The sequence below is a fragment of the Nitrosopumilus sp. Nsub genome (assembly GCF_001541925.1).
Classification (GTDB): Archaea; Thermoproteota; Nitrososphaeria; order Nitrososphaerales; family Nitrosopumilaceae; genus Nitrosopumilus.
In genome coordinates this window covers 1-57,671 of sequence record NZ_LQMW01000008.1, presented here as the reverse complement: position 1 = coordinate 57,671, position 57,671 = coordinate 1, and the positions used below count along the sequence as shown (strand labels likewise).

General features: G+C 33.2%; 48 protein-coding genes and 1 tRNA gene (1 of these 49 running past the window's edge). 25 read left to right on the top strand and 24 right to left on the bottom strand.

From position 1 onward, the window contains the following. On the top strand, nucleotides 1-1,450 hold the 3' portion of the coding sequence (locus tag AW732_RS01060) for a cation:proton antiporter (protein WP_067957241.1). 5 nt of this gene lie to the left of the window's left edge; the window shows 1,450 of its 1,455 coding nt (coding positions 6-1,455); its start codon lies beyond the left edge, outside the window; it ends in the stop codon at nucleotides 1,448-1,450. Here AW732_RS01060 and AW732_RS01055 read toward each other — a convergent pair. From AW732_RS01055 to crcB, 3 genes are all read right to left on the bottom strand, one after another. Continuing rightward, nucleotides 1,443-1,739: a hypothetical protein gene (locus AW732_RS01055; protein WP_067957239.1), complete on the bottom strand. Its 297-nt coding sequence runs from the start codon at nucleotides 1,737-1,739 to the stop codon at nucleotides 1,443-1,445. The genes AW732_RS01060 and AW732_RS01055 overlap by 8 nt on opposite strands. A gap of 63 nt (nucleotides 1,740-1,802) precedes the next feature. After that, nucleotides 1,803-2,033, bottom strand: a complete 231-nt coding sequence (locus AW732_RS01050) for a hypothetical protein (RefSeq protein ID WP_067957499.1) — start codon at nucleotides 2,031-2,033, stop codon at nucleotides 1,803-1,805. A 6-nt stretch (nucleotides 2,034-2,039) separates the two neighbouring features. Continuing rightward, the gene (gene crcB / locus AW732_RS01045; protein ID WP_067957236.1) at nucleotides 2,040-2,420 is read right to left on the bottom strand and encodes a fluoride efflux transporter CrcB; all 381 of its coding nucleotides are present in this window, start codon (nucleotides 2,418-2,420) and stop codon (nucleotides 2,040-2,042) included. 87 nt (nucleotides 2,421-2,507) lie between these two features. On the opposite strand from crcB, the gene AW732_RS01040 reads away from it, so the two are divergent. Then, nucleotides 2,508-2,699: a DUF1059 domain-containing protein gene (locus tag AW732_RS01040; protein ID WP_067957233.1), complete on the top strand. Its 192-nt coding sequence runs from the start codon at nucleotides 2,508-2,510 to the stop codon at nucleotides 2,697-2,699. 2 nt (nucleotides 2,700-2,701) lie between these two features. On the opposite strand, the gene AW732_RS01035 is transcribed toward AW732_RS01040, so the two are convergent. Genes AW732_RS01035 through hsp20 form a run of 3 tightly spaced genes read right to left on the bottom strand, consistent with a single transcriptional unit; the run spans nucleotide 2,702 to nucleotide 5,612 of the window. Further along, complete coding sequence (locus AW732_RS01035) at nucleotides 2,702-2,920, bottom strand: hypothetical protein (RefSeq protein ID WP_067957232.1); 219 nt, start codon at nucleotides 2,918-2,920, stop codon at nucleotides 2,702-2,704. 29 nt (nucleotides 2,921-2,949) lie between these two features. Further along, complete coding sequence (locus AW732_RS01030; RefSeq protein ID WP_067957229.1) at nucleotides 2,950-5,091, bottom strand: CDC48 family AAA ATPase; 2,142 nt, start codon at nucleotides 5,089-5,091, stop codon at nucleotides 2,950-2,952. Nucleotides 5,092-5,117: 26 nt separating this feature from the next. Next, nucleotides 5,118-5,612, bottom strand: coding sequence for an archaeal heat shock protein Hsp20 (hsp20, locus tag AW732_RS01025; RefSeq protein WP_067957227.1), 495 nt, complete (start codon nucleotides 5,610-5,612; stop codon nucleotides 5,118-5,120). A 116-nt stretch (nucleotides 5,613-5,728) separates the two neighbouring features. On the opposite strand from hsp20, the gene AW732_RS01020 reads away from it, so the two are divergent. Both AW732_RS01020 and AW732_RS01015 read left to right on the top strand, forming a co-directional pair. After that, nucleotides 5,729-6,379: an ACT domain-containing protein gene (locus AW732_RS01020; protein WP_253805520.1), complete on the top strand. Its 651-nt coding sequence runs from the start codon at nucleotides 5,729-5,731 to the stop codon at nucleotides 6,377-6,379. 67 nt (nucleotides 6,380-6,446) lie between these two features. Then, nucleotides 6,447-7,805 (top strand): NAD(P)/FAD-dependent oxidoreductase, encoded by a 1,359-nt coding sequence (locus AW732_RS01015; protein ID WP_067957221.1) that lies wholly within the window; start codon nucleotides 6,447-6,449, stop codon nucleotides 7,803-7,805. Between the two features lie 129 nt (nucleotides 7,806-7,934). Here AW732_RS01015 and AW732_RS01010 read toward each other — a convergent pair whose 3' ends face one another. Next, complete coding sequence (locus AW732_RS01010; RefSeq protein WP_082697387.1) at nucleotides 7,935-9,470, bottom strand: peptidylprolyl isomerase; 1,536 nt, start codon at nucleotides 9,468-9,470, stop codon at nucleotides 7,935-7,937. 72 nt (nucleotides 9,471-9,542) lie between these two features. Here AW732_RS01010 and AW732_RS01005 point away from each other — a divergent pair, with 72 nt between their 5' ends. Next, entirely contained in the window at nucleotides 9,543-10,022 is a 480-nt protein-coding gene (locus tag AW732_RS01005; protein WP_067957217.1) for a hypothetical protein, read from the top strand. A 14-nt stretch (nucleotides 10,023-10,036) separates the two neighbouring features. Next, a complete protein-coding gene (gene cbiE, locus AW732_RS01000) occupies nucleotides 10,037-10,753 on the top strand; it encodes a precorrin-6y C5,15-methyltransferase (decarboxylating) subunit CbiE (protein ID WP_067957215.1) in 717 nt (238 codons plus the stop codon). 7 nt (nucleotides 10,754-10,760) lie between these two features. Here the strand turns inward: cbiE and AW732_RS00995 are convergent, their stop codons facing one another. Beyond that, complete coding sequence (locus AW732_RS00995) at nucleotides 10,761-11,225, bottom strand: stage II sporulation protein M (RefSeq protein ID WP_253805526.1); 465 nt, start codon at nucleotides 11,223-11,225, stop codon at nucleotides 10,761-10,763. Between the two features lie 148 nt (nucleotides 11,226-11,373). Here AW732_RS00995 and AW732_RS00990 point away from each other — a divergent pair, with 148 nt between their 5' ends. Then, entirely contained in the window at nucleotides 11,374-12,822 is a 1,449-nt protein-coding gene (locus tag AW732_RS00990) for a DNA-directed DNA polymerase II small subunit (protein ID WP_067957209.1), read from the top strand. Here the strand turns inward: AW732_RS00990 and AW732_RS00985 are convergent. Beyond that, complete coding sequence (locus tag AW732_RS00985; RefSeq protein ID WP_067957207.1) at nucleotides 12,799-14,001, bottom strand: AAA family ATPase; 1,203 nt, start codon at nucleotides 13,999-14,001, stop codon at nucleotides 12,799-12,801. The genes AW732_RS00990 and AW732_RS00985 overlap by 24 nt on opposite strands. 488 nt (nucleotides 14,002-14,489) lie before the next feature. Between AW732_RS00985 and AW732_RS00975 the strand changes: the two genes are divergently transcribed. Beyond that, nucleotides 14,490-14,879, top strand: a complete 390-nt coding sequence (locus tag AW732_RS00975; protein WP_067957201.1) for a hypothetical protein — start codon at nucleotides 14,490-14,492, stop codon at nucleotides 14,877-14,879. Nucleotides 14,880-14,883: 4 nt separating this feature from the next. Here AW732_RS00975 and AW732_RS00970 read toward each other — a convergent pair whose 3' ends face one another. The 3 genes from AW732_RS00970 to AW732_RS00960 all read right to left on the bottom strand — a co-directional run bounded on the left by AW732_RS00970 (nucleotide 14,884) and on the right by AW732_RS00960 (nucleotide 16,295). Then, a complete protein-coding gene (locus AW732_RS00970) occupies nucleotides 14,884-15,045 on the bottom strand; it encodes an AbrB/MazE/SpoVT family DNA-binding domain-containing protein (protein WP_067957198.1) in 162 nt (53 codons plus the stop codon). 134 nt (nucleotides 15,046-15,179) lie between these two features. After that, nucleotides 15,180-15,785: a winged helix DNA-binding protein gene (locus AW732_RS00965; RefSeq protein WP_067957194.1), complete on the bottom strand. Its 606-nt coding sequence runs from the start codon at nucleotides 15,783-15,785 to the stop codon at nucleotides 15,180-15,182. A gap of 147 nt (nucleotides 15,786-15,932) precedes the next feature. Continuing rightward, nucleotides 15,933-16,295: a hypothetical protein gene (locus AW732_RS00960; protein ID WP_067957190.1), complete on the bottom strand. Its 363-nt coding sequence runs from the start codon at nucleotides 16,293-16,295 to the stop codon at nucleotides 15,933-15,935. A 65-nt stretch (nucleotides 16,296-16,360) separates the two neighbouring features. Between AW732_RS00960 and AW732_RS00955 the strand changes: the two genes are divergently transcribed. Beyond that, nucleotides 16,361-17,107, top strand: coding sequence for a geranylgeranylglyceryl/heptaprenylglyceryl phosphate synthase (locus AW732_RS00955; RefSeq protein WP_067957188.1), 747 nt, complete (start codon nucleotides 16,361-16,363; stop codon nucleotides 17,105-17,107). 15 nt (nucleotides 17,108-17,122) lie between these two features. Continuing rightward, nucleotides 17,123-20,500, top strand: a complete 3,378-nt coding sequence (locus AW732_RS00950; RefSeq protein ID WP_067957186.1) for a DNA polymerase II large subunit — start codon at nucleotides 17,123-17,125, stop codon at nucleotides 20,498-20,500. A gap of 2 nt (nucleotides 20,501-20,502) precedes the next feature. Here the strand turns inward: AW732_RS00950 and AW732_RS00945 are convergent, their stop codons facing one another. Then, a complete protein-coding gene (locus AW732_RS00945) occupies nucleotides 20,503-21,825 on the bottom strand; it encodes a serine hydroxymethyltransferase (protein ID WP_067957494.1) in 1,323 nt (440 codons plus the stop codon). 102 nt (nucleotides 21,826-21,927) lie between these two features. Between AW732_RS00945 and thsB the strand changes: the two genes are divergently transcribed. Both thsB and AW732_RS00935 read left to right on the top strand, forming a co-directional pair. Continuing rightward, nucleotides 21,928-23,640: a thermosome subunit beta gene (gene thsB, locus AW732_RS00940; RefSeq protein ID WP_067957493.1), complete on the top strand. Its 1,713-nt coding sequence runs from the start codon at nucleotides 21,928-21,930 to the stop codon at nucleotides 23,638-23,640. Nucleotides 23,641-23,700: 60 nt separating this feature from the next. Next, nucleotides 23,701-23,979 (top strand): hypothetical protein, encoded by a 279-nt coding sequence (locus AW732_RS00935; RefSeq protein WP_067957183.1) that lies wholly within the window; start codon nucleotides 23,701-23,703, stop codon nucleotides 23,977-23,979. Here AW732_RS00935 and glnA read toward each other — a convergent pair. Continuing rightward, entirely contained in the window at nucleotides 23,976-25,436 is a 1,461-nt protein-coding gene (gene glnA, locus AW732_RS00930; RefSeq protein WP_067957180.1) for a type I glutamate--ammonia ligase, read from the bottom strand. The two genes, AW732_RS00935 and glnA, sit on opposite strands and share 4 nt — an antisense overlap. A 53-nt stretch (nucleotides 25,437-25,489) precedes the next feature. Between glnA and AW732_RS00925 the strand changes: the two genes are divergently transcribed. Then, nucleotides 25,490-26,047, top strand: coding sequence for a hypothetical protein (locus tag AW732_RS00925; RefSeq protein WP_067957177.1), 558 nt, complete (start codon nucleotides 25,490-25,492; stop codon nucleotides 26,045-26,047). A 31-nt stretch (nucleotides 26,048-26,078) separates the two neighbouring features. Then, nucleotides 26,079-26,363 carry a hypothetical protein gene (locus AW732_RS00920; protein WP_067957174.1) on the top strand — a complete coding sequence of 95 codons (285 nt, stop codon included), beginning with the start codon at nucleotides 26,079-26,081 and terminating at the stop codon, nucleotides 26,361-26,363. A 5-nt stretch (nucleotides 26,364-26,368) separates the two neighbouring features. Here AW732_RS00920 and AW732_RS00915 read toward each other — a convergent pair whose 3' ends face one another. After that, nucleotides 26,369-26,587 carry an AN1-type zinc finger domain-containing protein gene (locus AW732_RS00915; protein ID WP_067957171.1) on the bottom strand — a complete coding sequence of 73 codons (219 nt, stop codon included), beginning with the start codon at nucleotides 26,585-26,587 and terminating at the stop codon, nucleotides 26,369-26,371. A gap of 124 nt (nucleotides 26,588-26,711) precedes the next feature. On the opposite strand from AW732_RS00915, the gene AW732_RS00910 reads away from it, so the two are divergent. Both AW732_RS00910 and AW732_RS00905 read left to right on the top strand, forming a co-directional pair. Continuing rightward, on the top strand, nucleotides 26,712-27,452 hold the full coding sequence (locus AW732_RS00910) for an SDR family oxidoreductase (protein ID WP_067957168.1): 741 nt from the start codon (nucleotides 26,712-26,714) through the stop codon (nucleotides 27,450-27,452). A 2-nt stretch (nucleotides 27,453-27,454) separates the two neighbouring features. Then, nucleotides 27,455-28,603, top strand: a complete 1,149-nt coding sequence (locus AW732_RS00905; RefSeq protein WP_067957165.1) for an FAD/NAD(P)-binding oxidoreductase — start codon at nucleotides 27,455-27,457, stop codon at nucleotides 28,601-28,603. On the opposite strand, the gene AW732_RS00900 is transcribed toward AW732_RS00905, so the two are convergent. Beyond that, on the bottom strand, nucleotides 28,598-28,813 hold the full coding sequence (locus AW732_RS00900; RefSeq protein WP_067957162.1) for a hypothetical protein: 216 nt from the start codon (nucleotides 28,811-28,813) through the stop codon (nucleotides 28,598-28,600). The two genes, AW732_RS00905 and AW732_RS00900, sit on opposite strands and share 6 nt — an antisense overlap. Nucleotides 28,814-28,869: 56 nt before the next feature. Here AW732_RS00900 and AW732_RS00895 point away from each other — a divergent pair. Next, nucleotides 28,870-28,943, top strand: a tRNA-Pro gene (locus tag AW732_RS00895). Here the strand turns inward: AW732_RS00895 and AW732_RS00890 are convergent. The 3 genes from AW732_RS00890 to thpR are packed head-to-tail and all read right to left on the bottom strand — an operon-like array spanning nucleotide 28,944 to nucleotide 31,548. Then, a complete protein-coding gene (locus tag AW732_RS00890; protein WP_067957159.1) occupies nucleotides 28,944-29,705 on the bottom strand; it encodes an RIO1 family regulatory kinase/ATPase in 762 nt (253 codons plus the stop codon). After that, nucleotides 29,680-31,011: a CCA tRNA nucleotidyltransferase gene (gene cca / locus AW732_RS00885; RefSeq protein WP_067957156.1), complete on the bottom strand. Its 1,332-nt coding sequence runs from the start codon at nucleotides 31,009-31,011 to the stop codon at nucleotides 29,680-29,682. The genes AW732_RS00890 and cca overlap by 26 nt, the downstream gene beginning before the upstream one ends. Nucleotides 31,012-31,014: 3 nt before the next feature. Beyond that, nucleotides 31,015-31,548 (bottom strand): RNA 2',3'-cyclic phosphodiesterase, encoded by a 534-nt coding sequence (thpR, locus tag AW732_RS00880; protein ID WP_067957153.1) that lies wholly within the window; start codon nucleotides 31,546-31,548, stop codon nucleotides 31,015-31,017. A gap of 72 nt (nucleotides 31,549-31,620) precedes the next feature. Here thpR and AW732_RS00875 point away from each other — a divergent pair, with 72 nt between their 5' ends. The 3 genes from AW732_RS00875 (at nucleotide 31,621) to AW732_RS00865 (ending at nucleotide 33,059) form a co-directional block, all read left to right on the top strand. Further along, a complete protein-coding gene (locus tag AW732_RS00875) occupies nucleotides 31,621-32,169 on the top strand; it encodes an AAA family ATPase (RefSeq protein WP_172790361.1) in 549 nt (182 codons plus the stop codon). Then, nucleotides 32,166-32,561, top strand: coding sequence for an RNA-binding domain-containing protein (locus AW732_RS00870; protein ID WP_067957147.1), 396 nt, complete (start codon nucleotides 32,166-32,168; stop codon nucleotides 32,559-32,561). The genes AW732_RS00875 and AW732_RS00870 overlap by 4 nt, the downstream gene beginning before the upstream one ends. A gap of 84 nt (nucleotides 32,562-32,645) precedes the next feature. Then, complete coding sequence (locus AW732_RS00865) at nucleotides 32,646-33,059, top strand: hypothetical protein (protein ID WP_067957144.1); 414 nt, start codon at nucleotides 32,646-32,648, stop codon at nucleotides 33,057-33,059. Here the strand turns inward: AW732_RS00865 and rnz are convergent. From rnz to AW732_RS00845, 4 genes are read right to left on the bottom strand one after another with little or no spacing between them, the layout of a single operon-like run. Then, nucleotides 33,052-33,951, bottom strand: a complete 900-nt coding sequence (rnz, locus tag AW732_RS00860) for a ribonuclease Z (RefSeq protein WP_067957141.1) — start codon at nucleotides 33,949-33,951, stop codon at nucleotides 33,052-33,054. The genes AW732_RS00865 and rnz overlap by 8 nt on opposite strands. After that, complete coding sequence (locus tag AW732_RS00855; RefSeq protein WP_067957139.1) at nucleotides 33,948-34,895, bottom strand: DNA methyltransferase; 948 nt, start codon at nucleotides 34,893-34,895, stop codon at nucleotides 33,948-33,950. The genes rnz and AW732_RS00855 overlap by 4 nt, the downstream gene beginning before the upstream one ends. Then, nucleotides 34,895-35,773: a ribose-phosphate pyrophosphokinase gene (locus tag AW732_RS00850; protein ID WP_067957135.1), complete on the bottom strand. Its 879-nt coding sequence runs from the start codon at nucleotides 35,771-35,773 to the stop codon at nucleotides 34,895-34,897. Before AW732_RS00850 ends, AW732_RS00855 begins: the two co-directional genes overlap by 1 nt. Before the next feature lie 47 nt (nucleotides 35,774-35,820). Continuing rightward, nucleotides 35,821-37,554 carry a mechanosensitive ion channel domain-containing protein gene (locus AW732_RS00845; RefSeq protein ID WP_067957132.1) on the bottom strand — a complete coding sequence of 578 codons (1,734 nt, stop codon included), beginning with the start codon at nucleotides 37,552-37,554 and terminating at the stop codon, nucleotides 35,821-35,823. A gap of 139 nt (nucleotides 37,555-37,693) precedes the next feature. Between AW732_RS00845 and AW732_RS00840 the strand changes: the two genes are divergently transcribed. The 4 genes from AW732_RS00840 (at nucleotide 37,694) to AW732_RS00820 (ending at nucleotide 50,329) form a co-directional block, all read left to right on the top strand. Beyond that, complete coding sequence (locus tag AW732_RS00840) at nucleotides 37,694-39,034, top strand: lysine 2,3-aminomutase (RefSeq protein ID WP_067957129.1); 1,341 nt, start codon at nucleotides 37,694-37,696, stop codon at nucleotides 39,032-39,034. Between the two features lie 96 nt (nucleotides 39,035-39,130). Next, nucleotides 39,131-40,066 carry a glutamine synthetase beta-grasp domain-containing protein gene (locus tag AW732_RS00835; protein ID WP_253805519.1) on the top strand — a complete coding sequence of 312 codons (936 nt, stop codon included), beginning with the start codon at nucleotides 39,131-39,133 and terminating at the stop codon, nucleotides 40,064-40,066. Between the two features lie 1,286 nt (nucleotides 40,067-41,352). Continuing rightward, nucleotides 41,353-41,538, top strand: coding sequence for a hypothetical protein (locus tag AW732_RS08500; RefSeq protein WP_156416044.1), 186 nt, complete (start codon nucleotides 41,353-41,355; stop codon nucleotides 41,536-41,538). Between the two features lie 8,179 nt (nucleotides 41,539-49,717). After that, nucleotides 49,718-50,329 carry a hypothetical protein gene (locus AW732_RS00820; RefSeq protein ID WP_067957120.1) on the top strand — a complete coding sequence of 204 codons (612 nt, stop codon included), beginning with the start codon at nucleotides 49,718-49,720 and terminating at the stop codon, nucleotides 50,327-50,329. 1,498 nt (nucleotides 50,330-51,827) lie between these two features. Here the strand turns inward: AW732_RS00820 and AW732_RS08490 are convergent. Next, nucleotides 51,828-52,454, bottom strand: a complete 627-nt coding sequence (locus AW732_RS08490; protein WP_156416043.1) for a hypothetical protein — start codon at nucleotides 52,452-52,454, stop codon at nucleotides 51,828-51,830. Nucleotides 52,455-56,224: 3,770 nt separating this feature from the next. Between AW732_RS08490 and AW732_RS00795 the strand changes: the two genes are divergently transcribed. Next, nucleotides 56,225-56,794 carry a hypothetical protein gene (locus AW732_RS00795; protein ID WP_216634401.1) on the top strand — a complete coding sequence of 190 codons (570 nt, stop codon included), beginning with the start codon at nucleotides 56,225-56,227 and terminating at the stop codon, nucleotides 56,792-56,794. Nucleotides 56,795-57,671: the final 877 nt, after the last annotated feature.

Below are 57,671 nucleotides of genomic sequence, written 5' to 3'. Positions count from 1 at the left end.
TACAGTTACTTTAGCAATATTGAATTTGTTCACTTCACAAATTGAAGGTTTTTCATTTTCAGAAATAAATTCATCAGTTATTTTGAATAAGATAACAGAAATTCAAACTTCAATTTCATCACTATCGATACAAGATGAACCAATTGCTACTGCACCCATCATATTACTTGCAGCAGGAGTTGTAATTTTTCTTGGAGTTGCAGGTGAAGCATTTTTTAAAAAAACAGGAATTCCAGACGTAGCATTTTTAATGATTCTAGGAGTGATAATAGGACCAGTATTTGGAATAATTCAAGCTGAAGCTGTAATTCAAGTTGTACCATATTTTGCCGCACTTGCATTGATAATTATTATGTTTGATGGAGGATTAAATTTAGATATTAAACATGTTGTAAAAACTGCACATTATTCAGTAACATTAGCAATAATTGGTTTTATTTTATCAGTGATAATAATTTCAGTTGCAACTCATTATGTATTAGAATGGACATGGTTAGAAAGTATTTTGTTAGCTTCAATTGTTGGAGGTAGTAGTTCAGCAATTGTTTTTGGTTTAGTCAGAAATATCAGAATTTCAGAAGAAACAAAATCAATTTTAAGTTTTGAGTCAGCAGTAACTGATATTCTTGCGACAATTATCGCATTTATTTTGTTTGAGGCTGTTCTAGCAGGTCATTTTGATTTACAAACATTACAAGAAACAATTGGTAGAGCAGTAATTGTCGGATTAGTTCTAGGATTTGGTGTTGGAATACCCTGGATGTATATTTCAACAAAACTTGGAAATGCTCAACATGCGTACATGTTAACATTATCAATCTTATTCGTACTATTTTTCTTGGCAAATTCATTTGGAGAATCAGGTGCATTAACAGCATTAGTGTTTGGTTTAATGATTGGTAACAAAAGACATCTTTCTAGAATTCTTAGATTTAAAGTTCCTAGAATTGAGATGGATGATCCAACTCACAATCAACTAACATTTTTGGTAAGATCATTTTTCTTTGTATTTGTTGGATTAATGGCAACATTTGGACAAATTGAATACATGATTTTTGGAATTGTCATTACAATTGCAGTATTTGTTGGTAGAGCTGGTGTTGTAAAAGCTGTTTTAACAAAAAGATTTTCCAGATTAGATAAATCTGTAACAAATTCAATGATTCCGAGAGGGTTAGCTGCAGCAGTACTTGCAACTTATCCAATTACCATGGGATTACCAAATGCTGAAGCATATCCACAGATGATATTTTTCATAATTCTATCTTCTGTTATAATTACAACTATAGGATTAGGAAAATCAAAGAAAATTCCACCACCTGATTCAATTCGAGGAGGATTTGTTAAACCATCAGATGATTCACCAGATAATGAAATTGCTACTGAAGTAGATGAATATCACGGAAAATTTGATGGCGGATTTGTTAAATCATCAGATGATTCTAAATAGTAAATTTTTCATTAATTTTTTTAAGATATTTGTCGTTAAAATGATTAAACAACTGAATTTTTGGTTGATCTAAAGCCATAGCTCCAGGTCTAGTATTGACATGTTTTTGAGAGATTTTTTGTTGCTCTAAGAGGTTTTCTAAATCTTGTTTTGAAATTATTTCTAAATTTTTTACTAAGATTTCAAGCTCTTTTTCAAATCTAATTTTTATTTCAGAAATAGGTGGTTCAGCACCAATAATTTCTTGGGTCATTATATTTCCAAATACTTTTTTGGTTAATTCTAACAATACACTACCACAAAATTAGTGATATAAATTGAATTTGATATTTATCAGTCTTAAAAATACTGTTTAAGCAGGTTCACCTAGAAAATGTACGGTGTCATTATTGACAACAACTGTTCTGTCCTTTGGGATATGGTATAATTTTTTTGAACCATTTAGTGACTGTACAATAAGTTTTGAAAATGGATCTTTTAGTGATTTGTATAAGATTCCTTTATCTCCAACAGATTGAGACCAATGAACTCCATTTACGAATGAAATTGTTTGAAATTTTACTACCTGATATGAATAAACCATCTTCAATTAATTATTAATTATTGAAGTCATTAAGGATTTTCCTCCTATCAAGGCTGCAATAGATAATCCAACGTTTGTGAAAATATTAACAAGAAATGAAACGTATTGATTACTTTCAAGCAGATTACTAGAATCAAGTGCAAAAGCTGACATTGTAGTCAATGAACCACAAAAACCAACAGCAGCAAACAAGGAATATTTTGAATCAAGATGCCATTGTTGTGAAATGACTACAAATATTCCAAGAATAAATGCTCCAACAATATTGACTATCAAAACGTTAACAGGTAAAGTATTGAAAATTAGTGGTGATTCAGTAAGTTTGTATCTTAGAAATGCACCTAAAACAGAACCTATTCCAAGAAAAATAAATTCCAAACCTTTCATTGATATGAAATTGTCATTAGAGCTTATTAGTTATATTATCAAAGAAACGTGCCCACATTTTTATAGCTTTGAAGATTCAAAACCAATATGTCGATAAAATTACGATGTAGTGATTATGGTTATGAATGTAATCTTACTCTAGATGAAGAATTAACTGTAGGTCTAATAGAAAAATTAAGAGATCATTTTGAAGAAGAACATGGACTTGATTATACTATAGAAGCAGTTACACAAATGATTACAAATCGTGGACATTCTTTAGAATCAATTAAAAAATAATATTATTGATAAAAATCAGGTTCTTGATCTTTTTTCTGTTTTGGAAGTTCTTCCATTACAGCTTGCACAACTTCATTGTGATTATATGTCAAATGTCTGAGAAATTTAGCAGATTGATCAATCCTTGTTTTTTCATCAGCAAAAATCATTTCAGGACTGCTTAATTCAGCCATCATTTCTTTGCATTCCTTACAAGGCTCAAAATCAAGATAAAGTTTCATAACTAATGTAATTATCCTCAGTATTTAGACTATTTTATGGTTTGAGGTATAGGTGCTTCCTTTTTTTGTGGTTTGACCTTATCGACAGCATCAATCAAATCTTGTTGTGTAATCTTAATTTCTTTGATATTTTGAGATTTTCCAGCAACATATCTTTTCAAAGCAACAAGAGCAGCTCGATTAGTAATTGCAGTTATTTCTGCACCACTAAATCCATCTGTAATTTCAACTAATTTTTTCATATCGATATTGCTGTCAAGTGGTTTCTTTTTTGTATGAATCTCAAAGATGTGCTTTCTTCCATTAGAGTCAGGATTTGCAACTTGGATAATTCTATCAAACCTTCCTGGTCTAAGTAATGCTTCATCAACAATGTCTAGTCGATTAGTCGCTCCAACAATTAACACATTATGTAATTCTTCTAATCCATCAATTTCAGTGAGAATTTGTGAAACAAGGTTTTCAGTTACATGAGAATCAGAACTTCCACTACCTCTTTTTGGAACAAGTGCGTCTATTTCATCAAAGAAAATGATACATGGTGCAGCTTGTCTTGCTTTTCTAAAAATTTCTCTAACACCTTTTTCAGATTCACCAACCCATTTTGATAATAATTCAGGTCCTTTGATGCTGATAAAATTCGATTCTGTTGTTTTTGCCAATGCCTTTGCTATCAAAGTCTTACCAGTTCCTGGAGGACCATGTAGTAGTACGCCTTTTGGTGGTTTTACCTGGGCATAATCATATGCTTCTTTGTGTTTAATTGGCCATTCAATGGATTCTTGTAATTCTTCTTTTAATTCATCAAGACCTCCAACATCATCCCAACTTACATCAGGAATTTGAACTAGAACTTCTCGTAGTGCACTTGGTTTGACTTCTTTTAGTGCATATGTAAAATCATCTTTACTGATTTTTATTTTTTGTAGTACTTCTTTTGAAATTTCTTCTTCATCTAAATTAATTTCAGGTATTATTTTTCTTAAGGATCTCATTGCAGCTTCTTTTGATAAAACTTCTAAATCAGCTCCAACAAATCCATGAGTTGTTTTTGCAATTTGTTTAATGTCTACATTCTCATCTAAAGGCATTCCACGTGTATGAATTGAAAGAATATCAAATCGTCCATCTTCATCAGGAATTCCAATTTCAATTTCTCTATCAAATCTTCCAGGTCTTCTTAGTGCAGGATCAATTGAATCAGGTCTGTTAGTAGCTGCAATTACTACAACTTTTCCTCTGGATTTCATACCATCCATTAACGTCAATAATTGAGAAACTATTCTTCTTTCTAGTTCACCTGAAACTTCTTCTCTTTTTGGAGCAATTGAATCAATTTCATCAATGAAAATTATACTAGGAGAATTTTCTTCAGCTTGTGAAAAAATTTCTCTTAGTCTTTCTTCACTTTCTCCATAATGTTTTGCCATTATCTCCGGACCACTAAGGGTGGTAAAATTAGAATTTGTTTCACCCGCAACTGCTTTTGCAAGTAGAGTCTTACCAGTTCCTGGAGGACCATAAAGCAAGACACCTTTTGGAGCTTCTACGCCTATTTTGTCAAATAATTCAGGGTGGCGCATTGGTAATTCTACCATTTCACGAATTTTCTGAACTTCGTTTTTTAGACCACCTAATTCGTCGTATGTAATCCTTGGAACAGAGGAATCTACAGCTTTAGTTAGTGATCCGAGTTTGAAAATTGTATTTTCAGTAACAATTACTGGTTTTGATGGTTTGGTATTTGTTACAACAAATTGAACTTTACTTCCCATTTGCGTATTAAGTGATATCGAATCTCCATTAGAAAATACGTGATTTAGATAATTGTATATCATGTATTCTTGTAATCCATCAGTTGTAATTTTTTCCGTTGGAGATAAGGTAATTTGTTCTGCGTTTGCAGCTTCAACTGATTTAATAGATATTTTATCATCTAATCCTGCACCTATATTTTGTCTAGTAATACCATCAATTTTGATTAAACCTGCACCATACTCTTCTGGTGATGCTGGCCATAGTTTGACATATGTTTTTTTGTTGAAAGTCAATTCTAATATTTGACCAACATTCCAGTTTTGTTCTTCAATTATTTTAGGATCAATAATTGCTCTACCTTTACCAACATGTTGTTGTTGAATTTCATTAATTTTTAATATTATTTTATTCATAATGTAACCTCAAAAAAATGAGGGGGTTATTCAACCTCCACTTTTTTACCAGTTTGTTTTTCCTCAATTAGTTTGAAAACTAGTTGTAAGATTCCATTTTTGTAGGTAGCTTTTGCTGAGTTTTCGTCAACTTTTTGTTGAAGTGGAACTTTACAATGGTATTTTTTTTCACCATGTTTTGCAGTTACATTTACAACATTTTTGTCAACTAAAATTTTGACATCAGTTTTCTCAACTCCTGGCATTTCAGCTATGAGTTTTACTACTCTATCTTTTTCATCTACAATTGTGTCAACAATTGCTTCTCTGGTATCAGAAACAATGGAACGGTCTGGTTGTACGTTACCATATTCTTGCACAGAAGGTTTTCCATCTGGACCAATGGTCATTGTATAACCATAAAAAATTGGGCCAGAATTGGAATTACCGTTGAATCCTTCAAACATGTCATTTCCATCAAAAAATGATTTTGACATTTTTTTGAAGATTCTATCAATTTCGGTATCAAAGAAACTTGTCATATTTATCTACATTATGTAATGTACATTACATTATATAAATATATTGAATGATTAGTAATAATATTACATAATCCTATTATAACTGACATTATATAATAAATTTAATGAGATCGATGATGTCTGTTCCAGAAGTTGTTAGAGAAGTCATTACCAGAAATAGATCAATTTATGATTGCATGAAAATGGATTTGATAAATTATACTGCATTAGCAGTAAAGATTCAACCAGAAATAGAAAAAATTTTAGGAAATTCTGTTAATCTCAACACAATTGTTGTTGCAATCAAAAGGTATGCAGATTCATTTGAAACTAAAGAAGAAATGAAAGAAGAATCAGTTTTGAAAAATGCAAGATTAGCTTTAACTGATGGGATAATGGATGTTAGATTTTCCGTAAAGGATTCAAATGAAATGGATCCTATGTCAATTTTAGACAAATTTTCTAAAGTAACTAATAATTATGAATTTTTTAGATTATCTGACTCGTTTAGATTTCTTACCGAAGATATGGAAGACATCAGACAAATTTTCAACAGTGTTTCTGAAAGAGAAGATATGTTCAGTACAGGTCTTGCAAAAATCAGAATTTCAATTCCTAGTTCTCAAAATCAATCAGATGTTGTATCATATGTTGCAGAAGTATTACACGCTAATGGAGTAGAATTAGTCAATGCGTTTTTCAGTCAAGACAACATTACAATAATTCTAAATGAAAGAGATTCATCAAGGGCATATGATATTTTACATTCAGATATTATGAGAAGATAATAAACTAGTACCATTTTTCAAAATTCAATTAACATCCTTTAATTATTCAGTATACGAAAGTGAGTAATTGGTAAAAAATAAGAAAAAAATTGTTATTTTGGGTAGTGGATTTGCAGCAGTAGAATGTGCAAAAAAATTAGAAAAAGAATTTGGTAATGACCCAGAAATTGAATTAGTGATGATAGGAGAGGATAATTTTCTCTTATTTACACCAATGTTACCTCAAGTAGCCTCAGGAATGATTGAAACTAGGCATATAGTATTTCCAATTAGAACAATTTGTAAAAAAACAAAATTTTATGAGGGAAGAATAAAAAATATTGATCCGCATGGAAAAATAGTTACATTATGGGGAACTAGAGACAAAAGAAGTATTTCAATTAATTATGATTTTTTAGCTGTTGCACTTGGTAGTGAAACAAATTTTTTTGGTATGTCAGATGTTGAAAAAAATGCATATACCATGAAAACTCTCAATGATGCAATATTATTACGAAATAGAGTAATTGATATGCTTGAACAAGCAGAAAATGAAACTGATCCAATCTTAAGAAAAGCTATGTTAAATTTTGTAGTGGTTGGTGGAGGTTATGCAGGAATTGAAACTGCTGGAGAATTATTGGATTTACTTTTAGATGCACGAAAACACTATCCAACAATAGAGAAAGAGGATGTTAAAGTGATTGTACTAGAAGCAATGGATGAAATTTTATCCGGAGCTAATAAAAAATTAGCAGATTTTGCAAAAGAACAACTGATTAAAAGAGGAATTAATATTCAATTAAAAAAAGCAGTTACTAGTTTTGATGGAAATGAAGTTATGATAAAATCATTTGATGAAACACCAAAAGATTCCATAGATCAATCTGAAATAACTTCCATAATAACAAAAACTCTAATTTGGACTGCGGGAATTACATCAGTTAGCACAATCAAAAGATCATTGTTTAAAACAGATAAAGGAAAAATTATTGTCAATAAATTTCTTGAAATAGAAGAATTTCCAGGAGTATTTGCAATTGGAGATTGTGCATTGTTTTTAGATCCAATTACAAAGAAACCATTACCTCCAACTGCACAAATAGCAGAAGCACAAGCAAAATTAGCTGCTAGAAATCTAATTTCAATGATAAAAAATTCTAAAAAAGAAGAATTTGTTTATCAATCAAAAGGACAATTGGCTATAATTGGGAAAAGAACAGGAATTGCAACAATTCTAGGCATGAATATCTCAGGATTTTTGGCTTGGTTAATTTGGAGAAATGTGTATTTATCAAAAGTACCAACATTTGATAAAAAAACGCGTGTGTTTTTAGATTGGATGATAGATTTATTTTTTGATAGAGATGTTTCAAGACTAAATTACATTAAACGTGAAACAGAAAAAGAATACAAATTACTTGATGAAGTTGATGATCTTTGGTAAAAAAAATAATTTTTTCATATTCTTTTGATTGTAACAATTCATCACATTTTATTTTAAGTGAATCCATTTCCATGTTTAATTATCTATTTCAATTAACTTAAGAATTTCTGCAAAATGTCTTGCAAGCAATTAAAATTTCTTTTTTATTCCAACTAATACAATTGCTGGAAGTCCGATGTACATTCCAAGGTTCAATGCAATTACTGAAATTCCGATACTCAATACTTCTGATTCTGATTCAGCATTTTCCATCAAAGATAGTGTGGAGATCATCGGAGTGATTGCAAGTTTAACTATTTCTTTGAAGTATGGATTTTCACGCTCATAATCGGCAATTATTGGACTAAATGAATAATAAATTTGGTTAAATCCAGTCATGAATACAGAACCAGATTCGGTGTTTAGTAATTGATTATCTCTTAATTCACGAAGTTGTTGTACTTCTAAAGCCATTTCACTACCATAAGTAGCTGTAGCGATAAGACAACCACCACCTTCTTCAGATTGTTGATTTGTATTTTCTTCAGTAGATTTTGATTCAGATGATTGTTGTGATAATATTTCAAATGAATTTAATGATTCATTGAATTTTGAAAAATCATTATCAAAATTTTCTACAGTATTACTATATGCAAAAGTATATGATTTTTCATTAATTAATATCATTACTTCTATAAACTTAATTTTTAATTCAACATTATTAGTTACAAAACTAGCAATTACTTCAGTTTGATAAACATTAGATTTTATTTTTTCTTGATTAATGACTTCTAATTTATTCAGATATGCTGCTTGATCAAGAATTTGATTTTTTTCAGATATTAAATCATCTAGAGTTTTTCCTGTTGCATCTTTAATTGTTAATGTAATGTTAGGGTTAAAACCATCCATTTCTGGTCCTACTGCTACAACATCAGGAGAATCTAGACTAGATTTTGGAGGTTGTTGCAACATCCATCCTACAGGAGCTGAAAATTTTACATCAAGTTGCTGATTTTCAAAGATTGTAAATTCTGGTGTAGCAGTAACTGTAGAACCTGTTCGTTCAGGTTCTGAGAGATTCATGATATTAGAAATACTTGAACGGTCAACTACTGTAGCTTTAATGATTTTAACTTGTTCTGGATTAACTGGTCTATCGTTAGTTCCTGTTTGTACTGCTGCAATTTTATCGAGTGTTTCAAAACTTGATTCAGTTATTATCCTACCAAATACAGTATATTGTTCATCAAGAAAATGAGAATCTTTATGGACTATAAAGAATTGAGAACCTGCACTGTTTGGATCTTGTGCTCTTGCCATTGAAACAATTCCTCTATCATGTTTAATGTTATTAAATTCAGCATTTACACTATCAGATAAAGCACCTTTACCACCTGTTCCCCAAGAATTTGGATCACCAGTAATAGAATTTGGATCACCACTTTGGATCATAAATCCAGGAATTATTCTATGAAATAATACACCATCATAATTTCCTGATTTTGTTAATAAAAGAAAATTTTCCATATGTTTTGGTGCATCTAGATTAAAAAATTCTATTACAATTTCTCCCTGAGTTGTTTCTAAAACTACTATAGGGTCTTCATAATGTTGTGCAAATACATAACTAGTTGAAGTAATTAAAACTAAAGAAAAAATTAAAGTAAAAAGAATTTTTTTCAATAGTTCTAAAAAAAATATCTCACTTAAAAGGCAATTGTATTAGTTTTTAACAAAGCCAGACAAATCTTTGATATGCATCCTGATGAAAAGATTCAGGCACACATAGTTTCCGTGTGGAGAGAATCTAAAAAAATTTTTTCTGTGGGTGGTAGAGAAGGAATGTTGGTTTTAACTGATAAGCATTTATCATTTGTTCATAAAACTGAATCAAAAATGAGTTGGTGGAAAGCAATTACACAAAGACAGGTAATTACTTTTCTCAAATCAAAAAATACAATGATTCGTCATGATGGATATAATGAAGAAGATCTAATTGGCGATGTTGAAAATAGTAAAAATGTAGAATTGGAATTTAAAGAAATTGATAAAATTGAATTTAAAGAAGAAACATGGGGTAGTGTGTTGTATTTAGAATATGAAAAAGATGGAAAAAAAGAGAATTTTCAGTATTCTGTGGCCCAAGATTGGGTAAAATATCCCCTAAAAGAACCAACAAAGTTTTTGAAGGTAGATTGGGAGCCTTTTGTTCAATATATTAAAGAAAGGCAATAATTTATGAAATAAAGTTGGGTAAAGTTTACGCTGTCGGTGTTGGACCTGGTTCTCCTAAATATGTGACAGAAATTGTAAAAGAAATTGTTCAAAATTGTGATATTTTGATTGGTTACAAATACACTCTAAAAACAATAGAGCATCTAATTGGAGGTAAGGAAATTTATGAAATTACTATGAATGATCAAGAAAAATCCTATCAAAAGATTTTACCTGACTTAGGTGATAGAACTTTAGTAATTCCATTTACAGGAGATGTAAATTTTTCAGAATCTGAAGTTGTTGATAGATTAATTGAGATTTTTGGAGAAGTAGAGATTGTTCCAGGAATCAGTTCAATTCAAGTTGCTGCATCTAGAGCTAAAGTTCCTTTAGATAAATCTAAAGTAATTACAATGCATGTAACAACTCCAATTGAAGATAAAAAATTGGAATTACAAAAAGCATTGATAGATGGTTTTAGTGTAGTTTTGGTTCCAAGACCATGGCCAAAACAACCAGACAAACATTTCATGCCTTCAGAGATTGCAATTTATCTGCAAGAAAACGGTTTTGATACTACCAAAATGAAAGTTCATGTTTTTGAGGCAATTACAACTGAAAATGAAACCAATTTTGAAGGAACTGTTAAGGAATTAGAGGGAAAAGAATTTTCTGATTTATCAGTAATGGTGTTTAATCAAGCAAGTTTAGATTCTTATATGAATTATAAATGGCAATGGGAAAATTAAATCTCAATTAAAAACCAGGTATTTCAATACTTTCATTTTCAACTAATTCTATCATGTAAAATTCAACATATCCTCCTGCTAAAAGAAGAGCAAAAACAATACCAATCTCAATAATTGTTGGTTTGATAAATTGAATTAGATTTGTTTTTGTAATTATCGCTTTTATCAAAATAAAACTTCTTGAAATTCCTAAAGAGTAAGCAGAAATCTCCATCAATCCAAATGGTGATAAAAACAATATTGTTAGTGGTGAAATATTAGCTACTTCAGGCACAGATGTTGCAATTGCTGCAAATGCGTATCCTGTAGAATATGATGAAAATAGTCCCCAAAAAATACCAAATCCTGGAATAAACATAGGTAATGCTATGGTTGTATTATGAATAAAAATTCCAAAAGCATCTATATCTAAAACTAGTTTTTTAAATTCCTCCATAAACAAATCTGCTTCTTCTTGACTAACAGTAGACATTGAACCTAATTGAAAGACAATTGTAAAAATTCCTAAAAATATGAAAAATAAAATAATTCTATTTCTATTCACATAGATTTGCATTGATGAACAATATTTGAGGGTTAGTTTAGAGCAGATTTAATTAAACCAAATAATATTTTTTGATATGAAAAAGGAATTATCTTTTGTACTTAATTATGCATTAAACAAAGGATTTCAGATTCATCCTGATGCATTTAAAATCTTAGACGATATTACTGATGTTAAAAAATTAGAGAAAATAATTAAAGAAATTGTTAAAGAAAAAACTAGGCAAAAACAATATCAAATTAATCAAAATGATTTAGAGACTTATCTAGGAATAAAAGATGATCCAAATCTTCAAAGTGAATTAAAGGTTCTATCAGATCCTTCTCCAAAAATCACTTCAGGGGAAGGTGTTAAAGGATACAATGCTCTGTTTTCAAGTCGTTTTAACAAACTAAAACGAATTATTTCTGAGAGGCCTGAATCAAAAATATTGAAATCTATTGCTGTTGTAAAATCCACTAAATTAGAAAATGATGTTTATGTGTGTGGATTGGTTACTATTAGAAGTGTTGAGCGAAATATTACAAAATTAGTATTAGAAGACCCTTCAGGCTCATTTGAGGGTATTGTTTTTGATGAGGAATTACAAAAAACTGCAGGGACTTTGTTAATTGACCAATTTGTAATGGTAAGAGTGGCTACAGCCAAAAATTCAGGATTAATGATTAAAGATCTAATTATGCCTGATTTGCCTGATCAAAAGATCAATAAATCTGAAAGTGAAGTTTATGCTGTATTTTTATCAGATTTACATATTGGTAGTAAATACTTCATGGAAGAAGAATTAACTGAATTTGTAAAATGGATTTCAAGTCCTGACCCTGTTGCAAGAAAAATTCGTTTTGTCTTAATTGGAGGAGATATGGTTGATGGTGTTGGAATTTACCCTAACCAAAACAAAGAATTGGTTTGTCAAACAATTGAAGAGCAATTACAAAAAGCAGAAGATTTGTTAGATAAGATTCCAAAAAACGTCAAAATTGTCATAATGCCTGGAAATCATGATCCTGGAAGAAGGGCCCTCCCACAACCTGCAATTCCACAAAAATACAATTCTAGTTTATGGGATAAAGAAAATGTAGAAATGGTTGGAAATCCAGCCGTAGTTTCATTAAATGGTGTAAAGGTTTTGATGTTTCATGGTCAAAGTATTGATGATATTGTAAAAACTACTCCTGGATTGAGTTATGACCAACCTACGAATGTAATGAAACATTTACTCAGAGCAAGGCATTTGAGTCCAATTTACGGTAGTCAGACACCAATAGCACCAGAAGTAGAGGATCTTTTAGTAATCGAGGATATACCAGATATTTTTCATGTAGGACATGTTCATCAAGCCCAATTAGACATGTACAAGGGGATTTTGCTTGTTAATTCAGGATCTTGGCAAAAACAGACACCTTTCCAAGCTAGTGTTGGAATGACACCAAATCCAGGAATTGCCATTATTGTTAATCTTAAAACTTTCCAAGTATTTCATGAAAATTATAGTTCTAACTCAAATAATGTCTTGCAAAGTTAATTCGTCTTTGAAGGATTTTTTTATCATTTCAGATGAAATAGTTAGTTTGTATTTCTTTGTTCTACCGTGAATTCCTTGGTGAATTAGACGTCCAGAAATTATTCCAGATAATTCAATTTCACTTAACATTTGGGTAATTCGTCTTTGTGTTAATTCGTCTTTTCCAACTGTTTTACAGAGGGCTTTGTATGAAGTGTAGATTTCACCTGTTGATGAACCATTAGCCTTCATTATTGATAATATGACTAATTTTTCATGTAATGGATATGATTTTAGTGATGCTTCTTCTTTATTTTCTTCAATTTTTTGTGAAGCTTCTCTAACATGGTCAATGGTGACTTTATCAGATTGTTGTCTTTCAGCTAATTCTCCTGCAACTCTTAGCAAATCTATTGCTCTTCTAGCATCACCGTGTTCTCCTCCCGCTAGTGCAGCACAGAGATTCAATGCCGGTTCCTCAACTGCATCTTCAACAAATGACTCATTGATACGTTCTTCTAGAATTTTTTTGATTTGTTCAACATTATAATTTGTGAAGACAATTTCTTCTTCACCAAGACTGCTAATTACTCTAGGATCTAGTTTTTCTTTGAATGTTAAGTCATTTGAAATTCCTACCAAAGTAAGCGAACCTACATCTAATTGTTCATTTGCTCTAGTTAGTTGATAGAGTATGTCTTTTCCTGTCTTTACTACCAATTGAGCAAGATAATCAATTTCATCTATGACGAAAACCGCATTTAGTTTTTCATTACTGATTTTATTTAACAATCTCTTGAAAACTTCACTTATTGCAAGTCCGGTTGTGGGTAATTCCTTCTCATTTAGGCCTAATTGCCTGCCTAAACTGACTAATAATCCATATAATGTTGTCTCATTTTTAGAATTTGAATATACTAATTTAATTGGGAAATTTGATTTTTCGACCCTTTCTTGAATTTTTGACAGTACTTTTTTTACAACTAATGTTTTTCCAGTTCCAGGTTTTCCATAAACAAGAAGGTTGGACGGTCTGGATTGTTTTAGAATTGGTAATAGGGATTGTGTGACTTGTTCTTGTTCAGAGTTTCTATGAAGTATTGTGTTTGGAATATATGTAAAGTGTAAAATCTCACGATTTTTAATAATTGATTTTCCAGATTCAGCTGCATCAAGCATTCTATCTATTGGGTCAGACATACTCAGACACCTTCATTTCCTTTCAATTTCAACATACTTGTCTTTTATTTATGAGAGTATAGAATACTATAGTAATTCTAGTTTAGTTTATCATTAATTATTTTTAGTTAGTTTTAGATTTTCAAAAAAAAAAAAAATAAAAAAAATAGAGTGGAAATATTGGTGTGTGGGGTTATGGTTGGTAGGAAATTTTGTTAACAACTTGTTAATTTTATGTGAAGAAAATCAAAAAAAACCTCAATTTAACCCCTATATTTCCATTCCAGGCGTTAAGAATCCTATTAACATTGTGAATATCCAAAAAACACCCCTATATTTCCACTCCAGGCATGATTTTCTCATTCCTAAGGGGGCTAATTTACAACCACATGTTAATAACAAAAAATATGCTAGGCATGAGCTAGGCAGTCAATCTTAACAAACAACAATGTTAACAAAACTGATCAGATCACTTCAACCGTTAACATTAGATCTGTTAGATCTCAACAATGGCAAAAAAACGAATACGTATAGACATGGAGGATGCAGACGGGGCTCGATATGATATTAAATTAGAAGGTAATGTAACCAGAGATAAAGTTCTCAAAATCTTTGAAATGATGGACTTGATGAATATTGAGGACCAGGAAGAACAATCTGTTAAAATGGATTCAACAGGCTCTAAAATCTCACATATTGTAGAAAAATACTTTCCTATGGGCAAATTCACATCTACTAACATACTTGAAAAATATGAAGATGAATTCAATGAACCTGTAAAACTTAGTGTAATTTCGACATATTTGTCACGATTTGCCTCAAAAGGTAGGGTAGAAAGAACAAGAACAGGTAGAGAATGGACTTACCAATCCATCAAAATAACTCAAAAACAACAATAAACAATCAACTAATAGTTACTTTTCGAACAATTAACCTATCTTTTCCCAAAATCATCTTAACATATTCGCCTTTTTGAACATCCATAAATTTTCTAAATTGTTTTGGAATGGATATTGTACCTGCAGATGTGATTTTTACCAAGACCTCGTTTTCTTGTACAGACATATTTTGATTATAATTTAATAATATATATAATTTAATAATTTACAATTTTAATAAATAAATAAAATTTAAGAAGAAATTAAGACCAAATTACAAAATTTCTCAATAAATTTCTCTAAAAGAGTTTACAGAACTATCTATACAACAGTTGGATTAGATGAAATGTCCCCAACTTTAGATTTTCCTTTTTCAGTTATTGAATAAGTATATGGTTTAGTTTCCGTGTTTCTTTCAACCAAACCACTTTCAAATAATTTCTTCATTAACCTTGAAGTGTGTTCTCTACTCTTTTTTGTTGTGATTTGTATATCACGTGATGTCATAGTTTTGTTTGTGATTAGACGTAACACATAGTCTGTTGGGCTCACATGTTCAATATTTGGAAGATTAGGCACAGAAACAGGCTGTTCAACTATTACTTCAGGCTGTTCAACAACTTCAATTTGTTTTTCAGGCTCCTTATTCTCTTCAATTAATTTTTGCATAAATTGTTTTAATTCTAAATTAGGATCTTCAGGCTTTTCATCAATTCCTTGTATTTCTAATGCATCCAGGCGTATTTTCATATCAATTAACTGCTTTTCATAGTACTCTAAACGCTCTGTTTGAGTAGGATCTGCAATATCACTACTAGATTTAATGAATGGACGTATTTTGAAAAATAAATACAAACCACCTAATCCTATCAAAAATGCTACAATCACACCTAAAATCACTTCAGGATCAGGAATTTCAACTAACATCACAACTTCTATGCCTAAGAGGTGATTTATTGTGATTGACCAATAATATTTTACACTTTAGATTAACAATCTCACACAAACTATCACATTATAAAATTAACAATCTCATTCATTCATTCTTTGAATATTTCATACAAATCACATTAATCACATGTTTGACGCCTGTCTGATTAACTTCTCTATCACATTAATCACTTCATCTTCTCGTTCTGGAAATATGTCACTCTCATTTATCACGCTTATTTGCTCTGAAAGTTTAGATATCACATCAATATCATCAGGTAAAAGTATGCCTAAACCACGTAAAAGTATGATTGAGTAGAATAATGCGACTAATTTCTCTCTAGATTGACTCACTTGTCTATAATACGCGCCTTTAGATATAGAAAAACTTGATTCTAAAAGATTCTTTTGATTTAAAATAATTTCAATTTGTCGCTCTGTAAACAGTGATTTTTTGATAATTTTCCTAATAATGTTGTTAAAATTAGATTCTTCAGACTCTACCATAGCTATACAAAACTGTATACCGACATTCCAATTAAACTTTAAAGTGTCATATACAAATCAAAACTATGGCTGGAAAAGTAGAATCGTTCTTAAAATCTGAATTAGAGAAAAAAAACGCATTACTGTTTGTCTTAATTGATTCAGAAGTTTCTAATTTAGAGGCTTCAAGTAAACTAGCTCAAGATGTAGAAAAAATAGGCGCTTCTGCTATACTAGTAGGGGGCTCATCTGCAACTGATCAAATTGAAATGTCTCAAGTTGTTAAAGGAATTAAAAAAAATATTCAAATTCCAATTATTCTATTTCCTGGAAATGTAACAGGTGTTGTACCTGATGCTGATGCAATCTTATTCAGTTCTTTAATGAACTCTGAAAATCCTTATTTCATTACTCAAGCTCAAGCATTAGCTGCTCCAAGTGTAGCTAAATTTGGCTTAGAACCACTTCCAACTTCTTATTTAGTTATAGGAGATGGTACGTCTGCTTGGTTTGTTGGGTCTGCTAGAGGTATTCCGTTTGAGAAACCAAAAATTGCAGCAGCATACTCATTAGCAGCACAATTTCTTGGAATGAGATTTGTATACCTAGAAGCAGGTTCAGGTGCAAAATCTAGTGTAACTCCAGAAATGGTAAAAACTGTTAGACACACATTCAATGGATTTCTGATAGTTGGTGGTGGAATTAAAGATGTTGAAACTGCTGAAAATCTTGTAAAGGCTGGTGCAGATGCATTAGTTATTGGAACTTTTCTTGAAAAGGGCGGTAGTCTGTCAAAATTAGAGGAAATAGCAAAAGCAATTCAAAGAAGTTAGTAATAATATTCTATTATGTCTGAAAATGACGCAATTTCTCGTATTCGTGGGATTGAAATGCCTGATTATTATCTTAATTATTATTCAAATCTCTCAAAAACAACATATTCAATTTTTGAGCATGCAGCAGCCGCAAAATCAACTTTAGTAGATTCATCAGGCATAATTGAGCCTAAAATCGCATTTGATCTAGCAGATAGGGTTGCAAAAATGCACGAAATTGATATCGCAGATCCTTTAAGAGAAATTTTAAAAATTAATGGAAAAGAACTATCTGCTTTAATTTTAGCAAAAGACATTGCTTTAGGAAAATATTCTCTCCCAGAAGCATCTCTAGAAGATAAACTTGATCTTGCAGTTCGTGTAGGATTGGCAATAATTACTGAAGGTGTAACAATTGCTCCTTTACAGGGAATCAGTGAAGTAAAAATTAAGAAAAATAAAGATGGAACAGATTATCTTTCAGTTTCAATTGCAGGACCAATGCGTTCAGCAGGTGGAACCGAATCTGCAGTGACATTGTTAATTGCAGATCATGTTAGAAAAATAGCTGGATTATCAAAATTTCAAGCAAATTCCTTTGATGATGAAACAGGTAGATTTGTTGAAGAATTGAGAATTTATGAAAGAGAAGCTAGCAGCTTTCAATTTCATATTTTAGACGAAGATATTGAACATGTTATCTCAAATCTTCCTGTTGAATTAGCTGGAGTGGATACTGATCCATATGAAGTTGTAAATCATAAAGGAATGACTCGAATTCAAACAGACCGAGTTAGAGGTGGAGCTTTACGTGTACTTAATGACGGTTTGATTGGAAGATCTAAAAAATTACTGAAAAGAATAGAGATGTACAATTTAGATGGTTGGGAATGGCTTAATGATCTTAAGGGTGCGGTGCAAACTGGAGATAATCAAGAAGATGCTGCAGCAAAAAGAATGAGAGAGGTAATTACTGGAAGGTCTGTCTTATCTATGCCTAACAAATTAGGTGGATTTAGGCTCAGATATGGAAGAGCATGTAATACTGGGTTTGCAGCAGTAGGATTTCATCCAGTAGTAGCTGAAATCTTAGACCATACCATCGCAGTTGGAACACAAGTTAAAATCGATATTCCTGGGAAAGGTGCTACTGTAGCATTTGTTGATTCAATTGAAACTCCAACCGTACGTCTTCAAAATGGAGACGTTGTTAAAATTAAAAATGTTAAACATGGATTAGAAATAAAAAATAAAATTGAAAAAATTCTTCATCTTGGAGATATTTTAATTACATTTGGAGATTTTCTTGAAAATAATGCTCAACTAATTCCTTCTGGATATGTAGAAGAAATTTGGATAGAACAATTAAAAGAAATTATTTCAAAATCAGAGACTAAAAATCCATTTCTTGAACAATTTTTATCCAAAGTACCTTCAATAGATGAAGCATTAAAAATCTCAATTGATTATCATCTTTCATTACATCCACATTACCTCTATTATTGGGACAAAATTTCATCTGAAGAATTACATCGACTTTTACAAACAAAAAACATTGATGAAAACAAAATTGAATATTCTATAGAAAAAAAGAAAATTTTAGAAAAATTAGGAACCCCACATAAAGTTGTAAATCAATCAATTGTTTTAGAAAATGACGAAGCAAAAATTTTCTTTAATTTGTTATTTGTAACTAAACCAGAAATTAATGATTTATCCATTCCTGAGATTTTATCAAATTCATCAAAAATTAAAATTAATAATAAATTTTCAACATCAATCGGAGTTAGAATCGGAAGACCTGAAAAAGCAGCTCCACGACAAATGAAACCACCTACACACACATTATTCCCAATTTCTGATAAAGGTGGACCAACCAGAGATCTTCTAAAAGCATCACGAAATGAGCACTTTTTTGCTAATATTTACAACAGAAATTGTGAACAATGTAATGAGCCTTCTATTGGAATCAACTGTTCTAATTGTGGTAAAAAAACATCAGTTACTTTCAGATGTAATAATTGTAGAGATACATTGACAGAGCCATTTTGTGAAAAATGTAAAAGACAAGCTCCTGCACATTCACATAAAGAATTTCCATTAAAATCACGATTACTTTTAGCCCAAGAGAAAATGGGCCTACGAGCAAAAGAACCATTCAAAGGTCTTAAGGAATTAATCAGTCAAGATAAAATTGCTGAACCGTTAGAAAAGGGATTAGTACGTCAAACTTTTGGCTTAACAACATTCAAAGATGGAACTATTAGATTTGATGCAACAAATTCTCCGTTAACTCAATTCAAACCATCATGGATTGGAACATCAATTGAAAAACTAAAGGAATTAGGTTATTCTCATGATATTGATGGAAAACCGCTTGAAAATATTGACCAAACCATAGAACTTAGAATGCAAGATGTTATAATTCCTGAAGAGAGTGGAAAATATTTAATTTCGACTTGTAAATATATTGATACTCTTTTAACAAAATTCTATAGTAAATCTTCATTTTATGATGTAAACAACTCTGAAGAATTAATTGGTCATCTAATAATTGGTTTAGCACCTCATACTTCAGTTGGAATTGTAGGTAGAATTATTGGATATACTGATACTCATGTTTGTTTTGGTACACCAAATTGGCATTCAGCAAAGAGACGTGATGCTGATGGTGATGCAGATTCAATAATGTTGTTAATGGATAGCTTACTAAATTTCTCTCGACAATTTCTATCTGATAGAATAGGAGGTTTAATGGATGCTCCATTACTTGTACAACCTCTAGTATTACCACATGAATCACAACCTCAGGCACATAATCTTGAAGTAACAAAAATTCTTCCACTAGAATTTTTTGAATCTACAAATCAACAAAGTAAAGCATCGGATGTGACTTCAGTTGAAATAATCAAATCTAGATTAGAAACTAAAAGACAATTCTTTGATTATCATTTTACCCATTTAACATCATCATTAACTACTTCTAAATCAAGAAGTGCATATTCGACATTAGGTTCAATGCTTGATAAATTTGATATGCAAGTGAAAAATGCTGAATTGATTAATGTGGTAAATCCATCTGAAATTGTTTCAAATGTAATTTCAACACATCTTGTACCAGATATCATGGGAAATCTTAGAGCGTATGCTAGACAAAGTTTTAGATGTACTGCATGTGGAAAGTCATATCGTCGAATGCCTCTAATTCAAACATGTGTTTGTGGGCATAAATTAATTGCAACAATCACTAGGGGCTCTGTTGAAAAATACCTAAAACTTGCAAAAAGATTAGTTGACAAATATGATGTTGGAGAATATCAACGGGGAAGAATTCATGCTCTATCTGATGAGATTGAATTGGTTTTTGGAAAAGGTCAAGGTGACCAATCACTTCTTACTGATTATGCGTAAAATTATCTTAATTTGACGTATTCATAAGCGCCAAGTTTCTTATCAAAACAATATTTGACTTTTTGATAATCTTTTCTCCAAGATTTTACTTTTGGAAGAACTTTCTTTGGATCCTTTTTGTCAATAATTATATCTTTAATGAATACAGCAATCTCTTTCATTTCATTTTCTTTCATTCCTAATCTTGTTATTTCAGATACACCTAATCTAATACCTCCTGGATGGAAATAATTTCTTCCAGCTTTGATATCTCCAGGAATTAGTTGTCTGTTAACAATTATGTTTGCTTTTTCTAATTCAGCTTCAACTTTACCACCATCAGAATAATCTAAAACATTAACTGCAATTTGATGTGATTGTGTGTATCCTCTACTTTCACCTAATACTTTGAATCCAACATCATTTAGTGCTTCAGCAAATATTTTTGCATTTTTAATAACTTGAGATGCATAATCTTTTCCAAATTCTAATGCTTCAGCAAATGCAACAGCTTTTCCTGCCATGTTATTGATATGATGACTGCTAGTTAATCCTGGGAATGTTGCTTTCTTGATTGGCTCTTCATGTTCTTCTGAACCTAAAACTAATCCCCCTTGAGGACCAAACAATGTTTTGTGAGTACTCATAGTCATTGTATCTGCTCCTTCACGTAATGGATCCTGGAATTTACCACCAGCAATTAATCCTGCAACATGTGCTGCATCATAATTGATGTGAATATCATATGTTTTAAGAAAATCTGATAACTCCTTTACTGGATGTGGGAACAAAAATAATGAACCACCAAACATTGCCATTTTTGGAAGACGATTATTTTTCTTGAGTTCCTTAACTTTCTGTTTAGTTTTGTCAACATCAATTGTCATGTCTTCAGCATTAAATGGATAAAACTCAATTTCTAAACCATGTACTAATCCTGCAGTACCTGAATGTTCTCTTTTACCATGTGAAATATGTCCACCAGCAGGAATGGATGGTGCAATCATTACATCACCAGGATTTGAATAAGCTGAATATACTGCTAAGTTTGCAACAACTCCTGAAATAGGTCTAACATCAGCAAATTTTGCTTTGTAAAGTTTTTTAGCTAATTTCATACATTCTACTTCTACATCATCAATGTAGATACATCCAGCATAAACTCTATCTCCAGGCCAACCTTCTGCATATCTATTACCAAAATCAGAAATTATTGCTTCTCTAACTGCAGGACTAGGAATATTTTCACTAGCGATTAATGGAATAGAATTCTCAAACCATTTATGATGTTCTTTTAATTTTGCAAATATTTTATTATAAGATTCTTTATTTTGTGACTTTACCATATTTTCCATTTTGGTTTTCCCAATTTAAAAACACCGATATCTAATCATCTTTTCAATCCTGATCTGGAAGGTATAAAAGGGGAATCTGGAGTTTTGCCAATTATGGGTATGCAAGCAACTTCAAAAGGAAATATGCCTGTTGTACTGCTAAAAGAAGGCGGTTCAGAAACTAAAGGCAAGGATGCTCAAAAAAACAACATTGGAGCAGCCAAAATTGTTGCTGAAATCGTTCATACCAGTTTAGGTCCACGAGGAATGGACAAAATGTTAGTTGATTCCTTAGGTGACGTTACAATTACAAATGATGGTGCAACCATTCTAAAAGAAATCGATGTTCAACACCCAGCAGCCAAAATGTTGGTAGAAATTTCCAAAACTACTGATAATGAAGTAGGTGATGGAACAACCTCAGCTGTTGTTTTAGCTGGTGCATTACTAGAACAAGCTGAATCATTAATTGATCAAGATGTCCATCCAACAATTATTGTAGATGGATACAAAAAAGCAGCTAGAAAATCAAAAGAATATCTTGAAGAAATAGCTGACTCAATTTCTCCAGTTGACAAAAACATGTTAAACAAAATTGCAAAAACTTCAATGCAAACTAAACTAGTTAGAAAAGATTCTGATTTACTTGCAGATATTATTGTAAAATCTGTAGTTGCTGTTTCTGAAAAAGAAGGCGAAACATATGATGTTGATATTGATGACATTAAAGTAGAAAAGAAAGCAGGCGGTTCTATTAAAAATTCAATGATTGTCCAGGGAATTGTATTAGATAAAGAAATCGTTCATGGTGGTATGCCTAGAAAAATTACTGACGCAAAAATTGCATTACTTAACACTGCACTAGAAATTAGTAAAACTGAAACTGACGCAAAAATTAACATATCAAATCCTCAACAATTAAAATCATTTTTAGATGAAGAAAATAGAATGCTCAAAACTATGGTTGACAAAGTTATTGGTTCTGGTGCAAATGTTGTATTGTGTCAAAAAGGACTTGATGATATGGCACAACATTATTTAGCAAAAGCAGGAATTATTGCAGTTAGAAGAATTAAAGAAAGTGATCTTACCAAACTTGCAAAAGCAACAGGTGCTAGAATTGTCACAAACTTGGATGACTTGTTTGAAAAAGATTTAGGTGGTGCTGAAGTTGTTGAAGAAAGAAAAATTGAAGAAGATAAATGGGTATTTGTTGAAGGATGTAAACATCCAAAATCTGTAACTTTACTTTTACGTGGTGGTTCACAAAGAGTAGTTGATGAAGTTGAACGTTCTGTTCATGATGCTTTAATGGTAGTTAAAGATGTAATTTTAAAACCACAAATTGTTGCTGGAGGCGGTGCTCCTGAAACATATGCTTCAACAAAATTAAGAGGTTGGGCAAAATCATTAGAAGGACGAGAACAATTAGCTGCAGAAAAATTTGCAGATGCTTTAGAATCAATTCCATTAACACTTTCTGAAAATGCAGGAATGGATCCAATTGACACTCTTACAGTTTTACGTTCAAAACAACAAAAGGGAGAAAAATGGACTGGAATTGATGTAATGAAAGGTAAAATTGGAAATATGAAATCAAGTGATATTATTGAACCATTAGCAGTTAAACTTCAAATCGTTTCAGCAGCAGCTGAAGCAGCATGTATGCTTCTTAGAATTGATGATGTCATCGCTACCCAAAGTTCTGGTGGTGGAGGTGGTGGAGAAGGAGGAATGCCACCTGGAATGCCACCTGGAATGGGTGGAATGCCACCTGGAATGCCACCTGGAATGGGTGGAATGCCTGATATGGGCGGAATGATGTAATTTCGTTAGAAAAATTTTCTTACTTCAAAAGTTTATTTGATAAATAATTTACAAAATATTATGACCAATACTTCATCAAAAATATTATCGAGTTTTAAGTATGGTTATCTAATTGTATTTTTTGCATTACTGTCTGGAATTTTTTATCCAATCATTACAGATACAAGTTTTGAACCAGTAATTAGTGGAATTTTAGTTTTATTTTTAGGTCTGGCCGGTGGTGTTTTGTTGTATAAAGCTACAACAACAGAAACAAAAAGGGAAATATTTTTTGGAAGTGGATTTGTATTAATTGGAATTTCGTTATATTTTATTTTTCAATTAACTGGAAGAGTTTAGACATCAAAATAAAGATAAAATTCGTGGGGATGTGGTCTAATTGCAATTTCTCTTTGATCTCTTCTTTCTAATTCAATAATTTTATCAATTACATCATTGGTGTAAATCGGATTCAAGAATTTTCTGTCACTTTCTAATTCATCTAATGCTTCACCAAGACTTTTTGGAAGAACTCCAATTCCACGTTTAGCTCTATCAGATTTTGTCATTTTAAAAATATCATCACGTACTTGGTCACCTGGATCCATTTTCTTTTTGATTCCATCCATTCCTGCTGCTGTTACTGCAGCAAATACAAGATATGGATTAGATGATGGATCAGGAGCTCTAAATTCTAATCTTTTTAATTTTGAATGTTGTTTTCCTTTCAAATGTTTTGGAACTCTAACTATAGCTGAACGATTTCCTGAACTCCATGCAATATATGCAGGAGCTTCATATCCTGGAACTAATCTGTGGTATGAATTTGTAGTTGGATTACAAATTGCAGATAATGCTTTTGCGTGATTGATTATCCCACCACAGAAATATCTACCAAGTTGACTTAATTCAATTTCGTCATCAGGATCAAAGAATGCATTATCCTTTCCTTTCCATAAACTAACATTAACATGCATTCCAGAACCTGCATCCATTGCAATTGGTTTTGGCATACATGTTGCAACTTTTCCATATTTTTGTGCTACATTTTTAATTACATATTTGTATGATTGTGCAGCATCTGCAGCATTCGTCATATGATCATACATAATATCAATTTCACATTGTCCAGCAGTTGCAACTTCATGGTGATGATTATCACATAAAATTCCAAAATTTTTACTAAGAATATTTACACATTCATTTCTATATGGTGTGAGAGTATCTGATGGTGTTGTTGGATAATATCCTTCTTGTAATCCCATTGGATATCCGTCACCATCATTGCTCCATGGAGCTTCTTTTGATTCAATTGAATACGATTGTCCTTTGTAAGGTGTTAAAACATCCCAATGAACTTTATCAAAAACAAAAAATTCTACTTCTGGACCCCATGTACTATAATCAAATCCTTGGGTTTTGATATATTCTTCAGCTTTTTGAGCAATACCTCTAGGATCTCTAGATAATCTTCCTCTATCTTCTCCCCAATACACATCACAAAGAAGTCTAGCTGTTTTATTTTCAGTCATCCAAGGAATTATTGCAAATGTACTTGGATCTGGTTTTAACAATAAATCAGAATCATCTATAGTTGTAAAACCTACAATTGATGAACCATCTAATTTTGGTAAACCATTCTTCATCTGTTCAGGAGTGAATGTATTTGCTGAAATTGTAGTGTGGTGAAAATGACCAGTTAAACCAGTAAATTGTAAATCAATAAACTGAATTCCTTCATGTTGAATTCTTGAGAATACTTCGTCAGGTGAATACGTGATTTGCATAGCTTTTCCGTGACTGACTTTATATGGCAATTTGATACTTCAATCAAACACAAATACAACCAGCATTTAAGGATTAGGTAGAAATGTCTGAATCAAATCCTATAGATATCAATTCATTACATAATACCGTTTTACGAGAAACTGAAAATGATTCTTTATTAGAAATAAAACCCAATTTCTATCAAAACTTATCTGATTTTATTGGAAACTTAAGAAAACAAGAATTTGAAGGTGTAGAAAACAAAATTAAAGAAACAATGATAGAAATGGCCACAGAATTAACGTCATTACTATTACATATTAGATTAGAAAAAATTTCTAATTCTAATGATTATGATATTGGTTATCTTTTAGATGAAGAAAAATTCATTATAGATTCCCAAGATGAACAAAATGAAAGAACAGAAATGATTCTTTCTGCAACAATTAATGGGAAATCAAAATTTCTTGAATCTCTAGCTGAAAATCATAAAATAAAAAAAATTGTTGTTAGATTTCTTGAAAATGTAGATGAAATTGTAGGTGCAGATCTTGAAAAATATGGACCATTCAAAGTTGAAGATATTGCCACAATACCATATGAAAATGCTCAGGCTTTAATTGCTAAAAATATTGCAACTAAAGTCAGATGGGAAGATTAGGTAAAAATTATACCTATTATTTACATTAGATATGTCACATACTGGTGTAGACGTAATTGATTTTCTATTTTATACAATTTATCCTGTAATTGGAATTTTTATTGTTGAAATAATCAGTAGGTTAATCAAACTTCCCAAATGGATTAAACTTTGGACTCAAGCAATTGTATCTGTTAGTTTTGGTATTTATTACTGGTTTATTTTACCTGCACCACAAAATTTTCCGTTAACTGCAATGGTTATGTTTGCTCTAGCTATAGCTTTAGTTTATCAAGGCAGACGAGCAAAAATTTCTCCTGAAAAAAGCCCTTATTGATTTAATTATTTTCCAAAAAACCTTTTGAAAATATTTCCTTTTCCTTTATTTCCATCTCGAATTACTTTTCTTTGTCCAAATCTCTCTGCTCTTATTTGTCGTAATTTGACACAACGATGTTCTTCTGGTAGTCTATGTTCAGAACAAAATGGATCTTTACAATAACTACAATGAAATGGCATATCTGTCATATCCCCACAATATGCACAATTCTCAGATATCACAATTTACTATGAATTTTTTCTTTTAAAAAACTTATTAAAAATTTCTTAAATTTGTTTTAAAAGATTAACAATAAAATTTACTAAACATTTTTAGTATTGATAAAAAAAAATCTATTGATTACAAATGATTGATGGTAAGGTTGCAATAATTACTGGAGCAAGTAGTGGAATTGGTGAAGCTACTGCTATTACACTTGCAAAGGCTGGTGTTAAAGTTGCAATTGGTGCTAGAAGAGTTGATAGATTGGAAGAATTATCTAAAAAAATTATTGCAGCAGGTGGAGAAGTTCACTTTCAAAAATTAGATGTAACAAAACATGAAGAATGTGATAATTTTGCTAAAGCAGTTTTAGACAAATGGGGTTCAATTGATATTTTAGTAAATAATGCTGGTTTAATGCCATTAAGTTTTTTCAAAAATCTCAAAGTTGATGAATGGGATAGAATGGTTGATGTCAATATCAAGGGCGTGTTATATTGCACAGGCTCAGTAATTTCACATATGAAAGAAAAAAAATCCGGACATATAGTTAACCTTTCATCTGTAGCTGGAAGAGTTGTATTTCCAGCTGGTAGTGTTTATTGTGCAACAAAATTTGCTGTTGCTGCATTTACTGAAGGATTAAGACAAGAATTCAGTGTTAGATCTAATATTCGAGTAACTAGTATTGAACCTGGAATAGTTGCAACTGAATTAACTGACACAATTACAGACGAATCTCTTCAACAATTTGTAGAAAATGGAAAAAAAATGGAAACTCTCCAAGCACAAGATATTGCAAATGCAATTTTGTACGCTGTAGATTCTCCATCACATGTAAATGTCAATGAAGTTTTGATTAGACCTACAACACAAGAAAAATAATTTTGTCTAAAATTCCCCATGTAGTAATTTTAGGTGGAGGATTTGGAGGTCTTTCTGCAGCTAATGAAATAAGAAATTCATTAGATTCCTCTAAAGTCAATATTACAATTATAGATAAAAAAGATTGGTTCATGGTCGGATTTGCAAAATTATGGATCATGAATGGAAGCAGAACTTTTGAAAATTCAATTGGTTCATTAAATGAATTACCAAAAAAACAAATTAATTTTATTAAAGATGAAATTATTGAAATTAATACAAAAAATAATTTTGTAAAAACAAAATCTGAAAACATTTCGTTTGATTTTCTAATAATATCAATGGGGGCTGTATTAGCACCAGAAAAAATTCCTGGTTTAACAGATAATGGATTTAATTTGTATGATCATGACCAATTAAATCAAATTAATCAAAAATTAAATCAAATACAATCAGGAAAAATTGCTATTGTTATAATGGGAATGCCTTACAAATGTCCACCTGCACCTTTTGAGGCTAGTTTACTAGTTGATTCTATGCTTAGAAAACGAGGAATACGGGATTCTGTCCAAATTGATTTTTTTAGTCCTGCACCAATTACACTACCTGCAGCAGGACCAGAAGTTAGTAAACAAATTCTTGATTTAATTAATTCAGAAAAAATAACTTTTCATAATTCAGAAAAAATAAAACAAGTAAAACCAAAAAAATTAATTTTTGAAAATAATGAATACGATTTTGATATTTTATTAGCAATTCCACCACATATTGCACCAAAAGTAATCTATTATGCTAATTTAGCAAAAGAACCTGGATTCATTCCAATTGACAGAGATTGTAAAACACCATTTGAAAATATTTTTGCTATAGGTGATGTTACAAGTTTAGCTGTTAGTGATTCAATAGCAGTTCCTAAAGCTGGAATTTTTGCAGAGGGGGAAGGAATTACAGTTGCAAAAAACATTATATCCAAAATTGAATTAAATGAAAAATCACTTTTGTTTGATGGAAAGGGCGGATGCTTTTTAGAATCTGGCAGAGATACTGCATCAATAATTGAAGTTGATATGTTTACAAATCAAAAACCGTCAACTAAATTAACAGAATCAACATCAGAAAATCTTTCTAAAAAAATAAACTTTGAAAAAGAGAGATTGTCAAAATGGTTATGAGTTTTCATTATGTTCTTTTTCTCTAGATAAATGCTCAAGAATTGCTTTAACCTCAATACCTAAATCTTGATTATCTTTGGACAAGTTTAATTTTTCAGCTATACTATTTTTGAAATTTTCATCCTCAACCTCTATACTTCTTTTTTGAATACAATCTGTATGATCCTTTCCTGTAGCAGAAATTTTATGACAAATATTACAAATTTTCACTATTGTAAATTCTAGATAGGACGATTTAATAATTTCATTTTGTGCCTGTGAACTAAGGGATCGTAGTCTAACTTGGTATGATACTAGCCTGGGGGGCTAGTGGTTGCAGGTTCAAATCCTGCCGATCCCATTATAATTTCAAAACTTTGAGTAATTTTTCAAAATTTTCTCGTGTTTTATCTTGTTTGTAGTTTTTTAATGCTAGAATAATTTTTTCTTTCGAAGAATTTTTGTAAATTTTTTGAGCTTGCTTTGCAATACCTGAACCAATAAAAAATGCTTGAGTAATTGATGTTACATTAGAAGGTCTTCTTTCTTTACTTCCACTTTCAAAATCAATTAAAGTTGTTTTATTATTCCCAACAATGACATGTTTTGAAATATTACTTAATTCACCATGATCAAATCCAATTTGATCTAATCTATAACAATCTTCTAAAATATTCTTTATTGTAGTTTTCAATTTTTTTGCACTTCCTTTTCCATTTAACATTTCAATCCAATCACTAAATTTTTCTCCTTCAATGTATTCCATAACTAAAAAATTTTTACTAACATCAATTATTTTAGGTCCTACATTTACTGAATTGACTAATTTTAAAAGAACTGATTCTTTTTTCATATTTTCTCTTTGAGAATCTGTTCTCCTAATTTTTAATGCAACTTCTTTGTTTCCTCTTTTTACAAGTACAACAACACCAACGTAACCTTTTCCTAAAATTTCTAAATTTCCAATTAAAGTCGGACCTGTTAAACAAATTGATTTAACTTTTAATTTTTCCAATTCTTTTATTCTTGCCTTTATTTGATGATTAGTAGCATTAGGGTATCCTAGAATTTTTGAATAAGGTTCTTCTGAAAATTTTTTAATTGAAATGAATGAGTGTGTCATCTACTGAAATTAATTCACTAGCTTCCTCTTTAATTGATTTCCTTAGATTCTTGTTTCCAACAAAAATTTTGAATCCTTGTTTGAAATCCCTTTGAAGACCTTTTGGTATGCCTGAATTGAGATTCTTTTTCAAAAATTCATTCATAAATGAAATAGCTTCAGTATGTTTTCTCTTTTCTAACGCAATTATTTTTAGTTCATTACCAATCCAGATTAATTCCGCATTTTTCAGATTTTTTGAGACAAAACTTTTTGTGCTATCTTCTCTAAAAATTTTTGGTCCTTTTTTTTGATATATTTGATTAATTTGAGTAGATTCTAAAAAGAACATAAGATATGCTTCTTTTTGTTCATCAGTATAGGATTTACTTCTTAATACAGTAAATCCTTCTAATTCTAATTGCTTTGCTAGTGATGTTGTAGCTCTTTTAATTTGTCCCCAAATTATATCTGGACTTCTTGCCTTAAATTCAAATTTTATAATTAACAAATTTTTCCAAAATTTATTTGATTTTTTTAATTTTTTAATTTTAAAAAATTCATTACTTGGTTTTTCTTTAAATGATCTACAAATTAGAATGAATTTTACAATATTTTTATTTGAAATTGCGGCTGCTAAATTCCTGTTATAATCAATTGGATCAATAATAACAATTGCAGTATCAAATTGATTTGATGTTTTACCTATTACATAATTTTCTTTAATTTTTGATATTGATTTAATTAATTTTTCAAAACTTCCATATTCCAAAATTAAAACTTCTGAAATATATCCGCTGAAACCTTGTTTTGCTATTTCTGCACCATAAATTCCATTTGATTGTAAAAATGTTTTCAGAATTCTAACTTCATTTCTCATTTTTGGCGTTAATGATTTTTTCATATATTCAGTATGGTAAGGTGATCTATCTGCTGCACTTTTCCATTCACCCATTTTTACATCATAACATGGTACTATGTTGATTTTTGTATCTTTAATTCTAGCCTCAACATAAGGGTGTTGAGAATATCTTACATATGGAGAATATTTTTTCAATGATGCAAATCCTATTTTCTTTGAAATACTTTCTAATTTTTCTTCAGAAATATTTTTTTTAAATTTGATAAAAATGTCAATATCTGCATTTTTTGATAACCAGGTTCCTTTAGCATAAGAACCACCAAATTCTATTTTTGTTACTTCTGAATATTTTTGAATTTCTTTTTCAACTAATTCATAAATTATATTTGCAATTTCTTGTTTTGATTTTTGAATAATATTTGATGGACTTGACTCCTTAGAAATTTTAGAAATAATTTGTTTCATACTTTAGTTAAACTCCATTAAATCAGAATAAATTGGACCATTTGCAGTTAATTCACTTTTTTTTAATTTAAAACTAGAAACTTCTTGTTTTCCAAAATTAATATTTTCATGAGTTTTCATCTCTTCTGTAATATCTCCAATCTTCTTTTTAATTCTAAATACTGTGATATGAGGTTTAAATGATTTATCTGATGTGAATCCTAATGGTTTTAAAGAATTTTGTATTTTTTTGAATAAATTAATCATTTTTTTTGAACTATTTTGATCAGTTCCTATCCAAATAATTTTTGGAGATTTAATATTTGGAAAAACCCCAATTCCCTTTAAATAGATTTCAAATTTTAAAAATTCTATTTTTTTTAATTCTTGAATGATTAATTCTATTTTTTTTTCTGAAATTTCACCTAAAAATTGTAGCGTAAAATGAAGATTTTTTGATTCTATTGCTTTTGCATCAACTTCAATTAAACTTTGAAAATTCTTAACTGAATTAATTATTTCGTTATTTGATATATCTACAGATACAAAAACACGCATTATAGGATTTTTTCAATAATGTTTATAATAATTTCCGTTAACTTCATAGACGAGTATTTTTTTTGATATGTGTTGACAAAATTACTTGTATGTTTAACAGGCATGCCTGGTGCAGGAAAATCCACAATTGCTGAAGGTTTGAAACCTAAAGGTTATGAGATAATTAATTTAGGAAATGCTGTAAGAGAAGAAGCAAAAAAAAGAAATTTAGATCCGACTAGAGAAAATCTTGGAAAACTAATGTTAGAACTAAGAAAAAAGAATGGAGCTGGCGCAATAGCTGAACTTGTTAAACCAAAAATAGAATCTTCAATTGCAAATGTTTTGTTAATAGATGGAGTAAGATCCAATGATGAAATAGAAGTACTAACAAAATTAGGGACTGTAAAATTATTAGCTATTCATGCTTCAACTGATACCCGATTTAGTTTCTTACAAAAAAGAGGACGTTCTGATGATCCACAAACTAAAGAACATTTCAATGAAAGAGATAATCGTGAATTAGGTGTCGGTGTTAGTAATTCTATTGCACTATCTGATTTTGCAATATCGAATATTGGTTTAACAAAAGAAGAATTAATAAAAAAATCATATGATATTATTCAAAGATGGGTTGAATGAATTTTCCTAATCTTAGTTGCAAAATAGAAATGTTTTGCACAATAAATCCATCTGAATCTATAGAAAAACTCGAACAAACAATTTCAAATATTTTTCCATACTCAGTAATAACTAATAATAATTTTTCAATAAGTGCAACTTCTAAAGAATTAAGATCTTTTGAAAAAATTTATCAATTAATACATAATAATAAATTACAAAAAAATTTTTTACGTTCTTTAGATGATAATTTAAAAAATGATTCTACGTGGTTTTATCTAAATAAACAAGCTGCATTTGTTGAACAAATTGCAATTTGTGAAGAATTTGATGAATCACCTTTAGGACCAATCAAAGTTACGCTGACATCTTCAAATATTGATAGAATTATTGATTGGATAGTATTTGATTAAATAAAATTTGTTAAGAAAATCAACCTATTTTTGATTATTTTTTTTAGTTTGAATTTAAAATCATTTTTTTAAGATTATAATGAAATGTTAATAAAATTAGGCATAATTGCATCTGTTTTGGTTTTAGGAGGAATGATGTTTTCTGCAGAAATTACTTCACTATTTCCTAATACTTCTGCATTATTAGCTGATTCTTTAAAAGATGATATTAATTCATTAAATGCAAAAGTAACTGATTCTGCTGAAAATAGATTAGATTCTTCATTGGATAAAACAATTCAAAGTGTTAGTGATAGTGTGTATGAAGGAATTACAGACACTGGAGATAAATTAGTTGAAAATGTTAATGAAAAAATCTCTGAAGGAATTACAGACACTGGAGATAATATTAAAAATGAAATTTTAGAATCATCTACTTCATCTACAACAGATTTAGTAAATGAAGTATCTGAATTTGATCCTTTTAATTTCATTAAGAATTTATTTAAAACTAATTAATTTCTACTTCTAAAAGATCTTTTGCTGTAATTACTGAACCATGAATTTTTTCAGCCTCATTTTTGTGTTGAATTTCATCTCTATATCTTGCAGAAAAATGTGTTAAAATTAGATTTTTTACTTTTGCGTTTTTACCTAACTCAGCAGCTTGTTTTGCAGTTGAATGACATGTATCTAAAGCCCTTTGTTTCTCTTCATCAATAAATGTAGAATCAAAAACTAAATAATCACATCCTTGAAAAAATTCTTCTAATTTTTTTGTAGGCATTGTGTCTCCTGATATTCCTATTTTTTTACCTGGACGTTTTTCACCTAAAACTTGTTCAGGTTTCATTATTTCATTATTATTTGTTATTTCTTCTCCATTTTGTAATTTATTCCATAATTCACCTTCAGGTATGCCTAATTCTTTTGCTTTTTCAACATTAAATCTACCTGGTTTATCTTTTTCTTCAAACAAATATGAAAATGCTGTTATGGAATGATTGGCTTTTGTCGCATGAATTAAATATTTTTTATTTTCGTATATTTTTCCTTCATTAATAATATTAATTAAAATAGAAAACGGTAATCCAAAATTTAATACTTTAATATTTGCTCCAAGAAATTCATCAATTCCTTTAGGACCAAAAATTTCTAAAGATTCCGTTCTATTTTGCATTGACATTGTTTGTAATAATCCTAAAATTCCGACACAATGATCTCCATGTAAATGCGTAACAAATAATTTCATTTTTTTATTCCATCCTAAACCTGATTTCATATATGCAATTTGTGCAGCTTCACCTGCATCAAACATTAGAATTTCACCTTCTTTTTCTAGACATATACAAGATAACCCTCTTTTTTCAGTAGGTTGTGCAGCTGATGTTCCTAAAAAAACAAGTTTCATTTAATCAAAATAGTTCTTGTCAGACTTTTATGCCTATAGATTTGATATTTTTTTAATCCTTTTAATTTCATTTTAGGATCTAATTCTTTTTTGAACATTATTGCAATTTTTTTATTTTTAGGCACAATTGAGATAAATCTTTTAAGAATTTCTTCAGGTTTTTCTGATGTTTTTGATGATTTTCCATATGGTAAATCAGTAACAATTGCATCAAAATTATTTGAAATTTTTACTAATTCCTGAAAATCAGATTTCAGAACTTTTGATTTAAAATTATTTAATTTCAGATTTTCTTTTGTCATATTACACATTTTTTCATCAAAATCAATTCCTATAGCATTGATGCCCATAGATTCAGATTCTAGCAATGTTGTTCCTGTACCACAAAATGGATCACATAGAGTTTGGCCTTTTTTTAGCCCTGTTAAATTTACCATAGCTCTTGTTAATTTCCAATCTAATTCATGGGGATATTTTTTTAATTTTTTAGGTCGTATTTTATTATCATTTTTTTCTGAAAAACCAAAAAAACTTTTGGTATTTGTGAAAATTAAATATACAGTTATTTCTGGATTTTTTAAATCAACTTTTGCTTGTGTGAATTTTGAAATCATATCTCCCATAGATTTTTCTAATTCTAAAATATCTAATTGATTTGTTGATAGATTAATTACTCTACATACAAAACTTTGTGTATTTTTTAATACCTGAAAATTTTCTTCATCTAAAAAAAGCCCTGACATCTTTCTTAATATCTGTCCAGATGTTTTTACAAATGTTGCACGTTCAGAAATTTTTTTCCAATTAGTTTTTGATTGAATAATTACTAAATTCGAAATAATTTTTATTTTAGTAAACCTATCAAACAATTTTGCTATTGTAACTATTTCATCAATTGCAATTTCTAAATTATCTTTTGATAAAATAAAAAAACTTTCTGGCATTACATTATTGCCTTTGCAATAGTATTTGAAATATCTACTTTTGATGTTTTACCTGGAATTGTATTTGTACTAATGATACTTGTTACTCCTGCTTTTTTTATTTTCTTTTCTGCATCATTCATTAATAATGCATGTGTACATGCAACATAGATTCTTTTACACTTTTGTTTCTTAAGAAATTGTGTAGCTTTGATTAGACTACCTCCAGTACTAATCATATCATCTACTAAAATTAAATCTCTATTTTTAACTTCTGACAAATCTTTGGTCTTAATTTTTACTTTACCTGTTTTTCTATCCCTTGCTTTTTCTAATGCTATGTAATCAGAATCTAATTCTACTGCAAATTCTTTTGCTCTTTCTTTTCCACCTTGATCTGGTGATATAATTAATGGATTTTTTAGCCTCAATTTTTTAAAATATTTAACAAGATCTGGAATTGCAGTTACATTTTCTGTTTTAGTACTAAAATATTTCAATCCGATTAAACTGTGAATATCTACTACTGTTATTTTAGACGCTCCTGCTCCTTTGAATAATTTTCCAAGTACTTTCATTGTTACAATCTCACCTGGTAAAAATTCTCTATCTTGTCTTGCATATCCCATATATGGTATTACTACATCAACTTGAGATGAATTTTCTTTTGCTTTTGTAATTAATGATAATGTTTGAACTAAATTGGTATCTACTGGTGGAAAAATTGATTGTATGACAATTGATCTCTTTTTTGAAATTTTTCCAATTAATGTAATTTTACTTTCTCCGTCAGGAAATATTCTAATTTCAGATTTAACCAAATTTGCCTTTATTTTATTTGCAATTTTTTTTGCTAAATCTTCGGAAGTTGTTCCTGAAATTACTGATATTTGACTCAATAAGAAAATATGATTTGAAGGGATTCTTAAGTTTTGAGAAATTTTTCTTATTCGTCTCCTTCACCACGACCTAAATCGCCTAATCCATATTCATCAATTACTTTATTTCTAAATTCATCTTTTTCATCAATTTCTATTTGCTCTTTTTTCTCATCTCCTTGATATACAGTTCTAATTGGCCATGGAATTCTAATATCGTATTTCTTAAACTCTTCATACATAATCATTCGTAGATCCGTTTTTGTCTTAAATTGTGATCCATAGTCCTTTACGTATAACCACATTGAAAAATCCAATGCAGAATCATTGAATTGATTAAATCGTACAACTGGTTGAGATATATCTACATGTAAGTCCTTATCACAACCACAACTTGATTTATTTTCATCCAAATATGGACATCTATTTTGTCTAACAAGGTGTTTTCCTTTAGTATCTCGAATTTCTACCATACCACGTTTTCCAATTTTTACTAAGATTGCTGCAACCTGTTTTGGGTCATTAAGATATGAAACACCTACCATAACTACTGCTGGAACAAGCTTGTTTTCTTTTGTATAGTTAATGATTTGTGCTGTAACCAATTGTCTTGTAGGAATTATTGCAACTGATTCGTGTAATGCATCTCTGACGTATGTTACTCTAGGTGTTATTTTATGAACAATTCCGTTATAGCCAGACTCTAATTGAACTCTTTCCCCTTCTTTGAAAATATTGTCTTTTCTAATCATCAAATAAGCAAAGTAATTTTGCATAGTTTCTTGTAAAGCTAAACCAATACCAATTGCAAGACCACCTGTTGCTGTTGCTAATACAAATAAATCAACTCCCCACCATGATACAACTCCTAAAATTGTTGCAACAAAAATTCCTACAGGTAAAATTTGTTTGAATGATTTAGGAATACCTTCTCTTTTTTTGCGTGCATAACCTGGTGGCCTAGAACTAGGAATTAATGGTTCAAAACCGTTAATTCTTTTTTCTTCTCTCCAAATATCTATTGGAAAAATTTCATCCGGTTTTGATCCTGGTTTTAATTTTCTTCCTGATTGATTATTACCCGTAATACAATTATTGAAATATTTCAAATATTTTGCCCTTTCAGATTCTTTCCATTGTTCAAAAGGATTGCTAACTAGTTTTTCATAACTTCCAATTGGATTACCTTTTGAATTACGATATTGTTCTAATTGAATTGTCCCCTCTTTAGTTTTACATAAGTTCTTGAATTCTTCTTCAGTAAATTCCTCAGGTATAATTGTTGGTGGAATCCATTTGTATAATTTATGAAATAGATTATCATCATCAGAAAACCCTTGCATGTCATACCAAGAATCAAAATCTTGTTTTTCAAGAATTGATTTATCTCGTTTTGTAAGCATTATTGGAATCAAATGAGAAATTGTATACCCTACAACTAAAATATTAAAAGTATTAAGAATTTTTGCAAAGGTTTCTTCAGGACTAAGTTCCATTGTAATTGAATTTGAATCATTTTCAAATAATTCCGAAGTTTGAATATATGCATTAGTTGATGAAATTAAGGCAATTGCAAAAAATGGCAATACCGCATTTTGTACAAATCTTGATAAATGTGGTCTAGTGTAAAATATTTTTTTTGATTTAATTAGTGATGAAAATTTTCTATATGCTGCAGATATTGCAATAATCCCAACTATCATAATGGTGAAAGCTAGTTGAAGTGATTCTGATGAAGATAATAATTGAGAAACAGTTTCAAATTCTCCAACTGAAATTTGTGAAATATCTCCTTCGCTCATAATTTATCTTCTTACTATGTATAATTTTCTGGAATTAAATGTTAAGCTGTCTAAATTTTATAGAAAATTAATATTTATTCAATATTTTGTGCCTGAAATCCCTGCAACATTTAACAAGGGTAACCGTACGAATTACTAAATGACCTATCAAAAATCAGTATGGGATGATGTCCCTTCTATGAAATCATACACATTATCAAATTTTAGACAGCTTCCACAAATTCAACAACTTTCTGAAGAAAAACAATTTGAGATGGAGGTCGTAGGAAATGTATTACCATTTAAAGCAAATAATTATGTCGTTGAACAATTAATTGATTGGAACAATATTCCAAATGATCCAATTTTTGTTTTGACATTTCCTCAAAAAGGAATGTTAAAACCTCAGCATTATGATCAAATGGCTACAGCATTGAAAAATAATGCTGATAAAAAAGAAATTGCAAATATTGCAAATGAAATTCGTTTACAACTAAATCCACATCCAGCAGGTCAAATGGAACTCAATGTTCCAACATTACAAGATGGAACTAAATTATATGGAATGCAACACAAATACAAAGAAACTTGTTTGTTTTTCCCTAGTCAAAGTCAAACTTGTCATGCATATTGCAGCTTTTGTTTTAGATGGCCTCAATTTGTTGGAATGGATGAAATGAAATTTGCAATGCAAGAAGGTGAACAACTAGTTCAATATGTTAGAGAACATCCAGAAATTACAGATGTTTTGTTTACTGGTGGCGATCCAATGATCATGAAAGCAAAAATATTTTCAAAATACATTGATGCAATAATTGATGCAAATCTTCCAAATCTTAAAACTATCAGAATTGGAACAAAAGCACTTGCATACTGGCCTTACAAATTTTTGACAGATTCAGATTCTCAAGAAATGTTAGAAGTTTTTAAAAAAATCACTGATAGCGGTTTACATCTTGCATTCATGGCTCATTTTAATCATCTAAATGAATTATCTACATCTGCAGTAAAAGATGCAATTAAGGAAGTTAGAAAAACAGGTGCACAAATCAGAACCCAATCACCTCTTTTAACACACATTAATGATGATGCTGAAATGTGGGCAAAAATGTGGACAAAACAGGTTGAATTAGGTTGTATTCCATATTACATGTTTGTAGTTAGAGATACAGGTGCTCAACACTACTTTGGAATTTCTTTAGTTAAAGCACATGAAATTTTTAGGAAAGCTTATTCTTCAGTTAGTGGAATTGCAAGAACTGTTAGAGGACCAAGTATGTCTGCCACACCTGGAAAAGTCCATGTTATGGGAACTACAAACGTAAATAATCAAAAAGCAATGGTTTTGAGATTCATTCAAGGTCGAAATCCTAATTGGGTAGATATACCATTTTTTGCAAAATATGACGAAAAAGCAATTTGGTTAGATGATTTAAAACCCATATCTGATGAAAAATTCTTCTTTGAGGAAGAAATGCTAGAATTCCAAAAAAAAAAATAAAATGAATTGAGAATTTTATCCTAAACTTTACCTGACTTTATTGACAATTCTATCTTACTAGATAAGATTAGTAAAATAATTTATAAGATTTAGTAATTGGATTCTAAACAAGTTCTACAAATTATTGAGGATGAAAAAATATCTTTTATTGATTTTTGGTTTGTTGATATTTTTGGTGAACTCCATAATGTTGGGATGCCAAGTTATGCAATTGACGAAAATAGTTTTGTAAATGGCCTTGAAAAACTTGATGCTAGTTCAATTGTTGGATTTAAATCTGTAAATAGTTCTGACATGATTTTAATGCCTGATCCAAATTCATTCAAAATTTTACCAAGTGATTATGATCCTGGACATAGAAAAAATGCAAGAATATTTTGTGATCTATATGATGGTAGTACAAATAAGGAATCACGCTACAATAGAGATTCTAGAGGAATCGCACATAAAGCATCTCAGAAACTTGAAGAATTTGGATTTACTCATACAAATTGGGGTCCTGAAATAGAATTCTTTGTTTTTGATTCAATTAGTGTTTACCCTTCACCATATGCTGCAACTCATTCAGGTGGTGGTTCAGGTTATTCAATTGAATCTAAAGAATCACCATGGGCAAAAGGTAATGTTAGTACAGCAATTGATATCAAAGAAGGATATTACCCATCACAACCAAAAGATACACTTGAAGGATTTAGAAAAGATGTATGTGATGATTTGTATAATTATTTTGGAATAAAAATTGAAGCTGAGCATCATGAAGTTGCTACTTCAGGTCAATGTGAAATTAATTTAGTTTATGATGAAATGATTGGAATGGCAGATAATGTTATTGCAGTAAAAAATTTAGTTAAAGTCAAAGCTAAAAGAAAAAATAAAGTAGCAACTTTTATGCCAAAACCGATTTTTGGTGATAATGCATCAGCTATGCACACTCACCAAAGTTTATGGAAAGATAATACTAATGTCATGTATGATCATGACGACGACGTTGCTCAAATGAGTCAAACTGGCAGATATTATGTTGGAGAGTGAGTGAAGAGTATCTGGAGCTAGTCAAATCTTACCCTTGCCCTCTCTCTTACATCAGAGGTCATCTCTTTAAGATTTGGTTCCATGTGTAAGTCTAGACATGTGTTGTGAATGACCTACAGCTAATTAACAGGGTCATACTCATAATGAAGGTACAGCTAATTAACAGGGTCATACTCATAATGAAGGTACAGCTAATTAATAGGGTCATGCTCATAATGAAGGTACAGCTAGTTAACAGGGACATACTCATAGTGAAGGTACAGAGTTCAATCCAACATGTAACATTTCTACTACTGTACAATACGGAGTTAATATTTCACAAATTTCACGAAAAAGGAACGATAGGAAGATATTGTATAGTTGCCAGCCAATTGTGAAATTAGATTCCGTGAAAGAGATTGCGAAATTTGGATCCCGTGAAAAACTTTGCTATACGTATATTCCATTCCTAATGTGTGTGTGTGTACAAATATTTTGTCTATTAGAACTGACAATTATATGTTCATCCAGTCTCAAACAACCAGAGTATCAGTGCTACAGAGAGCAATTTGGTGTAGCTAGGTCTATGGATACGATGGTTCGACTCACAGCAGAACTCAAATCATTGCTGTTGGTAAGTTAGTCATAGAGTTAGTGGAGTGGGGGGTGGAGAGGTGAATGATTGTGGAGTGTGTGTGTGTGGGTGTGTGGGTGGGTGGGTGGATGGAGAAGTGAATGATTGATAACATTTTACATTTTGTCAATTGTATTGTCCATCTGTGTCAATGTATGTCCATTATTGTCTATCTTGGTTCATCTTTGTCCATCCTTTGTTATGTTTGTTCTTCATTGTTCACCTCTGTTTGTGACTGTCACGTTATATAGACTAGATTGTCTCCCGATGAACTAACAGCAGAGTTCTCATTAGACAGTATACCATTCTGGAGATGCCAGCCTTACGTGAGACCAAGGTACACTATCATTTTAGAATGTATTGAGGCAAGAAGGTTTCACGCAGGAGGGAGGGAGGCAAGGGGTGGAGTTAATTAATGCTCCCCTGTGCTCTGGTTCTCTACACTATCAAGTGAAGACTAGTGTTATGAGACCAATCCCCGTTATTGCATGTGACACTATATCCATGCACTGGTACATGTATAAGCATTGCCTGTCCAGTACCGGCATTAGTACCAATTTAAGTGATTTGTGTCCAACTAACCTTTGTTGTTCTTATCAGCTCTACTCAGGTCAAGGAGACACCACCAGGTAGTCACAAGAGGTCAAGGGTCGCATCTGATACAGAGGATAGTGTGGATTCTGCTGAGCTGGCTGATCTGGTTGCTAAGAGACAGAAACAAAAAGGAGAAGATTTAAAAAAGGCAATAAAAGAAGAGACTGTTGTAAGCCTGCCAAAAAGTACGCCAAAGCATTTAATCACCATATCTTACAAAGATCCAAGTACTATCCGCCTGCCTTTTGCTGTACATACAGTTTGATGTGATACAATATGAGCATGGCCAAAATTCTTTGAAGGCTGACCATCTGCCTTAGTTCTTTTCTATGTACCTCTTTCCTTGGAAATCAAGCTTGTTGCTCTGGCCAATTATTATCATTTGTGCGCCTATGTCAGAAGCACTGGGTGTCCTAGTCACCGTAACATGAATTATATTATAGAGTTATTGCACCTAGCCTGTTGTTCCTCTTGTATGCATTAACACAGAGAGGCAATGGATCACATGTGCTGCATGCAAAGCCAACCCAAAGGTAAACCCTTTCTCTCCTTGTTCATAAGAGCAAGCATTACTAGTGATTGTTGTTGTTGTTGTTATTATTGTTGTTATTATTGTCGTTGTTATTTGTATTCTTGCAGGGTATGAAGTGCGTTCATGCTATGTGTAAAGTATGCTGCAGAGTGAAGTGTAGAACAGAAAGATTGGACTGCGCAGGTATGATTGTGATTCATTGTACATGTGTACTTATAGGCTTAATTACAATCACCACAGAAAATGTTTATCACTTGATATCATCTACGAAATTGGTTTCGTTAATGAAGGGAACCATTGCTGTACACACAAACTTCCAAGTGGATCAAAAACATTCTATATTGTCAGGGGATGAGAGGTCATCAAGAGGGTAACTTTTGTCCCGGCCCTACCCACCTTTCCCCGAAGTGCAGCCCTGGGTACCCCGTATGTGACTTCTAAACTATTACATCATTTGTTGTTGCTATTATACAGGACATAGGTTCACTAGTCGTCACATGGACAAGCACAAAGACAGCTGTACGGATAATGGATCACATTTACTAGTCCGAACTAACAAGACTGAACAAACTGAAATTAGGGAAGAAAAGGAACTACCTATTTCAATGAGCTAGTATCAACATGTACATGAATTGTATTATATTTATTGCTGCACCTAATATAACATGCGCTTCACATATGGTATTAATCGATACAGTAAAAAAATAAAAGAATTATTGTATTCCACGAGCTTAGGCTCTGACGACCTTTACCAAACAGCAAACCTTGACACTGGAGCGATGAGTGCTATACTTACAAGAGTGTTTCGTTCGTCCTACTATCTCCATAAGGTTCAACACGACACTACAGTACTGCATTATAAGAGGAGTCCAACATGGCGTTCTCTAGTGCTATTTACTGGTGAGAATCTCGATTGCCATGCAAAATTTAAACTTTGTGGTCATGCAACCTCAATATTTTTTCTGTTCTACAGTTCTTTTTGCTCTGACACACTACATATCAACACAAGCTGGTAAGTCGATGGCCCTGTATCAGGTGATCCATCTAATATTACAGCGGATAATACATCGAACAGACGTGAATAGCGAATGGCATAGGCCTAAGCATAGCACTAAATTTTGTATGCTACTGTTGTACAAATTGTGTGTGTGTATTAATGTTCTATACCGTCATGTATGTGTATGCAGAGATCTGGTATCTAGGGATAATTTGCTATGCTTTAGGAGTCTACTTTTGCTACATCGCCACTGAAAAATATGAGGTAGGGAGGTATGGCATAATTGGATATCAGTAATGCATTGTGTAGTGATTATTCTCAATATTGATCATTGCTCTGTCATTGTAAGATTCTAATAATTTATTCAGTAATCTAATACAGTGTTTATTGAGTCCAAGTATATAGACACACACATACACTGCCTTATATGAGTTATGTTTGATGAGTTTTTGCCAAATAAACTGACTTTGTTGACTTTATTTGGTATGGTAGTGTGTCAACATGTTTGTTAAACAGACATGTTACCTCTAACTATTTAGGAGGTGGTATTTGATAAAGACAAAGGAACAGTGTCTCTCATGAATGCAAGGTTTCTGGAGAAGCATTTGTTAGGCTATAGAAGAAAGAGTGAGTATTTTGATTAGCCATAACTTCAGTTGGGAAGGTCCAATTTCAACAATCTCTGTAAGCTAACAATTATTTTTAGTACTGAGTGTATGTATATACTTCTAATGCAGTTGTATCAGAATTGAGTGAAATAGTAGCTGTATCAGTGGAGGAACAGAAGATGCCACTAGGAGGAACAGGATTCACGGTGTGTGTGTGTGTGTGTGTGTGTGTGTGTGTGTAATGATATAACTACTTCTCTTGGTTGTACTTAAATAACAGTAGACAGAAAATAATGTGATTATGGGGGTACCACGGACTAATCTATGGTAATAGCGTTAACGCTATCGTGCATTGTGTTATTATTCTAGTTGTTTATGCAGCATGTTATTGTTATGTTCATCATGTACCTTTGTGTTCTAGGTTCTTCTGCTGTTCTTGTCCGGTTTGACCCTCTCTCTTACTGCCCAATGCACCCTAGGAGACAAGACGTACGTCTACTACATACTACCCTTTATGTTGATAGCATTTTCGTTCACCCCCCCCCCCCCCCCCCACACCACACACACACACACAGAACATAAGAAGGTGGAGGAAGAGATATCAAAGTTTCTTGGAATTCCCTGTCCTACATGTAAATCAACAGACAATGGAAAGACAAAATCAGACTAATCTGTATTATTTTCACATGTATAAATTATTATAGTCACTGCTGATTGTTTATCAAAAACGGTTAGTACCATCATTTTCAATAAACTAGATCTACTCTAACACAATATACATGTACATTTAGTGCATTTCTGCTGACCTGCACATACGCACAATAATGCTGTGGTCATCCTGACGTAAACATTAGGTCATTGTGACTAAAAATAGAACAATTATTGAGAACTCTATAAAAACCGCGGACTTGGTAAGAAAGTTCAGTCTCATCTGTTCCAACATTCGAGTCTCCGGCGCTTTCTCTCACAACTCCATGGAGCCAAGAGAGATGGTGTCGTGTGCAGTTGTGCAAGGTCCCCCCACACACTGACGCTTACTTCGCTTCCTTCGTCCAGCGTGCAGCCTGGCGTATGCCTACTGTTCACTGACAGAAACCCGCTCCTAGAGGCTTGTTACCACAGCGGCCACGCTATCACCAGTATCTGGTGCTCAGTGGCAGGTGACAGGTCCTCTTGGGGCACCCAGGTTGCACTGGTCATTATGACTGCCCTCCATGAGAGGGTGTGTTGTTTTGTACTGGTGTGGTCTGGGTACTTATACGTCTTCAGCTCAATATCCGATGTGGGACAGTCTACCTAATGGAGGTGCTGTAAGCGTTCAGTGGATGGGGGGATCTGTCATGCTCCATACAACACCATTTCATTTGGTCCATAGATCTCTACACTTGTGTATAATAATAATGCACTTCGTATTGATATGTATGACTAGACTTTTCATATATACATGTAGCCGAGATAAAACAAGAAAAGGTTCCGAGTTTTAACATGAAACAACTGAACCATCAAAATCTTGAAAAGTATAATAATGTAATCATGTATATGTAGTTATAGTACAAAGCAACTAACGAGTTCTAACAATACTGCACACATGTTCTAATGATGTCATTAACCCCTTGTTGACTACCAGGTCTACGGCAACTTCGGGTATAGTTGCACCCCTATAGACCAGCTCAAGTATTAGGGACTGCACATGGGAGAGAACACAGAGCAGTAAATAATTACACATTCAAGCTTTGCAGGCTAGCTCCATCCTGCACTTCCCATATCATGTGGAATTAGCTATTACATCATTGATGGAAGAACAATCACTCACCTGACATCTCTTTCCAATCATCCCAGTCTCACAAAGGGCTAAGAGGTGGTCGAATACTCTCTTCCTACGATACAGGTAGTAGTCTTCTTTGCAACGAAGACCATTTATAAGCAGCTGCAGCATCCACACTCGCTCTTTACTGTGCTGTGTGTGTGTGTGTGTGTGTGTGTGTGTGTGTGTGTGTGTGTGTATTGCAATCCACAACAGACACTTTTGACACAATAAGACTGTTTGACCAATGCAATCACAATGAACATGAAGTACTCACCTCAACACTAGAGCTATGTATCATGGTAGCAAATAGAGGTATCTCTTCCAGGTCCAGCATCGGCTTGTAAACAAGAAAATGACTGACTACAGCATATAGTGGACTCTCTACAAAACAAGAAGCATACGTTCATGAATAGACATGCTAACTGATCTCTAATATTATAACCAGATCATTTAAACCAACTTAGATTAAAGAAACTTTGATACTATAAGCACATGAAAATACAGGAACAATTAAATCCAGCCTGGACCTTTGGTAAGCTAAACATTGCTGACAATTATCCATGTATCACAAGACACAGTATGATGGAGTAGTGTTGAACACGTACCAGCATGGAGCAAAAGTGAAGCAGTTTTAGCAGCAAATGCAGTGAAAATGGACGGAAGTCTACAATCTTTCTCTTTGATTGTGTTCTTCAACACTTCAAGGAGAAGAGATACCTATGTGTGTGTGTGTGTGTGCATGCTCAACGATAAGTTAAATACACCTCCTGAACTCAGCCCATAGTACACATACTAGCTACCTGAGCTTTCTCTCTGAATCGACTTCCTTCCAAGTGTGTGCAGAAGAGTGACAGACCACACCCACCTGCAGATCGTACCCCCTCTACAGTAGAGCTCAATGATACAATCAGGTAACCAAGGCAACCAGAGTCAACAAACTGCCGACAGTCAACGACACAACCTGTATACGTCAAATGAGCATTAATTGTCAAGGAGTGGGCTTTTGATAGGATCAATGTTGCCTACAGGCCGGGAGTGATGGACAGTCCTCATGTATCTACTTACTAGGGTCAAGTTGCTGAGTTAGCAGTGGGAGAAGGAAGCAAGGGTCGTACAGTTCCGCCCCTCCATTGGAGCCACACCTACTACTAGAGTCTACCTCTGAGAATGGATTCTCCGGCTGAAACAAACGACAAACAAAACACATAATCCAACATGCAAAGGTTATAACGAGGTTACTCACATTTAGAGTAGTGTTGATAGGAAAGTGTTTAGTTGATTCCAATAGCATGTCTCGTTTCAGCTGACTAATCACTTCTTGCATTCCAGGCTGTTTCCATAGTAACCATCCTACTTCCTGCCTCTGTCTATAGTGTTCTACTGCTGCTGGTCCCCATAGGAATGGTCTGGTAACAAAGAACGAGAGAATGATAAGGTGATGTCGAGTTGTAGGGTTATAATTAGATTGTGCCCAACCTGTATCTTCTCAATGAGACTCCACCCACTTCATACTTGAATAACAGATAGAGCAAACCTCTATCTAGTGTGCGTGCGTGCGTGCGAGTGTGTGTGTGTGTGAAAAAGAGGTAAAGTACACTTGACTACTGAACTGTTAGCTCTGACAAAGACAAATTTGTCAAAACCTTTTTAAAATTCACTACAATTGCATACACAGATAAAGAAACTGGACAACGTGAAAGACTGACTACAGTGTTACCTGATATACACCTGGTGGCAGAATAGGCATTGAGTAGAACAGGAACATGAGAACTGTTGCCTAGGGACGGTCTCAGTTCAACCATGGACACAAGGAGCTCTATCAGACATTCTACAGGAAGAGTTGACACACTATACACGTACAGTACTGCAGTAGTTTGCTCCACACAATATTATTGTTAGGTACAGTGGAAACTGTGAACAAATGACACAATTACAACCAAACTAAAGATGCTCTTCCCTCTACTAAACACTGATCTACAATGCTAACACAGACTGGATCTCTGAAAAGAGATTCCATTCGAGACTCCACTGCACAATGTAGTCATGAGCACTTCGCTTCGTAATGTCAAATACTACAAATAAACAGTTCGTATTACTACACGACAAACAATAGTACCTTTCAACTCATTTTGATCTGAGTCAGCACATTCGTCGTCATCATGGTCATGTGATAAGCACATGACAGGAAGGAATTTGGAATGAGACCACACCTTCTCATACAGGGATTCCAACAACTCTGTGTGATCAGTCACAGATCCTTGTAAACCACACCCACTTGATACACTAGTAGATGTGTAAACAAGTTTAACAAGATGAGCAAGCAACCGTAGAACCAACGGAGAAGAGAAGCAGTGTCTATGAGAATAGAGGACAAGAAAAATTAAACAATGTGTACCCTACACTTGAGGTAGGATTTCAGGTACTCCCTTGGTATATATATATGCCTTTGATGTGGTCACTGGAATGTACAGAAGGCTTTGATCTCTGTGAATTACCCCTCCCCAAAACAGCTTTAATGATGAATCTGCCATGCCTTAGTCTAAGACTGAATTACAAAGCAAGGTTATTGCGTAATGGCAGATCGACACTTACACCCAGCAAACGTACTTCAGTGCAGTATGGAATAATTTCACCAGCTCGGTAGCTAGCAGGTCCGATGTCATGGCAACCGCAGATGACAAGAGGCAATGCTGCATATATGAATTAATACAAGAAATTGATGAAATCATCTTAGCTTAAGCTTACAAGAAAGTTAATGCACACACCTTTTCTGTTCTAATTAAACGAATGTCAATTTTTCTGAACATTTTCAAGACGACAAACAGTAAAAACAAGCTGAGTGTGCACTCTAACTAGATTAATGTTTCGTAAACAACTGCTAGGAATTTCCCATAAAACACAGAAACCTTGCTCTATAATGAACTTAACTTTCTTTAAATAGTCATGTTAGAATCATTATTGCCTGCAACTTCCTTTTCACAAATTACATCAAGGTTCTGTGCATGTCAAACCGAACTTATCACCAATCACTTCAGTGTGTTGCCACCATGTTTAAACTTAATAAACACACATGTAGGTTTTCATTGAACACAAAAACAAATACACTGACACAAAATCATTTTGAGGCAAAAATATTTCAAAGCCAGATCGACACTCTTGTAAGACACTCAAGATGACTATTAGAGAAAGGCTGTGTATACTGGTTCTTCTGATGGTGCCACTGATTGCTACCGGTAAGTATACCCTTGACATAGTGTCTACAAACATGCATGCAGTGCTCAAATAACAGTTTGAGAATTTTCCTTAGAATACGCCTGTACTCTAACTTTGTCATAGTATACTTGTAGTGTAGAATGATCAACTAAAAGTGCCTATCAATGTACATGTAATCGCTTTCTAGCTACGTGATTGGCTGAATGTCACATGACAGCACTAACTTTGTCATAGTATACCTCTATTGTAGAATGATCAACTAAAGGTGCCTATCAATTTCTACACCTATCAATGTACACGCATGTACGACTAAACACAACACTGGCGTTGGTATCATTACGTGTGATATGAGATGTAATACATTCAATACAGGTCAAGACAGCATGTTCTGTCTGAATGCAACTAACGGTATGAGACCACTCCCACCCTTTAGTAATGACTACCAAATGCGTATATCCATTGAGCCTATCCAAGCACTGATCACTAGCTACCAGTTCCAATGTAGTGGGCGTATCAACATGTGGGCAACATACGTGCGCCCTGGGGGTGCGTCTGAGACTTACTCCATACAGTTCCAAGTCTGGAGACTTGGTTTAAACGAATGTTACACTCTCGTTGGAAACAATACATTTCAAAATATAGAACTGTCCGGGGAACTATTTCAAGAAGTTGTGAACGATAACCAACAAATTCAAGTCCAACCAGGTGATGTGGTGGGCTATCATCTCACGTATGACGGAGTAGGATCACTAGTTAATCCTGTTGGTCTCCTATATTCTGAAATGTACACGACCGAGAGCGTCTGGCTCACGACGCTGAGCAGTCCGTGGACGGGGAACCTGTGTCCAAATCCTAACATTGATCACACCAACCAAGATGGATTACCACTGAGGACAGCCTTATTTAACGGACCTATCATAGCTATTGGGTTCTGTGAACGTGAGTCAAGCAATAATACTATTGAATTTAAAAAATCAGTAATTCACTATAGTTATTTGAGCACAGGTTTGGGCAGATAGACAGGTATTTATTAGCCAAGTAGGAGCCAGCAACATCCTCTACCAGTTCAAAGGTCCTTGCCATCTAAATTTAGCTCTGCCATCCTGCTGAAGTTAAACCATGGTGTAATAATTACAATGTAATGTAGTTAATAAGTATATCCAATGTTATTGCTATGTAGCCTCCTCATCCTGTGTGACCAATATCCCCATAGCCACACCCACAGCCACTCCCACAACTATAATCCCCACAGTCATACCTACCACAGGCCAAGGAGGACCAGTTGACATGGAGTTAAGTATAGGGGCTAGCGTTACAGCCATTCCCACTCCCACGACTACAACCCCCATTGCCACACCCACAACAGACCAAGAAGGACCAGCTGACACAGAGTTAATTATAGGGGCTAGCGTGGGAGGGGGGATTGGTGCACTTGTGCTAATATCCATGGTGACCATAGTCATAGTCGTGCTACTTTGGTGCAAGACGATTAGGAAAAGATCATTAAAGGAAAACGTGTCTGAGCAGGAAGTAGATAATGACCTCTATGATGTCATACAGGAAGTACACATGGACACACGTGAGGACAAGAGCAAAAATTTCACAAGCAAACTGGATGTTGACATGGAAGACAACGAAGCTTACATCAGCGTTAGAGTACTAGCAGCTACGAATCCAACCTCTCACGAGAGACCATCAACGGAAAAGGAGTCGCTAGTGACTAATTCGGCTTATATAGCGACGACCACTGGAGTGGAACTTACCACCAGGGAAGATACAGCGTCCAATCATGATGAAGAAGTCGATGAGTACATGCACATGGCCCCTCTGACAATAATGGCCGACAGTGAGGAAGATGATTGTGAGGGTAACGAATATGACTATGTCAGGAACATATGATATTCACACAAGTGGGTGTGGTTTTATACAACTAACATTATACACACTTTTTACAATTTCTGTAGTACATGTACAGCAATGTTATATAATGAACACCAAACAAGAAATTTACAAGTTGCTTTTTAAATTATATCATTTTCTGTCATGCATGGACACCAAAAATACCATTGTAATACCTACAACAGACAACAGTTTCTTAACATCTCCAAGAATAGGCAAACATTGAAAACTAACCTTCATAAAGCCGATGGCACTCCCTAAAAGCTTTTTTCTCTCGTCGTTACATCTCCTTGTGACCGCACTCTTCAAAAAGCTCATTTTTTCTTCATCACCACATCTGCTCTCTTGAAACAATGCCTCTAATGTCTGTAACATCCTCTTCAAGATAAGGGAGGAGAGAGAATGGTCAGTGAGGGAGTCTTGTTGGAAGGAGAGAGCCAAGGAGAGCTGGTACCTACAAGATGTAACAGCACAAACTGAAAAGTCAGATAGTTGAAACACTGTATACTTGGGTTTGAGCACTCAATTGTGCTTATTGGGACAATAATAGCAAGAAAGTTTGCACTTAACATTTGAGCAAATTTAATCAATTATGTTTTGAGTATATTAAGTTAAAACAGCATCGGACAAGAACAGTTCAACGTTCAGTACAGAACAAGCTTGGTATACTAACTAGTGTATACACAAATTACCTCGTCCAGCAGGTGGGAATCTTATTCCACTTCCCCAACAACTTCTGTAACTTCCTCACACCTGGTTGTGATGTATGTATAATTAGGGTACAATACAACAGTATACCAAATATAACAAACACAGCATACTAGTATAGCACACTGTGTATTAGAACATACTAGTACAGCACACTGTGTATTAGAACATACTAGTTTAGCACACTGTGTATTAGAACATACTAGTTTAGCACACTGTGTATTAGAACATACTAGTTTAGCACACTGTGTATTAGAACATACTAGTACAGCACACTGTGTATTAGAACATACTAGTACAGCACACTGTGTATTAGAACATACTAGTATAGCACACTGTGTATTAGAACATACTAGTATAGCACACTTTGTATTAGAACATACTAGTTTAGCACACTGTGTATTAGAACATATTAGTACAGCACACTGTGTATTAGAACTGTATGTATGCTAATTACTATTTTAACATCCGTACCAGAACATGCCCATACCTTTAGGCAGTAGTGAAGTGAGGGAGGTCAGGATAGTGGAACACACGACCTGATATACGGAAAGTTGTGTGTTGTAATTTAAATATTATAGTATACAGTTTACATGACAATGACTACTACAACAGCTGCCTATATAGCACATATTATAGTACATTAGTACACTCAACTACAACAGCTGACTATATAGCACATATTATGTACATTAGTACACTCAACTACAACCATCAAGGTCTTTATGAAAATACATTTCAAGCTGGAGTAGGTAATGGGAATTCTCTGATTAATTATAACGACAAAGACTCAGATTGAAACATCAAGAAAAACAGTAAGCTGGTATCTGAGAATCCACCTTAAAATATGAGGTCTATTATAGACAAGAGGTTGACTCACAATATTATCTTGGCAATACGAAGCTGTGTCTGTGATAACTTCTGAACAGACTGGCCACACTCGTTTGCCAAATATCTTTACTGCTTCTTTCTCCTCAATGGCCTCTGGTTTGTCCTTACCTCTCCGTATCAGATGGTCAAGATATGAGGACAGTACCTTGAGACGATACAGCTGTTGACTTTCTAAAAATGAGCGGTGTCTTTCATCTTTCATCTTTGGAACGGAGTCAAGATGTTCGCAAAGTTCACTAAGAAGTGTGGTTTTGAAAAAAGAAACTGTAGACATTTCAAACAAGACAGCTGCTATTTTGGCAGAGAAGGGAGAAGGAAACTGAACACAGTGTTTGAGAAGCTTAGTCATTGATTTGTCTGAAAGGGCAGGAGTTACAATGCTTGGCTTGCAGAAGACAAGGTCGGCACTTTGAGAGGACATTTGTGAAGATTCAAGCAAAGCTTTAGCTCGAGAATTGTGAGTACAACTGTCATGTAATCGAGTAAAAATTTCATTGAGTTTGTCAGAAATGAACGAACAGGACATTATAACAGTTTGACGACTAACTAACCAGTGTGCATCTAGATGGTCAGGTTTTACGACAGCTGAGTAGTTATTTGGGGGAGGTGTGAGTTTTGAGGATGAGTTTTGATGGCAGTCAGTAAACTGAGTAGAGAAGAGTGAGTGTAAGCTAGACATAAAAACATCCTTCTCCTCTCGAACAGTGCTGACAGCATCACAACTGCCCTGAGTCATGGCAGCCACTTGTGTGCCAGTTACAGTTGTTGAATCAAGCCTCTCCTTCAAGACTGTGTAGATAGCAGAATACAGCTCAACACCTGTAGATCTCACGGCAAACTCCACAATATTTTCAAGAGCCTTCCTAGAGACACATAATCCAGTTTCATTAGCAGTGTTGGAGCAAACAACTGGCCACTCTCTATCCATATAATCGTCATCTTCTGCTTGTCTAGCACGAGCTGGATCTATCAGAACATCGAGAATGGTTGCTAGAAGGTCTATGCAGACTTGAGTCGACACTATATCTGGGAGAAGTGTCTCTATGAACTTATTGGCCATTCGGTTGTCAATGCAGTCACAGAGGTCATGCATATGATCACCAAGAAGACCACCTATGAAACAGTAGTAGATATTCACTAATGACCGCATGTACACATGAACATTTAGTAATGGTTGATGTATTGCAATCCACAATTGAAAAAAAAAAGACAGCACAGTACATGCAGTGGTTGCTATGGAGACGGTGTGCCTTAACTTGGGGATATCTATTATCACCAATCAGAGTAGAGTAGCAAGGTCTTCAGTAGGCGTGGTGACCACACCCATCAGGTTCTTGATCATCGGTACTCATCATATTGGTGGACATACCAGTATATTAATTCAGAGAGGGTTGGAAATGCTCCCAGACACCCTGAGGGCCCACTTATATACACTTACGACCAAAGCATTTCTCCCACCCTAGGTATGGAACCCAACCTAAGCTCAAATAAGGTTTGAAAATGACCAGACTGTGGATACTCTACAGTCACTATGGGTACACAAATACAAAAGACAAGATGTACTATCAAGGTAAAGATAGAGTGGACATTGGGTTCTGTGTGTTCCCTGTTGAATACACACAAACACAGTGACAGTTGATTACCAATTATCTCCTCTTCAAGACAAGCATTTTTAAAGAAGAATGATAAGTATTGGAGCAACTGTTCAGCAATGAATTTGATACTGTCGTATGTCTTGACCTCTGGAAAATGGCGGACACCAGTCCTTACGAGTTCCCCGACCTTTTCATTGAAAAGGAGTGTGTAGTCAGTGTTTCGTCGTTGCTTTGGTAATTTGCTTTTGGTGTCTTTTTTTTGTTTGTGTTTCCGTGAAGATGATGAATACAAATCAAAATCATCGGGAAAAGGTGGTTCTTTCACTGGAAGAAAAGCCTCTCTAATTAACCGACTCTCAAATATTTCACACAAAATAAGCTTATACTCAACTTCAGTGGTCGAAGTAGAATGCACAACAGAAGAAGATTGTTTGGAGGAGGTGGCCATTTTTGCTAATGCCTCGAAAAGTAAATCAAACAAGAACGTCACATCATACTCAGTTCCTACTCTTGAGTCCTGCAAATAGAAAAATAAAGGACACACACAGATACTCATGGTACAATCTATTAATTACAGGGAGCTTGGATCCTGAAATTATGCTGATGTCAGCAAACACGGCTAGTAATAAAAACTGTGTACATACTGTTGATACATACATCAAGTCCTATTAGTTACATACCTGACAAGACTTCCACAGTCTCCATAGCAACATCAACAATGCTCTTACAGAACAGTGAAACTCTTCATCACTAACACAGAGAACTTCAAACCTCTCTGAAATACGACCTTTGACCTCATTGGCAACAACCAATGTGTAACTTTTATCTTGTCCTTTAACACCTCCTGAGAGGAGAGAAAGGAACGACTGTTTCTTCTTTTCGAGTACTGGGTTGCTCTCTGACTCAAAGACTGGCCCAAGGTGGCGGTGAACAAAACTTGCTGACTCATCAGAATTAGAGACCAGTAGAAGTTTACGAATCAAGTTGGTTGTGAACTTCATCTCCAATGGACCTGCAAGGTTGTCATAGAGATATAGATATAAAATCATTACAGTCGTGCAATCTTTATGACTTGCAATTAACGTTTACCGTTAGAGCTGCATGTATGAGAGCGTAATATGCAGCACATAATAAAAGATTCAAATGAAGAATCCATTCCATTAACTCACTGCTGTCCGGGAGAGTTAAGGAGAGCAAACTATGGATGAGGGGGGATACTTTGTCACTTTCAGGCTCGCTGTTGTCTTCATTGTGTGTCACATGACTGTCACATGGCTCAGAAATCTCTGGGATTATGAGTGGGGCAGCTATTTCAAAAGAAATGAAATAAACAAGCACCGTAACGCTCACAAAACACAATTAAAACTTCCAACTTCACATGCATATCATGAAGGTGTTCTTGACTGACGATTTCATATCAGAACAAAATGCATGATAAATAGCTACACACTATATACAGGGGTTGGAGGAAACAGTCATCGACCTGCATCGACGTTGAGTAGTTCCACTTACCAAGTATCTCTTTCAAATTGGAACATCTCTGCTCTTTTGGACGGGGGATAGCTTTAATTTCAGAATGAAACTTTGACTCGACCTTTATTGCCGTCAATAAAACCTTAGTAACAAAGTTCACCAAGAGTTCATTATCCTCAAGAGTGGAGGTGTGGCATTCCTTCAGTGTGAGTAAGATGATGGAAACCTCACAGCTGTAGCCTCGGAGGATATCCATGGAAACCAGCAACTGCAATTTACAGCAGAGAGTAATCATGGATTAAGTTACAAAGATATACTAATAATATTCATAATCAACATGTGTGGGACATGTACTTCATGAATAATCACCTCACATAACCCTACACTGAATTCTGAGTAACCAATATTCCAGGCTATGAATATTATTATTATAAACAAGACACACCTCCTAACCTGATCATTCTCAGTAAACAGCATAATATTTATAAAGAGGTGACTACAACAAAAACAAGAGTAGATCACTAAGAGCTAGCTACCATAATATTATTATGGCTACTAATACAGAGACTAGAGGGGGGTATGAATACAAATTTGTGGAGGAGCCCCCAGATAGTCTCAATTGTCTAATCTGCCTCTCCGTTGTCAAGCAACCTCAACAGCATACTGAATGTGGGAAGCTGTTCTGTTTGAGTTGTATCACTGAACACAGAAAGACAAGCCGTGAATGTCCTCACTGTAGACAGGACCTGAAAACCTTCAGTGATCGCAAAAGTAAGTTTCGTTACTATTCATCTTGAACAGTGTATAATTATATTAAACAATACATTATATACAGGTGCACAAGAGGTAAATGCCCTGAAGGTTAGGTGTGAGAGCCTCATCAATGGCTGTGAGTGGGTGGGCGAACTGAGTTATATCAATTATTGTTCCCTGCCCTAACGAGTGTGAGATAAAGAAACTCTTGCGCAAAAATTTTGACAGTCACATAACGGAGTGTCCAAGACGCCAGTACAAATGTCCACACTGCGACGAGATTGGTCGATACCAAGAACGAACAACCAATCACCTTGACAACTGCCTAAAGGTCGAGGTCCAATGTCCAAACGCTGAGTGCAAAGACAAAATTCTTCGTTGTGATGTTGCTGCTCATCGCTCTGTCTGTGGATATCAACAAGTCCAATGCAAGTTCACTGAGTTTGGGTGTGAAATGAGAGTGATCAGGAAAGATATGAAGGCTCGCGAGGAAGATGACCAGCTACATCTTCAGATCACGAAAGAGAAAGTACTTGAGCTGACAAAAATAGCTAGGAAACCCAACTCACCTACTGTCTTCAAATTCAAACGGTTTAACGAACACAAAGAGCAGAAAAAAACTTTTTTTAGCCCACCATTTTACTCGAGCCAAACTGGTTACAGGTTCAATATCAGAGTTGACGCTGCCGGTGAAGATGATGCTCATGATGATGACAATGACACCAACATCTCTGTCTTTGTGTATCTACAGAAGGGGAGAAACGATGACTCCCTCACCTGGCCATTCAGAGGGTCAGTTACTGTGGAGTTACTTAACCAACTGGAAGACAGAAACCATAGAAAAGTGATCCTAGATTATTCAACACGCAGAGAAGCGGCGGCAGGAATTAGAAACACAGGATGGGGGTTTTCAAACTTTATACATCACACACAACTTGGTCACCAGCCTAGCATTAACCGTCAGCATCTCAAAGACAACACTCTAGTCTTCAGAGTTTCTGTTGAAATACCAGACTACAAACCGTGGTTGGAGAGTACAGTCTAGACATGAGTGAACAACAAACAGTTACATAACAGAGAGAATATTTTATTAACTCCATATTAATTAACAGGTATGCCTCTGATATCATTACTGCTTTGACACCTACCAGGTGACTGTCATTTTCTGGCTAACAACGAATGTGTGTGGTAAAGTACTTGTGTTGTTATGTAAGTATTGTAGTTCTGTACACTAGCTGTATTGTAACTTCACATAATATTATAATATGTACAAACTCTGTAATGGTTACACAATAAAACAGAATGATCAAACTGTCCTGAACAATAACTAAGCATTCTATGAACTATGAATACACTAAACAAGGCAATCTGGATATGCACACCTGGCTTTTTGATGAGTATGACATTGTGGTATCAAGGCACTAGACACCACTAATACGATCAGGGAGTATACCAATGGATCACCACAAAAACCACATATATTATTTAAAGATCGATGTTCTGTTTTGAATTTTCTAACCCTGTTTGTGTCATTATAAACTTTATGTAAGCAAGCATTGTATCACGGAATTAAAAACAACTTCACATAATACACAAGTATTGCCAATAATATTATGAACCTACATAGTCGATAAATATTAAAGGAATAGAGACTTAACACCTGCATTACTTGAAGGTTACAGAGTATGAAAACAGTGCTACAATCAGTCCTAGTCAACCACCATTAAGTAAGGGGTTGATACAACTTGCAATACAGACACCCACATACATGTAGCGATTACAACAAGGGCAAAATAAGGAATTAAGGGTGCTCGGTCATGACAACCACACTACTACAATGGAATGTAATTAAAACCATAGATAATGATATTCATAAACCGAAAATCCAGCAGCTAGTACAAGCGCTCTATGTAAAATACATA

Excerpts from the sequence above, each read along its gene's own strand:
- AW732_RS01005 (WP_067957217.1), top strand. The coding sequence starts at position 9,543 with ATGCATCCTGATGAAAAGATTCAGGCACACATAGTTTCCGTGTGGAGA.
- AW732_RS00855 (WP_067957139.1), bottom strand. The coding sequence starts at position 34,895 with ATGCCAGAAAGTTTTTTTATTTTATCAAAAGATAATTTAGAAATTGCA.
- AW732_RS00925 (WP_067957177.1), top strand. The coding sequence starts at position 25,490 with ATGTCTGAATCAAATCCTATAGATATCAATTCATTACATAATACCGTT.
- AW732_RS00910 (WP_067957168.1), top strand. The coding sequence starts at position 26,712 with ATGATTGATGGTAAGGTTGCAATAATTACTGGAGCAAGTAGTGGAATT.
- hsp20 (WP_067957227.1), bottom strand. The coding sequence starts at position 5,612 with ATGACAAGTTTCTTTGATACCGAAATTGATAGAATCTTCAAAAAAATG.
- AW732_RS00990 (WP_067957209.1), top strand. The coding sequence starts at position 11,374 with ATGAAAAAGGAATTATCTTTTGTACTTAATTATGCATTAAACAAAGGA.
- AW732_RS00865 (WP_067957144.1), top strand. The coding sequence starts at position 32,646 with ATGTTAATAAAATTAGGCATAATTGCATCTGTTTTGGTTTTAGGAGGA.
- thpR (WP_067957153.1), bottom strand. The coding sequence starts at position 31,548 with ATGCGTGTTTTTGTATCTGTAGATATATCAAATAACGAAATAATTAAT.
- AW732_RS01020 (WP_253805520.1), top strand. The coding sequence starts at position 5,729 with ATGTCTGTTCCAGAAGTTGTTAGAGAAGTCATTACCAGAAATAGATCA.
- AW732_RS00970 (WP_067957198.1), bottom strand. The coding sequence starts at position 15,045 with ATGTCTGTACAAGAAAACGAGGTCTTGGTAAAAATCACATCTGCAGGT.
- AW732_RS00960 (WP_067957190.1), bottom strand. The coding sequence starts at position 16,295 with ATGGTAGAGTCTGAAGAATCTAATTTTAACAACATTATTAGGAAAATT.
- AW732_RS00820 (WP_067957120.1), top strand. The coding sequence starts at position 49,718 with ATGGAGTTAAGTATAGGGGCTAGCGTTACAGCCATTCCCACTCCCACG.
- AW732_RS00955 (WP_067957188.1), top strand. The coding sequence starts at position 16,361 with ATGGCTGGAAAAGTAGAATCGTTCTTAAAATCTGAATTAGAGAAAAAA.
- AW732_RS00795 (WP_216634401.1), top strand. The coding sequence starts at position 56,225 with ATGAAGGCTCGCGAGGAAGATGACCAGCTACATCTTCAGATCACGAAA.
- rnz (WP_067957141.1), bottom strand. The coding sequence starts at position 33,951 with ATGAAACTTGTTTTTTTAGGAACATCAGCTGCACAACCTACTGAAAAA.
- AW732_RS00995 (WP_253805526.1), bottom strand. The coding sequence starts at position 11,225 with ATGTCTACTGTTAGTCAAGAAGAAGCAGATTTGTTTATGGAGGAATTT.
- AW732_RS00975 (WP_067957201.1), top strand. The coding sequence starts at position 14,490 with ATGGCAAAAAAACGAATACGTATAGACATGGAGGATGCAGACGGGGCT.
- cca (WP_067957156.1), bottom strand. The coding sequence starts at position 31,011 with ATGAAACAAATTATTTCTAAAATTTCTAAGGAGTCAAGTCCATCAAAT.
- AW732_RS01050 (WP_067957499.1), bottom strand. The coding sequence starts at position 2,033 with ATGGTTTATTCATATCAGGTAGTAAAATTTCAAACAATTTCATTCGTA.
- AW732_RS00845 (WP_067957132.1), bottom strand. The coding sequence starts at position 37,554 with ATGAGCGAAGGAGATATTTCACAAATTTCAGTTGGAGAATTTGAAACT.
- AW732_RS01030 (WP_067957229.1), bottom strand. The coding sequence starts at position 5,091 with ATGAATAAAATAATATTAAAAATTAATGAAATTCAACAACAACATGTT.
- AW732_RS08490 (WP_156416043.1), bottom strand. The coding sequence starts at position 52,454 with ATGTCCTGTTCGTTCATTTCTGACAAACTCAATGAAATTTTTACTCGA.
- AW732_RS00840 (WP_067957129.1), top strand. The coding sequence starts at position 37,694 with ATGACCTATCAAAAATCAGTATGGGATGATGTCCCTTCTATGAAATCA.
- AW732_RS00985 (WP_067957207.1), bottom strand. The coding sequence starts at position 14,001 with ATGTCTGACCCAATAGATAGAATGCTTGATGCAGCTGAATCTGGAAAA.
- crcB (WP_067957236.1), bottom strand. The coding sequence starts at position 2,420 with ATGAAAGGTTTGGAATTTATTTTTCTTGGAATAGGTTCTGTTTTAGGT.
- AW732_RS01035 (WP_067957232.1), bottom strand. The coding sequence starts at position 2,920 with ATGAAACTTTATCTTGATTTTGAGCCTTGTAAGGAATGCAAAGAAATG.
- AW732_RS00945 (WP_067957494.1), bottom strand. The coding sequence starts at position 21,825 with ATGGTAAAGTCACAAAATAAAGAATCTTATAATAAAATATTTGCAAAA.
- AW732_RS00870 (WP_067957147.1), top strand. The coding sequence starts at position 32,166 with ATGAATTTTCCTAATCTTAGTTGCAAAATAGAAATGTTTTGCACAATA.
- AW732_RS00950 (WP_067957186.1), top strand. The coding sequence starts at position 17,123 with ATGTCTGAAAATGACGCAATTTCTCGTATTCGTGGGATTGAAATGCCT.
- AW732_RS00890 (WP_067957159.1), bottom strand. The coding sequence starts at position 29,705 with ATGACACACTCATTCATTTCAATTAAAAAATTTTCAGAAGAACCTTAT.
- AW732_RS00920 (WP_067957174.1), top strand. The coding sequence starts at position 26,079 with ATGTCACATACTGGTGTAGACGTAATTGATTTTCTATTTTATACAATT.
- AW732_RS00965 (WP_067957194.1), bottom strand. The coding sequence starts at position 15,785 with ATGTTAGTTGAAATTCCTGATCCTGAAGTGATTTTAGGTGTGATTGTA.
- AW732_RS00935 (WP_067957183.1), top strand. The coding sequence starts at position 23,701 with ATGACCAATACTTCATCAAAAATATTATCGAGTTTTAAGTATGGTTAT.
- thsB (WP_067957493.1), top strand. The coding sequence starts at position 21,928 with ATGGGTATGCAAGCAACTTCAAAAGGAAATATGCCTGTTGTACTGCTA.
- AW732_RS01040 (WP_067957233.1), top strand. The coding sequence starts at position 2,508 with ATGTCGATAAAATTACGATGTAGTGATTATGGTTATGAATGTAATCTT.